This window comes from Pantoea sp. JGM49, from assembly GCF_018257655.1.
Classification (GTDB): domain Bacteria; phylum Pseudomonadota; class Gammaproteobacteria; order Enterobacterales; family Enterobacteriaceae; genus Pantoea; species Pantoea communis.
This window is the reverse complement of sequence record NZ_JAERJM010000015.1, coordinates 54,878-96,778: the sequence shown is the minus strand read 5'-3', so window position 1 is coordinate 96,778 and position 41,901 is coordinate 54,878. Positions and strand designations below refer to the sequence as shown.

Genomic DNA, 41,901 nt, shown 5'->3' with positions numbered 1-41,901 from the left:
GCCGGGCTATGGCGCAGGACGCAGGGTCGAAGGACGAAGCCGCACGCGCCGCCTGAGCGGACTGAATGTCCCGCGAAAGGCGGGGAACGGGTGAGTCATGAGGCGAAGCCTGCCTTGCGGACGAAGCGGCCCGGCTAAGGTGAAGTCACGGCGCTGCCCGACGGGCGGAGGGTGGTTGCATGCATTTTATGTGCGCTTACCTGCTGTTTTAAAAAGTACGAATATGACTGCGCTCATGAAAATCGGCCGGCAGCCGAAGATATGATGTACATAACAGACAACTGCGAGTCACTACTCATGGCCAGAGCCCTGCCCCCGACCTATCTTCCCGTTACCCCTTCCTGCCTGGCAGAAAAGCTCCGTGAAATTGCGGACATGCTGGAAGTCCGCAGCCCGTTTATCCGCGCGGCAGAACGGCACTGCGCCACGGGAAGCCGCGGTGAGCCTTTAACGATTATCCGTATCGAGATTCAGGAGCAACCTGAGTAAGTCAGATATTTATGGTTAAAGTAAGGCGGATGACTGGCTCAGGCAACTCTATGCACAGAGCCATATCAGCATGGCCCCGTCCCGGGGCTTAAATAATCTTATACATCGGCAGGTGGATATAAACTACTGCGACTCACCTCTGCCGGTTAACTGAATGTCGGGAGACTGCCGGCATCGGATATACAGGGTGTCAGTGACGACCTGTACCACTGAGAACAGGCAGATTTATATTTAAGCACAGCGCCACTGTTAAAGTGGCTGTATTTTTACGCTTCGGTCCTTATCCAGCCTCTGCAGAAAAGAAACGAAGGTATGGAGTGCATGTTGATATTATTTGCTGAAAACTCGCTGTGGAGAAAAACCATTCCGGACATGCCATGGCTTTGCTGCACCTGAACAGGATTAAGCAGTCTGCCTGCGGGTGCGCCCTTCCGGAATCGGACGCGCATTACATGCACCGTGCTTCTGACAGTACGAGTTACTTGTTCTGACCCGGGTGCAGGCCAGAGTGAGAGATATTTTCTCAGGATAGAATTCACAACATCAATATATCAGGAAAATATCAAATAGTTATAATAAAAGGAAAAGATTCAATTTATTTATCCTTATTAATTCATAGCCACTGACTATGCACCTTATTTAAATCCCTACCCGCCATTTGCTATAATAATGGCGTGGTTAATTTATTCTCATTATTTTTAAGCGAGGTGTAAACGTGATGTACAGCGAAGACATGACCGGTCACGCAGTTATTGGTGAAGCAGCAGTCAATCTTGCCGTGCGTGAAGAGGAAATATCCGTTGATGCTCTCCTGACTGAGCTGAACATTATGCTTAAAGCGGAGAAAACCAGCAGCCGCAGCCGGCGCATCAGCGATGCCATCAGCTGGCTGCGCGACTTCCGGACCGTCGGTGCGCGCGGGAGTGCGGATAAAGAGTGGATGCTCTCTGATGCAGACAGCCGCAGTGCCGGCGAAGAGGCCACCATTCGCCTGCAGGCTGATGATGAAGATGAAATGAGATAACCACAACTCTAAGGAGCGGGCGCATAGCGTCCGCCTTCACCTGACTTCGTAAGATGACTGCCTGCGCGCGCCATGATTAACGAAGCGCACCCCAGCGCCTTTTAACCTATAATTTCTCTGTCATCGGGTACGTTCTGCAGATGCAGCGCTGCCGGCCACACAATAACAATCCGCAACACCACTTTTACCGCCGTCATCCGCTCAGGATGCTCCGGCAGGGACCTTCACAGCATGAAAAATACCAACTCAGTGACCACAATCCGCGCCCGCCTGCAGAACAGCGGCGACGCGCTGGCGGCTGAAAGTCAGGAGCTTGAAGAGGCAATACAGTCGATTCTGGCCTCAGGCGGACAGCTGACCAATAAAACGCTCATCTTCCACGTCATTCGCGACCTTGAGCAGGAGCGTGACGCGCAGAGACAGGCGGTGCTGCGCAGCGTGCTGGAGCTTATCGTCAGCCACACGCCGGACGACGCCGGCGGGCAGGCCTTATAACGCCTGCGCGACAGGGCTAATTCAGTTAAGTTTGGCGGCAAAAATCCGGATGGCCCGGCTGCAGGCCTCGCGCATGGCCATATCGGTACCGGACTCCTTCAGGCGCCACAGCGCACCGATAAGTTCGTGCGGGCTGACTGTCCCGCCCCTGTGCAGTACCTGCCTGATGGCCAGCCCGATGGCTTCATGCATCAGTTCCTGTATTTCATTTTCGGTTTTCAGATGCGCTCCGCTTATTGGGGATATACACAGTGTATCGTGATAAGCGGCGCGCAGATATGAGCACTAAAAAAACCGCCCGGAGGCGGTTAAATCTGCGGGGTGGCGCCCCGGTCGGGCGGAATGTCTCTGTCGCCGCCCGGCACCTCGTCTTCATGACCGGGCGCCGGCTCGTGGTCCGGCAGCGGGGTCGCATCGTCAGGCATCGGCTGGTCAGACATGCTATTTTCCACCCTTCTGCTTCATGGTATCGCTGTCCCTGGTGTCTTTTTTGTTGCCCGCGGGCAGCTTGCTGTGGTCGGCGTCTTTGCCATCCTTCACATTTTTATCATTACGGTCAGCCATGGTTACCTCCGTCACCCGGTATCGGGTAACGTTAAGTTTAGCCGCGTGACGGTACCGGAAGGTGAACAAATATCCGGTCTGTGACTTAAGCGTAAAAACCGCTCATTGCGCGGGCGGTGAAAGCGAGGCGTCCCGCGCTTCAGTCATGCTGTCGTCCACGCACAGCCTGCAGATGCTGGCCCGTATCTTCAGCTGCTGTGACGCAATCTGATACGCGTGCCGGTAGCTCAAAGCCGAGCCCAGAAACTGACGCTCCGGATGGTCCTCCAGGCAGACGCACCCCTTCACGTGCAGCTGGACCTGCTTATCCATCCCGAGCAGATAGTAAAACTGCCACATAAGCGACCTCCTTCCATGCTTAAAGAATCACTGTATGCCCGGATATATAACGGAGGAATTAATTTCTGTTGCGATTTAAGCTGCACGCTGGATGAGGGGAAGGCAGTAAGGGGCAGAATCTGTGTGGTCAACTCGTGACCATTTTGGGATCGTTCATTTCCAAACCTCAGTTTTTCCCGTATGATGGTCACTGTTCACGTTTCACTCTCTTCCGCTCTTTATACGCCTGCGCCTTCTGCAGGACACGCCTCCCTTCAGGACAGAACAGATGCCTTACCATTCAACCGATACCGTGTGCGGCTTTGCCGGCATACTGCCTGAAACCCTGCGTCGCTGGCGTCGTGCCGGTCTGGTCGCCACGCCGGGCCGCCCGGGCTACACCGACGCGCAGCTCTCTGAGGTGCTGCGGGTGCGCGACCTGACGGCTGAAGGTCACCGGCTCTGCGACGTCTACGCGGTTATGCAGTGGCCCGCGCTTACCCTGTCGGGCGGCTGGGCTTTCCGCGAAGAGGAGATGCTGCTGCTTCTGCACCGCAGTCCGGACGAAGACGTGCAGACTGAAATGCGGAAAATGGCCACCGACTACTGCACTGAGGACTTCATCAACCGCTACCTGCGGCCGCTGAATCTGTGGCTGCGCAGCGATCTCAGCTCCGATGCGGGCGGCCGGCTGGCCCGCTTCCACCGTTCGGTGCTTGAGCAATGGCGCCTCATGTCCCAGGCGGCCGGCGGACGCCGCTGTGCGCCTCTGTTTCTTGAGGCCGTCAGCGTGAGCGATGAGACTGAAATCTGGATGGAAGCCATACGGCTGACCGGTCAGGGATTCCGCGTCGAGGTGGCAGCAGCAGGCCAGCGCACGGCACACCGGCGCCATGAGCATCATCTGATGTGGTGCGGCAACGGCATCAGCCCGTCGGATATGCGGCGATACCGTCTGCGCGCCGGGGCGGGAGAATCCGTGATGCTGACCGGCCCCGATACCGGGCTGAGGTCCGCAGCGCCGGCCCGGTACGTGCCTTAAATGAACAGACCCGCCAGAGGCGGGTCTGTTTGTATTCTGTGCTGAGCATGGCCCGGTGGAAGCACACCGGATTTTAAGCCTGGCAGACAATCCGTGACAGCGCCAGCGGCGGACGGTCAATCTGAGGGAGATAAGCATCATGCAGATTACGTACCACGTGGATTATCAGTACAAGTTACCCGGTGATTACAGGCCGGCAACGTCATGCGCAGTTCGGCAGAAGAAACGCCGGTGATGTTTCTGCCGGCAGAGGGCGACTTTGTGGAGATTAACGGCAATCCCACGCACGACGACACGCTGACGTCCTTCCGCGGGCGGGTTGTCAGACGCCTGTTCCGCTATGAAAGGCAGTCAGAGACGGAAGTGTTCTGCCACATCAACATCATTGTGGAAGAGTGCGGTCAGGACTTTACCCGCCTGGTCAGCGAGTAAGTGGCGGGTAAAAAAAATCCCGCCGCGGCGGGGAAATTCGCTACAGAAGAGTATCTGCATATATATCAGACCGTTAATCACGGCCTGAGTTCATTTGACTTAACGTGACGTCCTGTTCGAGAGCTGCATCGCTCCGGATGGAACGGCATCCCGGAGAAGATCGTGCACAGAGTGACCGCCCTGACGTTACTGAAGTACAAGCGCTGGATAGATGCCGGGATGCTCTGCGCCATCGCCGCCACGGACGCGCGATGCTACGCCGCGGAGCGCAGGAAAATGCTACGTCTGATGCATCACGTTCACGTGACTGACATGATCGTGCGCGCCAATCTGACCGGCGCAGAGCCGCCTTATTCCGGCGTGCATGCCGGCAGGGTTCCGGACGCCGCCGCGCTGATGCTCTCGATGCATGCCTGCAGCAACTGGTACGTTGAGCACGCTTCGGCCCTGCCGCCCGAGGCGTGGGACCGCGTGATGACATACCGCCGGACCGACGGGAAAATGATGCAGGCCTCCACGCTCGCGCTGGTTGAGCAGGTCATCCTGCACGGCACCCGGCATCGCGGCGCGGTAAGCTGGCTGATCAACGCCTGCGGAGGAGCCGCACCGCAGGACGTGGTGTCCGGCTTTCTGCGTGAAAGCCTCCGGGATATCCGCTGAGCCGGCCAGACTCCGGACGACGCGGGTGTAAATGCTGCAGTGCGCTCTGTTATGATCGGTACCGGTTACTGATTAAAGGAGACTGCATATGTCCGGGGCACATCCCTTATCCGCGCCATCCGGCCGCAATATGTTTGCTGATTACGAACGCGACACCACCGGCGCTGTCGCGCTGCTGACCACTCTGCGGGGAGATCCGGCTGCCTCAACTCCGCCAGAAAAGGCGCGCCTGAAGCAGGTGGCCATGCTGACATGCGCACTCTGGGAGTTCAGAACGGCAGACATTCAGGACGCCAGTCCAGGATGGCGGGCGCGGCGCCAGCAGGACAGAGCCCGTCTGTTAAAACTCGCTGAGCGCGGGGGCTCCACATAGCCGGGAAATGTATCGCCGCGAAAAACAGACGCCGGACGTGATGGTTTACTGGCGGGCTGGCTGGACTCAGGGATCCGCTGTCATCCTGTCCGGGGAACATCAGCGTCATCCGGAAAAATCCTGACAGAATCTGGTCGCCCGGATGATTCTGCCGGGTCAAATTCCCGTATGCTGCTAAGCTCATTAAGCCGGAACGAGAAGCCGGCTTACCTTAATAACTCCTTTTCCCCTGCGGCGCCCGCCGCGGGGGGATTTTTTTGTACAGCCTTTCCCTGCTGAATTCCGACGTGCTGATGGCCAGCTGCAGATAAGCCTGACTTTTTTCATCGACGATTGTCCGGGACAGCGCCAGCCGGGCGTTCAGACATGCCGTCAGGATATCGTGGTAAATCTCGTTACCTGCCTGCCAGATGCGGATGGGCGCATTCCTTACCACGCCGTGCGCGTCGGCATAGCGAATGACAAGGTCGCGCATCTCATGCGCCCGCTGACTTTATTCCCTGCTGGATAATGTGAAATTGCCAGAATTCATCTCTGCCCTCCGGCAGGGTTGGCCGGACAGCAGGCGTCAAATGCAAGCGCAGAAGGCAGGGTCGGTGGCATGCCGTTTAATTTAGCACAGCGGCGCCCTGTCATCACCGCCCGGGGCGACAGCGTCTGATTCGGCCCGCGACCAGATGGCCTGACGGGTGAGCCAGAACCCGGATGAATGAAACACGATGCCCAGCTGCTCCGCCAGCGTCTGCGTCACCGGCAGGCGCCCCGCCAGAAAAGCCCAGGCGATATCGCTGTCCAGCCCGCTGCGGTCACACAGCTGTGTCACGGAGATATCATGCTCAGTCAGCAGATAAGCGAGAAAGCGTGCAGGAGAGGTATGGCCGTCCATAGATTACCCCGGGAGATTATGAAAAGTTTCGTCCAGATTAGTGCGCTCCGTCCGGTCTGCACAACGGGTGAGGAAAAAAATACCTGCCGTTAACTGCCAGATCCCAACGCTCGCCGCAGTCACGGCTGAGGCGTACCGCAGCAGCGCGGGGAACGAACAGCCGTGGCGAGGAAGCGTCACGTCACCGATGCCCCCAAAAAACACTTACGCTACGATGCGCACATATTGCGCGCATGATTGTTACCCTTAATTGGCAGGCTGTAATCGGAACAGTGAATTACTATAATCAATAAATATTGAAAAAGTGCAGAAATTGCACTTTTTCAGAATTTTAAAAGGAGAGCACATGACAGGATGGCATCTGAGGCTGTGGCGCAGGAGCATGCTCTGGAGCCGCGAACGGGCGGCGGCAGAGCTCGGTGTAAGCCTGCGTACGTACAAAAGCTATGAAAATGCAGAAGAGATTAAACGTTCGGTGGCCCTAGCAACGGTGACGCTTTCACTTACCGGGATGATGCCTGCACTCAGATCTCAGCAGCTGAGCGCAGAACGTCTGCTGCAGCTCCTCGGCGAGATGACGGAAAGCGTCAGTAAGGAAGTCTGACCGGGCGGCGTGAACTGGCCGCGGATGAAGAACAGGAAACAGCGGATAAAAAAATCCCGGGCGAGTGGCCCGGGAGCAACAGGAGTGAGCACTTCCGGTCTGAGGCCGGCGATGTTGGATCCTGAGAGCATGTCAGCTATTGCAATACGTCACACTGGTGTTGGCTCGAGGAATAACACACGCGATAAGCATAGCGCCCGACGCGTTTTTATTTGCCAGGAAGCGTCTGATTTAACAGGGCGAGGTGCCGGTACGGTTACAGTTTATTAAACGCCCTGGTGAAATCGGGGTGAGAAATTCCGTACCGGCACTGGAAAATTTATCACACTCACCGCGTTCAGGTATCGCGGTCTCCGGGCAACGGAACACCCTCCCGCCACAGCTGCCACATGGCCTGCCTGATGCTCCAGAATCCGGGCGAGTAAAATACGCGCCCGAGTTTCTCTGCGATAGCCGGCGTCACCGGCTTACGATCGCACAGCAGTGACCAGACATCCCGCTGTGCCAGACCGGATTTCAGGCAAAATGATTTTACTGTCAGGTCATGTTCGGCGAGCAGGTAGGCCAGAAATCGGCCGGGCGAGGTGCGGCCATCCATAATGCCCCGGGGTCCGTGAAGATGATAGCCCGAGCATAAGAGGACAATGGCAGCTGCACAAGATCTGTACCACCGTTTATGAGAGATCCCCTGCAATATTCACACAGGTGATAATGAGGGTATTAACAGAATGTTAAGTACTGCTGTCAGACAGCAGAAACAGAAAGGCCCGGAATTAATCCGGGCCATCTGATACCAGTGCGGCGTCATCCTGACACCTGTTGCTTCTGCATTATATTCCAGCGCTGCGCTTAACACTGTCAGGATAACGAAAATAATTCATTATCTCTCAGTATCCTGAGTGGAACAGGTCCGGTTCATTACAAAGACTGACTTGTCACAGAAACTGACCTCAATAATACTGTACATATAAACAGTGTTATTAAGAGGAGGAATTATGTGTCATATCATGTTGAGTTCAGTGCTGCAGGCCGCCATCAGTAAAGGGTCACAGCCGTGAAACCCGCCGTGTACAGCTCCGGCCTGATGCTGCTCTGGCCCCCCATCTTCACACCGCGCGTACGGGTGCCGCTGTTTGCGGATCCCTGCGCCGCCGGTTTTCCCTCTCCGGCACAGGACTACGTCGAGTCTGAACTTGACCTGAATGAACTCTGCATCCGCCGGCGCGCCTCAACCTTCTTTGTGCGCGCCAGCGGCAGCAGCATGGAAGGACTGGGGCTGTATGACGGCGACGTCATGGTGGTTGACCGGGCTGAGGAAGCATCGCACGGCGATGTCGTGATTGCCGAGGTTAACGGGGAATTCACGGTCAAACGCCTGCAGCTGCACCCCCGCCTCGCCCTGCTACCCATGAATCCGGCCTACTCCACCATTTACCCGGAGGAGCTGCAGCTGCTCGGCGTGGTCACCTGGTTCTTCAATAGCACGCGCGCGCGCCGGAGGTAACCATGCCCATGTTCGGACTGGCCGACGTCAACTCGTTTTACGCCAGCTGCGAGGCGCTGTTTCGCCCGGACCTGCGCGGTAAGCCGGTGGTGGTGCTCAGCAACAACGACGGCTGCGTGATTGCCCGCTCAGCGGGCGCAAAGCTGCTGGGCATTAAAATGGGCGCGCCGTGGTTTCAGATAAAAAATGAAGGTTATTCTGAGAAAATACATGTATTTAGCTCAAATTACGCCTTATACCATTCTATGTCGCAGAGGGTCATGACGGCCCTCGAGGAGCTGACGCCAAAGGTCGAGCAGTATTCGATAGACGAGATGTTCCTCGATATAACTGGCATTGATGGCTGCGAAGACTTTGAGCACTTCGGGCGGCGCCTGCGCGCGCATGTGCTGGCCACAACCGGACTGACAGTCGGCGTGGGCATGGGTCCGACCAAAACGCTGGCCAAAAGCGCGCAGTGGGCCAGCAAAGAGTGGAAGCAGTTTAAGGGCGTGCTGGCCCTGACGCCAGGCAACCCGAAGCGTACCGCCACGCTCCTGCAGAATCAGCCGGTGGAGGAAATCTGGGGCGTCGGCAGGCGCATCGCAAAGAAGCTGAATATCATGGGCATTGAAAATGCCCTGCAGCTGTCGCGCGCTCACCCTGCCCTCATCCGGAAAAACTTCAGCGTGGTGCTGGAGCGCACGGTGCGGGAGCTGAACGGCGAGTCCTGCATTCCGCTGGAAGAGTTTGCGCCGGCGAAACAGCAGATCGTCTGCTCGCGATCGTTTGGCGAGCGCATCACGTCAAAAGTGGCCATGCAGCAGGCGCTCTGCCAGTACGCGACGCGCGCGTCTGAAAAGCTGCGCGGTGAACGCCAGTTCTGCCGCCGTGTGGGCATCTTTATCCGCACGTCGCCTCACGCCCCCGGCGAGGTGTTTTATGGCAACAGCGCCGGTGAGAACCTGAAAGTGCCCACTCAGGACACCCGTGACGTTATTGAAGTGGCCATGCGCAGCCTGGACCGTATCTGGCTGGAGGGAAGGCGCTACATGAAAGCCGGCATCATGCTCGATGACTTCACTCCGAACGGAGTCAGCCAGCTGAGCCTGTTTGATGAGGACGGACCGCGTCCGAACAGTGCGCAGCTGATGAAGGTGCTGGACGGCATCAACCAGTCCGGACTCGGTAACCTGTGGTTTGCGGGTCAGGGCGTCAGCACTGAATGGAAGATGAAGCGGGAGATGCTCAGTCCGGCATGGACGACCAGATGGAAAGATATTCCGGTAGCTCACGTAAGGTGATGATGGCAAAAATGTACGACTTATGTAATACATAATAAATATATAAACTTTAATTACTTCTGAGGTGGCGTTAGTGGGATTGGTTAAAAATGAACTGCTTGAATGGGAAATGGGACAATCAGCCCGCGACTGGATAGAGGAAAATCATGGTCTGACCGAAGAAGACATGGATACCGCAGAATGGAAGGAAGCAATGGATGACTATGACCTGGCAATGCTGATTAAAACCAAACAGGAAGAGTATGACTGGTACGATCCCGAGGAAATAAAACGACTTGCGCTGCGCGAGTTTAACGAAATCTACGCCATTTTCTTACCGCAGCTGATGTCTCTCAGACACTGGCATGGGAACGAAGATAACCCGATGATGCAGAAAATGAGAATATCCTATGCTGTGACATTAATGGAGGTCTTCCTTCAGGACCTGCTGATGGCAGTGGCTATATCTTCTGAGTATCACATGACGCAATCGCTCACGCATCTGAAAGGTCTGAGTGCGCTCACCGTGCCTCTGTCATCCCTCCTGACGATTGATATACGTGAACATATCATTGCAGAAATCCTGAAGTGTCTTAAAGAAAAACTCTTTCATAATGTTCCGGTTGTGAAGTCTCTTTATGAAGCGGTGCTCAATGATAAAGCTTCGGATGAAGTTCGCCAGATGACGGGGAACATGATTCGTGTTGTGAACATGCGTCACGATATCGTTCATCGCAATGGAAAAACTGACGAGGGGCTTGAACGCAACATTACTCAACAGGAAGCGCTGGAGGCTATCGATGAGATTTACAAATACACGAAGTCAGTTTACGAATGGACACTGGACAAAATAATCAGGTAGTTAAACGATAAAATGTAATACAAATGAATTACACTTGTAATTATAAATTAGCTTTCAGGTAGTTCATTTGAACTACAAATATATTCAGCATCAGGTTCAGTTTTGCTTCCGGGCTGACAAAATAAGTTCTTCAGCGAGACGTCCGGCCGGCCTGAATCCCAGCCGGGTAAGATCCACGTTGAGAAGATGCCCGGGAGTGGTATCCCATATGCCTGAACCCGCCGCAAGCAGGTCATTGTGATTGCCCTGATAGCACTGCGTAACGCCGTTAAGCTTACGAGGGGTAGCTGTATTCCCCGTCACGGACATAACGGTGATGAGCAGTGTGGCGTCTCTGGCAAGCCCCATTGCCCATAAAAGCATCCCCCCCAGAGTCTGATCGGTATCGCTCGCCAGAACACCATAGTGTTCAGTCAGACGTTTATAAACTGCCAAGCTGATTTTCTGCAGCCGGTAATCTTCATCCACAAACACAGACTTAACCTGAGGCACCCGTCCGGGATAATCTGCGGGAAAGCGCAGGTCGAAAGTTAGCAGAAGATTCGCAGCCATGTCGCCGGTGGTGCATGAACGAACATAAACATCGGCCATTGCTCCGCCGTCGTCGACCAGTTCGACAGAATAGATGTCACCATCTGAGTCGGTTACGGAAGGGAGAGCAGTCAGGTGGCGAAAGGCGGCATCGGATGGCGCAGGGGGGGCCTGCAGCAGTTTATGATGATCGTCAATGAGATGAGGGGACACGGACGAGATTAATTAGCGTGACGGACGCTGGTTCTGAAAATCTCTAGCGCCTGCTCAGTGAAGTTAAACTGACAGTCTCTGAGATCTGACCATTCACCCGTCTGCACAGTCAGCTTGTTGACGCCGTTTTTCTCAATCTGAATGACTGCAACGGGTGGGACCGCATCGCCGGGTTTTGCACGCTGCCAGTCCTGACGGAAGACCATAATACGCGGACGTTCGCGACGGGAACGAAGTTTACGGACCTCAAAGTTACCCTTAATACCGGCCACGGCAAAGTGACCAACTAAGTCAGTCTGGCTTTCAACCGTAAAGGGTGAATGGGTAATCATCTCACCGTACCTTATTCAGAAAATGATGCGTTTTCGCCGCCAGATGCAGGATCGAAGCGGGTGATCATCAGTAAAAATGGGGTTGACGTAAATTTAGCATCTGAAAAGAGAAACCGCAAAATTAAATCCAGCGATAAAACATATAGTTAAAATAACCCAGTAGGGGTTGCGCATAACAGGCGTGTGATACACCCGCATGCCAGACATTCAGTTTTTTTTCTGCAGCATCAGCCGGAACGACTCGGCGTCAAGGCTGAAGTGGATCCCGAGCTGCGGGGCCACGTCCAGAGCAAACACTTTCAGATACTGCTCGGTGCTCTCATAGCGCTCGTGGCCCATGTAGGTCTGTACCACCTTGGGCGGCACGTGGTTCAGGAACAGGTGCATTGCAAAGCTGTGCCTGAGCGTGCGGGGAGAAACGGGCTCAACCGCAAACCCGATACCGGCCGCGTCAGCCCGGTCAAGCGCCTGCTGCAGCCAGGTCCAGGCCGTTTTGCGCGTCACCGCAAACAGCGGCGTGCGCCGGCCTGTCCGGAACGTGGCGAGGTAGCGGCGCAGCTCCCGGACGAATGCGCCATCGAGCAGCGGCACCACGCGTGCGACCTTCTCGTCCCTTGCCGGGCGCCCCCTGCCCCGGCTGCGCTGCTTGAGCGTCCGCAGGCGGACGAACGGGCGCGGACCGTCCAGCTCCAGATCTTCCGGCGTGACCATCAGCGCCTCGGTAATGCGCGCGCCTGTGTTCCACAGAAACGCAAACAGCATGCGCTGGCGTTCATCGTCAAAGCAGCTGAGCAGCACGGCCACCTCAGGCGCCAGCAGGTACTTCGGCAGGTCGGGCTGCAGCAGCGCCATGCCGCGCAGGGCCAGCGCCGTTTCCCAGCTCTGCGCAGCCACGCCGGTGGAACCTGACGCGGACATCAGCATGAACTACTCCTGACAGTCATTTGTATTACTCCTGTATTACCTGTGACATACATATGAAACTCAAAGGTAGTGTTATCGTAATCTATTCATTAAAGCGGCGCCCCGAATATGAATGACAAATGTAATACAGTTGTCATTCACAACAGCCACGAAAGCCTCGTTGTTCAGGGCTTGAATCCGTCGTCTCGCTCCGGTTTGTCACCTGCCTGAAAGCGGCTGACGTCCTCAGGATACTCATCGCGCCACCGGTCAAGTGCCGCCGCTGCCGCGGCAGGGTAATACTGTTCGTACAGCCTGCCGCCGCCGTCCAGCCAGATCACCAGCGTGCTCCCGTCCCGCTGCGCGACTGTCAGCACGCCGTTCTGCCCGAGCGTCAGTCTCTCTGCCGGCGTGAGCGTGAGCCCGCCCGGCGTTAAGGCCGGTATGTCATTCACCGCAATCGTCATGGTTACCTTCCTCATCAGAGACGGTCGGTGCCGCTCTTAAATGTATTACATGAGTAATACAGCGGCGCGCTGGGCGAATTCTTTTCATCTGGCAGGGGAAAACCCCGTCAGATTTCAAAATCCGTCGATCTGCCTTCTGACGCCTATTCTGCCCCCTGGCCTGCGGGTGCGCCACCGGAATAAATCGCGGATGTGAAAAGGGCAGGGTAACAAAACCCTGAATATTCCGGTATCTGTTACGCAGGAAAAACGCGGACCCGGCACCGATCGGACGGGATAAATTCGCAGAAGAGCCTCGCAGGCCTTGCTGGGTAAGGGCTGGAGCCGGAAAGGCGGGGCAGGGAAGGGAGGGTAACCGTATGCCTGTTTTGTTACACGCTACAAAAAGTAATGACTTTTTGCGTGACCCTGTCACATATTCAGCTAATGTTGAAAGATGATGACCTAAGACTGAGCTGGTACAGTAAAACGCAACCGCGTTGTTCCGCCAAAAGGATGGTTATTTACATGCTGCAAAAACTGCTCAGAAAGGAAGGGCTGGCCGTAGCGGCCGGCACCATGCTGCTTTATACCTCGGTCTATTTCTTTGAGCGTGGTTACTGCACACGACTCAATATTCCGCTGGATTATATCGAAATATCAATACCGACTATTGCTAACGACGTGATGTATTGTCTGATTTTTATCTTTCCTGTGGCCGCCATTACTCTGACAATCATGATCACCGGAGAAAGAAAGCAATTTAAAGGGTTTCATGCTTTGTCTCCCTTTTACTGCTGGCTGGCATACGCTGCCGTGCTGTTTTATTTTATGGAGCATACATGGGGGAATGCCGGGCTGAGTCTTTTTCTTGGCGGACTCTATTTCTATCAAATTACCCCGCCTGAAAAATCTGACGAGCCTGAATCGAAAATGAGCAGGCATTATGCCACCTTGATCCGCTATTCAATCGCGGTTGTTCTGGTTAGCACTACGTTCGTTATTTACGGGAACTCATTTGCAGCGGATGCATCGTTTGATACGTACACCCTGAATGGGAAGCAATATGCCCTGCTGAAGGTGTACGGCGAAAATGTGTTTATGCAGGAAATAAAAGACGGAAAGAGGGCACGTGAAATCACCTATTTCAACGCACAAAACATGACAGGAATGACACTGTCAGGTAAGTAAATGTACAGGTTTTAACAGGCCCTAAATTCACGATGTCGTTAACCTTTCCGGTAATTAGTCATTCAGCTTGTACCTGGCCGGAGCCTTTTCATATGCGCTTCCGGCCAGAAGCCCTCACAGATACTCTTTTACCATCTTGACCAGCTTCTCAGGCCCCATCTGATTAGCAAGGTGTAACGCGGCGCGGAGGATGGTTGAATCCGTGATGGTTTTGCTGGGTGCCAGATCCTGTACCGCTTCAGTCAGTTTTGAACACAGCATTTTTTCTTCCGCCGTCAGGCGCACTGTCTTTGGCGCTTCGCTGGTTGTTCTGTTGCGTTTGACCCGCACGTTGCTGAGACGCGTGTCCTGATCTGCTTTCACAACCGCCGGTTTCTCAACCTGCGGGCGCTGTAGAATTTTTCCGGCCATTACTGTGTTCCTTCTTTCAGAGACATCATCTCTTTAGCCATTGATTTGTAATCATTGATAACGAGCGCGTTACGGTCATAGAAATACACCGGTTTGAATATGACCTGAGCCTGCGCGACCTTTTCATCGGTACGGATGCGTGTTTTCAGCACGTGGTTCCGGAAGCGATCAATTCTTTCGAGCTCGCTTTGCAGGAAGTTATTCATGACCTTTTTGGTGCTGTTGTACTCGTTTCTGAACAGGCTGTAATGAGTGAACTCTTCTTCCTTAATCTCATCCAGATAATTCAGCACCGTCTGCGCGCCCGTGACGGAGAATGAGCCACCGTCAATCGGTATGAGCACGTGATCCGCCATGAACGCGGCATTTGAGGCGGACAGGTTGAGCGCCGGAGAGCAGTCGACAAAAATGAAGTCGAACTCGGCCATCACGGGTTTGAGGTGGCGCATCAGGATTTTTTCACGATGCGGCCGCGCCATGCAGTTTTCCATGACGCGTTCGAACGACGGGTCTGACGGGATCAGGAAGAGGTTAGGAATGTCCTGGTCGCCGTTTTTTGCCGGTATGATAGCCTCACGCACGTCAAACTTCTGGTTATTGTACAGGTCACAGACCGTATTCCCGTACAGTGCATACTCTTTCTTCCCGTTCGCCAGCACCTCAGTCGCATTCGCCTGCTGGTCTCCGTCCACAACCAGCACGCGCTTCCCCATCAGAGCAAGCGCCACCGCCGTGTTAGTAGTGGAAGATGTCTTACCGGGACCGCCTTTGTTGCTCATTGCGGCGATAACAAACGCGCCCTGCTTATCCTGATTTTCAGCCATATCTAGCTCCGTGTGTGTAAGTCAAAAGTATTACATTTGTAGTTAAGTTACACTCTTTATCACGGGAGCGTCAAGCCATAAATGAATACAAATGTATTACACGTGGAATACACAGCCCTACCTATCTTTTATCGCCTCTTATCAACCAGTACCGGTTACCCATACGGTCATTAGTCCAGTTCAATAATTCCTCCGATACCATAAAGATACTCCTCCCCAACGATTTGCGGGTGATGAATAAGGTGCTGATTAAAGAGGGAGTAATGCTGCATCATAACTGAACCGATACATTCTGGATCATTATTGACGACGCCGTATGTCGTCCAGAAAGTCGGATCGATGATTTCATAAGAAGGAGTGGTTAACCAGGCATGGAGATTGACGGCCCCCTGCGTCAGGGTATTGGACAACATAGCCTTGAGTTCAGCCTCGGGGGTGTAAAAAACATTGCGCTTGTTAAATTCAACGTACCCCAGCGTATACATCAGTGAGGTATTCAGAAGAGATTCGAGTTCTTCCTTCATAAAAAAGGCCACAGCAATGCACTGACGTGAGATCTGTTCTGCAGAGAATCTTCCGAGAGCGGACTGAATATACTGGCTTATTTCGTTACCATTCTCTTCAGTGACTCTGCGAGGATGCGTTCGGAAATAAGGCGCACACATTCCCCACGAATCCGTTCTCTCAATTGCATTATTAAACTCGCGCTCGTAATCGTTCGTATTCAAATTCACCGTAATTCCTTTATCGCAGATTTAAAAAAAAACTATTAAATGCAACCTAATATACCAACACTCTCCGGAATATTGATAAGTTTAGGGACCAGGCTGGCTTATGTGTCAGAGATTGCCAGAAGCAAAGGCGCTGTTATCACCGGCATGAAGTGGTAGGGGCTTTTCTGCGCACTTAAGGCGCTAACTTAGGTTCTGGTCGGAATAAAAAAAACCTGACCTTATCATTTTATGGATAACAGTGAGCGGGCATATAACCACAAAGTTAAACTACCTGAACGTCGTGTCGCAGTGATCCGCTTTCTTCCGCATACCGTACTTTCCCGGAAGCGTGGCGCGCCCGCTGCGGCGGGTCAGCCGCAGGTTTCCTGCCGGTACGTCCCTGATGCCTCCCGCATGTTGTGCCCCGGGCAGCTGATTAAGCCACTATATGTAGTATTTCGGGCGAAAAATAGCCGCCTGCCGGTAAAGATCCGGTTCCACCCTTTTCCGGAAGTGGGACTTTCCGGATCCCAGGAAAAGTACATAAGTTATGTAAGCCGGTTGCAGTGAATAATGCAGGAAAACTGCAAAAATCAAAAAAACACGCATTGAGCTGTTTCTTTGGTATTGATGCAGAAATCCCGCACCCTGACTTATTTGGAACTAACCGAATAAACAATGTCTTTAATTATTATTACAGCTGGAAAGGTAACCAAATCCCACTTTGTAAAAAATCGCTGTAGATTTTACTCGTCTTCCTCAAAAGACCGCCTGCAGGTGACGAAATACTTGCCTTCACTCCTGACTGACCATCCGGTGATAAAGCCATAGTTATGCAGAGCTCCGAGTAAAGCTTCGGCCTCGGTACTGTTGTTCAGAGTGAGAGTCGCCGTTTTCTGGGAAAATACTTTTCTGTATTCGGTTTCACTGAGTTCGTTCACAAGGGAAGACATGTCTTTCATAGTGAGGTTACCCGTTTTTAACAGCCTCAGTATCAGGCTTATTTTCAGGTCGTCATTGCCTGCCTTTCGAATCATATTTTTAATGATCTCATCGGATAACCCCAAAATATCCAAGCCTTCCTCGCCGAAGTTCTCGTAGCCATGTAATACAAGGCCGGCTTTCTCAGCTACACTAAAGTCAGCAGAACGACATACTAAGACCAGCATATATTCATGGTAAGTAGGATCATTATCAGTATTCAGATAGTGTTCTGAATTAGTCAGAAATTCCTCCCTGAACTGCGTAAACCAGAACAATAAAGTTTCGCACACGTAGTCGTTGGTTAGTGTGCCTAACCGCTCTGTGACTTTTGAAAACGACTCAGTCCCCAGACTGATTTTGTTATTAAATATCATACGGCTGACATTCTTGGAACTCAGATTCTGATCCCATAAATCCATACTTACCGGCAGGGCAGGCAGTACTGCTTTATACGCTTCGTCGCTCAGATCGTCATCGCAGATAACTCGTTCATATAACTGTTTTTCATCCCCGTCGCCGGTAAATGCGACCTGCTGGATGCCGAGAACTTCAGCGTGCCTGTTAATGTAGCCGGTCAGAACAACCTGGTCACACTCCTGATGAATATACTCTAGCAGTGGCATCCAGCGAGGCTCCACGTGGTCGTGCAGGAAAAACAGGTCCCGCCAGGACCGCACCTCATCTGTCTGGATAAAGTCTTCGCCGAACGAATGCAGGTCAGGCACGGAAAACTGCATTTGTTCCAAAATATCCGTTTTTGCCTCATCAGACAGTGTGTCATGAAGGAGCATGCTGACAATCACTGAGCTGTTCTCATCTGAACCAATAAACATTTCACTGACGAAAACATCAATGTTCGAATCAATGAGGGATTTCACCTGCGATAAGTCATTGTCCATTACGAGAGAAAGCGGGAGGGCATCGGCATCCTCACAGGATACGTTATCCTTTGCGAGCAGACCCGCGACCACAGTCCTGAAGTTGGCTTTATCAAAGCGGTACATACAGTGTTCCGCGATATAACTCAAAGCACGTGCCTCAGTATCGGTATCCGGCAGTTTAACGTCACTGTAAATTACACCGAGTTCCCTGATGTTATCCATAAAGGGCTGAAACGTATTTTCATCAAGGCGGGATAGCAGACTGTATCCTTGCTCTCTAACAAATTTTCTGTAACTTACCTTGTTATTGGAAATAACCGGATTAACAAATGCAATCATATTTATGATGATTTTGGTCTGTATTGGTGTAGGCTCCGTTGACTGAAGAAAAGACAGCATTTTGTCCAGATATCCGTTTTTATCCAGAGAATAAACAATGAAATCCTTAAAGGAATCACCGTGAATAAATTTGGACGCCAGAACGTCGAACACTGACATAATTTCGCTCGGCTTCTTTTCAAATAATTTAGAAATCATAGCTGAGAGAAAACCTGCATTTATCTCAGTGGGTATCTTCATCAGGTAGGTGACGATCTGATGATGCAGGGCGCCTTCACGATATATATAGTACTGGTCTGCCAGTTCGGAAATCACATCTTTTTCACTGTCCAGAGAAAAGCTGTCATTTACTTCTTTGCACCCGGTAAAGCGTCCCACTGCTTTGATGTAGTCGTTATCGTTTACTGAAATTGTTCCTTCCTGAAAGATTGATCTGAACATCATGTAATCCTGCATGATGTAGCCGTTGGTCAACAGGTAGTACAGAACTTCAAAGCCTCCACGGAGGAAGCCCGTTCGCAGGGTATCGAGCTGTTTCCCGTCAAGGATATCCTGGCTGCTGAACTTTTCTATGTAGCCTTCGGCTATTTGGGTAAATCTTTTTTCACCGATCAACGTAGTTAATTCTGCGAGCGTGATGGAATTGCGTATACGTATTTTTTCATTCACATCATCTAGATCCGATACGGCGTTCTGGTATTGCTGCCTTCGGTCTGAAAAAACCAGCTCTGCTCTTTTTTTGTATTCATTTTCTACATCACTGATATCAACTTCAAAACATTTGTATGTAGGGTTATATGCATTAGGGCGATGGGCATCATAGCCTATATAACAGTTACTGCTGCCATTAAAAAAATTCAAGAAAGTAATTTCATCGCTCCATAACTGTTCTGGAGTGAAAGCAGCACTATGAGAGCGACCATGCTGTGACTTACAAAAATAAAGAACGGGCCATAATGCTTCAGAAATGTATCTGCAGATAATTTCCTTTCTGACGTCGGCAGCTGACGAAGCGCTTTCTTTTTCAAGTCTTTGGGCTTTCTCCTCCAGTTCTGCTTTTTTTTCATCCAGCGAGTTGAAATAGTGAACATGGAGATTTCTTAACCTGTAATCCTTTATATATGAAAACAGCACCCCTGACTTCTTGTCGGTCAGGTTATAATCTTGGGCGTAGACGTTCTTGTAGAAAATGACAGAAAAAATCTTCGCTTCATTTTTATTTTCTTCAACCACCCGCCTGAAGACATTGTACTCGTTGGCTATGTTTTTAAGAGAGCGCATGTCAGAAATATACAGAGAAGTCTGCTTGAGAAGAACATTGTCTCTGACAGGAAAGCCATTCAGTTTGTTTCTAAGGTGGGTGTAAGCATTCCGGCTGTCGAGAACAGGAACGACGGGCAAAATGAAGTCAAAAAACTTGGTTCGTACATCAGAGCCAAGAAAAATATCATCACGGCAAGCATAGATAAATCTAATCGGCTCATTTTTGTTATTATTGTTTATTATCTGATTTATCTCCCTTAACTTCACAAAAATCTCCGAATTCCCCAGCCTGTCAAGGTCCTCAAACACGACTACTTTGCTTCTGGAACGGGAAAAGAAGTAGACGATTTCGTCGAGGCAGTTGTTTAGCAGTGAGGAGGATTCCTGCGCGGAAACGTCAGCGCTTGCCTGTAGAAAGGCTATTTTGTTCAGCTTCAGTTTTTTGTCGAAAAAGCCCGCTTTAGAGGCCACCCTGACAGTAAAAAAAAGGGAAGCTAAAGCCAGTATCATACTGATCACTAACCGGCCCGGAAACGCATTCTCTACATAAGCAAGCGTCTTCTCATCCGTGCCGAAATAAGACAATATTTTTTGTGGCATGACTGACAGGCTGAATAAAAAAAGCGGCAATACTATGCTGAGAGAGGAAAAAAAGATGCCAAAGATATGTTTTTTGTCTCTTTTCTGTATCCTGTCGATACGTGAGTCGGGAAGGGACGACTTGTCTTCCTTATAAAGGATTTGCTGAAGGATACTCAGCTCAATTTCTGAATTCTTTGGCGGTACCAGGTCCTTTCCTGAAAGGGAAAAATCGGCAAGAGACACGCTGATAAAATTTTTTTCTTTCCGTTCATCAAGATAAGAAAGTATCACCGTACTTTTCCCCGCCCCGTAGGGGCCGGTGACGGCAATGTTTCTTACCTGATTTTCTGAAAAGGCATAATCTAGGGCGGTAAAGTACTCTTCGGTACGGTCATCTTTTATTATCACCGGGGTCAGTGCATCGTAGACCTGTTCAGTACTGTTCTCAGGTACAGCTGTATCTTTTCTGCCAGAGATTATTTCGCTGCATTTCATTTTCAAATCCGTAAAGAGTCTCATTTTTATCCTTCAGCTGGATGGTAACTGCTGATGTGTAATATAATTACAGCCCTCCTGAATACAACCGGAGATGTTCACAACATAGCAAGTAAATGGACCAGTCAGACGGGAAACTGGATGAATATTCAGAATTATAAGCTGCTTAGAATATCTGTCACAAAGCTTAATTTCCTGCAGGTAACACTGTTACTCTCAGAGACAGTATTGATGACATCTATAACCCAAGAGGCTTAGCAACCTATGAGGTACATATCAGTGTAGGATTCTTCCTAGTCATGAATGCCGTGAATGCCACATTCCTTGTACCAGCGGATAGTTTCATCTGGCGAAGCTTTCCTTCTGCCTTTATAGACCAGCCCCCTTCCTATCCTGATATATTCAGGCAGGTAAAGATGATGCCAGTCCCTGCCCGATCCCAGCAGTGTAATCGACAGACGGGTGGCAAAATCTGCTTGGCTTGACACCATGATCAGCCATAATTGCATGGCTGGTGAGTTCACACCTGTAAACGAAGGGCACACCGGGATTTCTGTTGTATCCGACAGCATGGTTAAGCGCCCCCCTCAAAATCATCGGTGAACCAGCAGGCAGGAATGCCCCCTGAATCTCCGGTTCCCATAAATGCAACATCAAACCGGTCAAACCGCTGACGGGTACCGTGAAACAGTTCCATTACATTACTCCCTGCATCTGTTTATAAGGATGTGACAGGCAGTGGCGCTACTGATTTTTCAGGCGGGTGAACGACACATAATCTCCGAAACAGGCGCGACATATTTTGAACGCACCGTACCAGCCGCCCGCCGCTATTATTCCCCAGACAATCAGGCCAGCATTTTCACCGAAGCCCAGCGATGTCACCAGGTATTTTGCAATGAAATACCCGACTCCGGCAGGCATCAGAAAGCCCAGCAGCATGAAGAACCCAGGCGTACCATATTTGATCTCTGCCCGGCAACCTTTGCACACGTTAGCGCCGTAGGGAATGTCGCTGCGGCAATGAGAACAGGTAATAATTCTTTCATCAGACATGTATTTATCCTTAACACAAACTGGCGGAATAATTGAAAAAAGCGACCATTCTGTGATGGACTGCTTCAGATTATGAGGAATATATTATATATCTCCTGCAAAGGCCAAAAACAAACCCGCAGCACGTTAGGATTTCATTTGCCGACTATGTCATAGAGCAGTGCATAAAGCGGTCGCAAAGAAAATAATTAAGCTCACGCCCTGTCTTCACGCCTACAGAATAAATTATAAAAAAGTGTCCTTTTTTTTGCACATACCAGACCGAAGCCGCATTCACAACTGGTTTATCACCGCGATTAACAATGAGGTCAGCTTTATGACGGAAGATAATTTTAACACCTTACTGGCTGAAACAGAGGCTGCAGAGCGCCTGTCTGCGGAAAAGCAGGGAAACCGGTACTCTGATATGCACATGCTTTTTGCACATAAAGAGCATGCGTTTTCTGAAGAGAACAATGCAGAACTTGCAGGTGCCTTCAGAGTGCTTGCCTTTATCTGCCACATGGCAATGGCACCAGAGAGTTACAATGTGCCTATCATCCCTTCTGTAAGGCTGCAGGACGAGAGGTCAGTTTCACCCGAGGATCTTTCCGGAGATGATCGCCAGTTATTAGACAGGATTTTTTACGCTATCGGTACGGGCCTGTTAAAGAGCAGAATTGCAGAAATATCGCTTTATCTGGATACGCCGAGGCGCTGGCAGCTCGTTGACGGGATAATTGATGGATACCTTCTGACGCCGCTATCTGAGGAGAAATGGCATTTTGACCAGCGAAATCACTGGGTCCGCGCCCTTACACTCTGCAGAACGTTTCATAAAGATGAAAAGTTAGCAAGAATTGAGGAGTCAATGCAGAGCTATATTGACAGCCATACGATTTCATCCCCGGGAATTAGTTTTAACCTCATTTATTTTATGTATGAGTATGCGGTAGGTCGAAGTTATACAGAAAGAAATGTAGAGTTAATCCTGACAGCTGCAAAAGAACGAAGAAGTAATAATGATTTTTACCCTGCTGAGCGGTTTTATTATATGGCCCATGAGATCTACAACTCTCTGAAGAATGGAGCTGAAAGCCTGCAGGCTCTGTTTGAAAGTGCAGAGTGTCTCTTTGAGGAAGCAGAAATGCGTGGTGAGTCGGAAAGCCAGGGAAACATGATTGCCAGTGGACTGTATGAGCGTGCATTGCAGAGATACCGGCTTATACCGGGCAAGTCGCGGGCAGTATTTTTCGCTGATCAAAAAATTGAGGAGTGCCAGAAGCGCCTGAGAAGGCACGGGGAACTTTCACTGGATGACATGCAGACCTTTTCGCTACCTTCAGTAGACATTTCCGACATTGTCGAACATTCGGTCAGGCATGTAAGAGACAAGAAAGATATATTTACGAGCTGCCTGTTTTTTACCGGTTTTAGTATCATCAGCGTAAAGAGCCTGGACGAAAATAATTCAGAACGTGAAATCAGCATTGCCGACCTCTTTGGCGCGGTGCATCTATCATCTGACGGCCGCGTGGTCGGGCGCTCAGGCAGAAACGGGGAGGGCCCGGGTAAACAAGATTATGAGAGGCTGCGTTCGTATGACTTTTCTCTGCAGGTAGCGGTTGCAGGTCACATCCTTCCGTCCCTTAACCGGCTTCTGCAGGAATACAATTTTACCCTGCCTCTTTTCAAAGAGCTGTGCCAGCATTCGCCTCTGATTGACCGCGACCGGGTAGAACTGACCGCCAGAGCTTTATTTCTGGGCTTCGAATACCGCTTTGCCGAGTGCATTCACATTCTGGCACCGCAGGTTGAATACCTGGTCAGGACTCTTCTTAAGAAATCAGGGGTGAGGACCAGTAAAGTGGAACCTGATGGTACTGAGGAAGAAATCGGGCTGGGCTCACTGATGCAGAAGCCAGAGACGTATGAAATTTTCGACGAAGATATGCATTTTAATATCCGCGCGCTTTTCACTGAATCCCTTGGGGCAAACCTCAGAAACTGCGTGGCTCACGGACTTCTCAGTGACGGAGCTGCAAACAGTACAGCTGTGGTTTATGCGTGGTGGCTCTTCCTGAAGATAATAATCCTTTCACTGACAACAGCGCCAATGATAAAAATCCCATTAGAGCATTGAATAGATGAAATCTATCTAGGTACTTAATTGAAGCCAGTGGTTTGTATTACCGAGTAATTTTCCTCAAGGAGTTTAATTCCCCGCTGCCAGCAGCGGGGAAGCATATCATGACTAGCCACGGACCACTGGAATGTCCCGTAGCCTCGTTGTGTAGCGAGGTGACAACATCTCACGCTTCATCTGCCAGCTGCTGTCCTGAGCCCCCTGGCCCGCAAACCATACCTTTCCCCGGCCCGAACGGTTGATGCCGTCCAGCGCCGCCATCAGTGCGTCAGCGTTGGCGCGCGGCAGCTGCTCGCTGAACATGTCGAACTGCGCCACGCCAGAGTGATAAAAATCACCCAGCATGACGCCGGCCTTCGCGTACCTGTATCCGTCACGCCAGATGGTGCTCAGTCCCCGCAGGGCTGAGTCAATGATGTCCCGCGTATCGTTCGTCGGGTAGTCGCAGATGCACGATGCGGTGTTCGAGTACTGCGGTTCATCCCCGTGTCGGCCGGTGGCTATCGATACGCTGATGTGGCGGCAGCGCGAGTACTGCTCCCTGAGCTTCTCCGCCGCACTCGTGGCGTAAAGCACCACCGCCTGCTGCATGTCCTCCAGATGCGTGACGCGCTGCCCGAAGGAGCGCGAGTTCACTATCTGCTGCTTCGGCGGCGGCGCGTCCTCAAGCGCCAGGCAGGACTCTCCGTTCAGTTCCCGCACGGTGCGCTCGATTATGACGTCAAAGTTCTTCCGTATCATGCTGACGTTGCTGTCGGCCAGCTGCAGGGCCGTGCTGATGCCCAGCTGGTTCATGCGCACGCTGATGCGTCGCCCGATGCCCCAGACGTCGCTGACGTCAGTCAGCTGCAGCAGCTTCCGCTGCCGGTTCCGGTCGGACAGGTCCACCACACCGTGCGTCTTCGTCCACTTCTTGGCTGCATGGTTGGCGAGCTTGGCCAGTGTCTTGGTCGGCCCGAAGCCCACGCCGATAATCAGCCCCGTTTCCTGCTGGATGCGCGCACGCATCTGTTGCCCGAACATATCCAGCGGGATCAGCCTGCCAATTCCGGTCACGTCCAGAAAGCTCTCATCGATAGAATAGACTTCCTGCCCCGCCGCCATTTCTCCCAGTATGGCCATCATGCGCGCCGACATGTCACCGTACAGCTCGTAGTTGGAGCTGAACACGTGCACGCCGTTCTCGCGGAAGAAACGCTCGTTCTGAAACAGCGGGGCGGCCATTTTAATGCCCATCCGCTTCGCCTCTGCCGAGCGGGCAATCACACACCCGTCGTTGTTAGAGACGACGACGATGGGCCTGCCGCGCAGGTCGGGACGGAACACGGTTTCGCAGGAGGCATAAAAGTTGTTGGCATCCGCAAGGGCAAACATGGTCACTCTCCGGCGGGTCCGCTGAATCCCAGCCCGGCCACGTCGGTGAGGGCATAGGCCACCACGCCCCAGACCGGCAGCGGCTGGCTCACGTCGATCAGCGTGACGGTTTCATCCGCATCCGGCGCCTGCAGGGCGGGAACGGGGTTGAGCAGCAGGCGCCGCAGTGTGAGCTCGCCTTCCACCTCGGCAACAATGAGCTGGCCATGCGTCGCGGCCAGCGCCCGGTCGATGGCCAGCACTGAACCTTTCACGATGCCGGCGTCAGGAAAATCGCTGTCGCTGCGCATCAGATAGGTGGAATAAGGGGAGAGGCTGACGAGGTCACCCAGGTTGAGGCGCGTCTCTCGGTAATTCTGGGCCGGGCTCTGAAAGGCCATAGACAGTCTCCGTTCTGACAGCAGGTAACCGCGGTAAAATGAGCATGCATTGTTTAACCGGCTTCAGTGTCGCGGGGGCATATCACATGCGCGCGCCCTGCAGTATTTTACGCGCCCGATTATCCACTGTCGCCAGGGGTGGGCTGCCGGCCGTCTGAGCAGCGTCTGCCACTGCGAGGCGGCAGGCGGCCAGTCATGCGCCATCTCCGCTCTGACGGCGGGCTGACTCAGCTTCTGATAGTAATTCATCTGCAACTCCTGTCTGCACCTGCGCACCAAATTAAAGCGTCTGATATCAGTATATGTCGCTATCCTTACAGCAACAGCGGGAGGTCTCTATGTGTGGAAGATTTGCGCAGTACAGCAGCCGTGATGAGTATTTTGACGCCCTCGGTTTGAAACCTGACGAAATCACGTTCGACCCTGAGCCCATCGGCCGGTTTAACGTTGCGCCGGGCACGCGCGTGCTGCTCCTCAACGAGCAGGACGACGTCCTGCGCCTCGACCCTGTTTTCTGGGGCTATGGCCCGGAGTGGTGGGATAAACAGCCGCTGATTAACGCACGCGGGGAAACTGCGGCCACCGGGCGGATGTTTAAGTCGCTGTGGAACCACGGGCGCGCCATCGTGCCCGCTGACGCCTGGTTCGAATGGAAGAAAGAAGGCGATAAGAAGCAGCCGTTCTGCATTTATCATAAAGATAATCAGCCCCTGTTTTTTGCGGCCATCGGCAGGCAGCCGTACGGGCAGGACCACGGAAAAGAAGGGTTTGTGATTGTGACGTCGGCCAGTAACAGGGGCATGGTTGATATTCACGACAGGCGCCCGCTGGTGCTTTCCTCTGACGCCGTCCGTGAGTGGCTTAGCCCGGAGACGACGCCCTCGCGGGCAGAAGAAATTGCCCATGACGCCGCCCTGTCGGAAAAGGCGTTTACCTGGCATCCGGTAAGCAGAAAGGTGGGTAACATTCACCATCAGGGCCGGGAGCTGATTGAGGCCGTTATGGAGAATAATGGCTGACCGGCCGGCGCCACAGGAGGCATACGCTGTACCAGTCGTTTCAGTCTGACTCCCGACCCATTTCTTCGTCCGGTTCGCCGCGCAGCTGCTCAATGGCAAAGAGCAGAGAAGGGGGACACTCTTCTCTTTTCTCAATTAAAGTGCCCAGCAGCCGCATCAGCTCGATGGCCAGCCGCTCACGATTTATTTCTCCGCCCTCGCTGGCAAGCTTCATGCAGCACATGCCGGCCGCGAAGCAGGCATCGTGGTAAATTTCCTGGTCAGTTTCATCTTCACTAATTCTCATCAGAACTCCTGCAGAAGTCGTATCCGATAACGAATGCATGCTTACAGTGAAACAGGTTTATCAGGACGGGCAGCCCGCTGCCTGAGAAGACTAAAACTCAGGTTACCATTGACAGGAGTCGGATGAGTACAAATTTCGTACAGATTGCGATTGCCGCAGTTCCGGGATGAAGTTCGGGCCATGCCCCGTTATCCGGTGCTGCAACATATGGCGCCGGATTTAATTAATTTATTCAGTCGCATAAAACCCGGGCTCTCTGAGCACTTCACTGACCTCGTCCAGCAGCTGCCTAAGAGCAATTTTTCCGGGAAGTTTACCGATGGTTTTCCTGTTACATGACGTCCGGGCAGCCCTGTCGGCAAATGCCGTGAAGCGTTCATCCTGCCATACCTGACCAATCATCATCATATTAATGCCAATCTGGGCGCTGGCACTGGGGTCATACCCGTATCCCGGCCTGAATATACTTTCCAGTGCTGGCCGCACGTCATCGTTCATGTGGCTGAAGTCCTGCTCACGATACCAGGCTACGGAGCGCTTAATCATAATGAGCAAAACATCCTTAAACTCTGCTTCTTCGTTGTCGGTCATATACCCTCAGAGGTATTTATTCAAAATCCTCAGACAGCATTGCATGCTGACCACGATCTCAAAAAAGCACAGTAGTGCAGTCTGTCCTGGCTGAATATCGAATCTGATATCGGGGCTGTCTAGCAGTGCGCAGCCTGCACCTGAATGCCTCATAGGGGTACGATACTCAGAGAAAGCAGCTCCTCCTTAAAACCTTAGTAACAGAACATATTGAGAATTCAGGGGTATCTGTTATGCGCGTAGTCAATGATAATGTATGCATCACGGTATCATTGCAGGACCCTCAGTCAAGGTTAGCAGAGTGATACCGCTTGCCAGCTTAATTATGATATTGGACAGGTATGGAGCAACTTAACCTTCAGGCTATACGAAGCAGAGTAATCACGGACTCGGTTAGCAACAGACATATATTTTTCGGTGTAGACAGCAAGTTCATTTCTCATGCGTTAATCACGGTGATGTCGGTCATAGAGCAGGCTGGCCACTCCGTTTACCATTTTCATATCATTTCTTCAGAATTTGGTGAAAGTGATGCAGCCCGGTTTTCTGAAGTTCTGGCAGGTAAAAAGCATGGGTTAACAGTTCACCATGCGGGCGAGGGTCTGTTCAGTTCACTTCCGACAACCGCGTTGTTTACACGCGCTACCTATTATCGCCTGCTTGCGCCTCGACTGGTTCCGGAAGCCGATCATGTGCTTTATCTCGACGCTGATATGGTCTGTATCAAATCACTCGATCCTTTATGGCTATTAGCCAAAAGGGATCCGGATGCTGTGGCGTTCGTTGTCGGAGAAATTGACAATCTTCAGAGAGCCCTAGCAGAGAATGCTGGGCTGAAAAACACGGTCTATTTCAACGCGGGTATGATGCTAATCAACATCCAGAAATGGAATGAGATCGGCATCAGCGAAAAGGCACTCCAGGTACTGACTAACGCAGAAAAGCCTTTGCAATATCTTGACCAGGATGCACTTAACATCGTTCTTGAGGGAAAAGTTTGTTACGTCGACAGACGATTTAATCACATTGAAATGCTGACTCACAATGTGCTCGGCTATAAAAAAGATGTGCCAGCCGATACCTGCATTATTCATTATGCAGGCGCTGATAAACCATGGCAGCAATGGAATCAGCAGAAAGTCTGCCAGTACTATCAAATAATATATCGCCACTCCCCTGTGGCCTCCCGTTCATTCGATCTGCCTCTGAATCATCATCAGGCAAAAAAAATGTACAAGACCATGTTCCGGACGCACCAGTTACTCAGAGGTGTGTACTGGCGGTTACGGTATTTCCAGATGAGGTATTTCTAAGATGTTGCACCTTAAAAAGAGGCCCGTTATTACGGCCCGATTAGCTTATCAGGCTATTTTTATTGTTATCTGCACGGCCCTTTCAACATCCCTTTTTGTCGATGCCTATCCGCGAAAGCTGTTATACCTCGCCGGCTATGCATCGTTGCTGTTTATGGCCATAAATATTAAGCAGAGAAATTTTGTTTTCGACAGAGTAGCTCTGGCTGTAGCTGCTGCACTGATGTTGATCGGCACGATCAGGTTTACGTGGGGAGAGATGTATTCACATGCTCAGTTCAGCGATATCACTTCAAATTATCGTACAGGCGGGAAACTCTTCATAATTTCTGGCTTGATGGCATATTTTTTTATCGCATGGCGGCACTACATTACGCGAAGGGCTGTACTCATTGGGTTTGCTATCCTGCTTGCGGGGCTCATTGCCACAACGGGATTTGCAGTACATGAGCATCTGCTGACGGGGCTGCGGATACAATTGCTGACTGATTCAGCCGGCACCGTGTCGTATCTGATTACGGCTTTGGCTTTATGTACGCTTTTCACAGGCTATAGAGCCGTGGAGCACGTAGGAGGCAGGATCTGTATATTCAGCATTACTTTCCTGCTCAACACGTTGCTGCTTATCCTGACTGAATCCCGGGCGGGAGTGCTGACCTTACCCATACTGTATCTGGGATTCTTCTGCCTGACGCATGCACGGCTCATCAGATTCGCATTAATTCCTCTGGTCGTATTGATGGCCGCCGGCTTTACCATGTTGCCACAGTCTGTATGGCAGAGACTGGACAGCATCCGCACGGAGATTGGGTCTTACAATACAAATAATGATACGTCGATTGGCGCACGCTTTTCTATCTGGAAGGGAGGGGATGCCAGTATCAGCTGGACTCTGATGGGACAAAGCCCAGACGAGAGAACGTCAAAAGCCCGCCAGTTTATTGTCGATCACGAGCGAAAAAATCCTGAAGCTTACAAGAATGTTCAGTATCACCTTCATGATGACATTCTGGAAACGCTGTCACTGCAGGGGATTGCCGGCGGAGTATCAATTCTGGTCTTTTATCTTGTGCTGCTGATTGTTCCTCTGACGAGGCGCCCTTCAGCCATAACCATTTTGCCGGTTTCGTTTGTTATTTTCGGACTGACGGATACCGTATTGATACAGTCACTTTCGGTCACGACAATATGTCTCTCTGTTTTTATCAGCTATGCCCTGCTGCAGACTGCTGAAGGCAGCAATTCCAGCCAGAGATAATGACAGCTTGCCAGTGACCGTCAATTAATTCAGCGGCCGCTGGCAGGCTGATGCTCTTTCAAAGGGCACGCGTTAAACAGAATTTAAGGTACTTTTTCTTAAAACTCAGCCTCACGCGGGCATCACATAAAAACGACACGAAGGGTATATGGTTTAAAATACCCCGTACATGTGCCCTGTCTCGTTCATCTGAAATGTCTGCATTATGTCTGTGCTGAATATTGATCCAGTGGCATGCAATCAGGTTTTCATAGCCCACACCAAAAGCGACCGCCATCTGATCTGTGGCCTGGATGAGCATGCTTACCTTTTCTGCATCAATGTCTACGGATAAGCTGTTCTTACGCTTAAAGTACAGGTAAGGACCACTGCGGGCGAAAAGTATTGTGTTAGATCTCGCCAGCACATACGGAAAAAGATAGGCATCTTCATAGCAGCGGAACTCAGGAAATCTCAGTCCGGAGAGGATATCCCGTAGGATAAACTGCCCGATAAAATGAGCCTGAACCTCACGATGAACAAGAAACTTCGTGATGGCTTCATCCCGTGAAACTGCAGTAGCGTTCAGACCTGTCCAATGACATTTTATCTGTGAAGCGTCATAAACTTCATTGAGGCGGGTGAGGAGCATGTCCGGCTTATGCTCACTGAGCTGAAGCAAAATGTCAGACAAGGCTCCCTGAATAACCTGATCATCACCATCAATCATCGTGACGTACTGACCACTGCAATGGTCGAGTGCAAAATTGCGCACCATTCCGATATTCCTGAATTTTACCGGAAAAAATGTCACGTTTTTATGCTTCTGAGAGAATATTCGGCATATTTCAGGCGATCGGTCTTCAGAGTCATCGTCTATGAGTATTATCTCAGAGCAATCGGGTATCTCACCGGCAGGAGTCTCAAGGCTTTTCAGACACTGTTCAAGGTAATTCTCACAGTTATGCGCCGTTACTATGATGCTGAGTACGGGACCATTATTAGTTGTTATCATTGAACTCCCAACACACGTGCATACACCAACCCTTTGGCGTGCTGAAAACTACCAGAAAGATTATGTTAAGAATAGTTCAATTTTGAACAGAAATCTCATCGTGCAAAGTTAAGATGTTGACAAATAATGTTTTTTAACCCAATCAAGGAAAATTCTGTTAAACAGCCACAGACAGATTCTCAGTGCAGTTATCCTTTTCGTATTGCTGTTTCAATCGCCGGAAATACAGTCGATATCGAACACTGACTGATATTGTCCTCATCGACGAGGATCTGTTTTCCCAGAGAAAAATTGGGTGCCCATATTTTATACCCGGGCAAGCCGGTATCCTTGAGTTTACGCCTGTTATACAGCGCGACGAGAGGTCGATTGAGCGCATTAGCTATGTGGACGACAGAGGTGTCCGTACTCACCACAACGTCAGATATCCTGACGATCTCAATTGCAGTGTTGATCGTACTGTCCGCCAGGATAAAGGCTCCGTATTCGCTGAATGGCTGTACCTTAGCACTCTGGCCAATTACCACAATCTTGACAGTCGGGTAAGCGGTCTGAATAAAGCGAATGAGCGTGATGACCTGCTCTGCAGAAAAGTCCTTATCCGGTGCACCTGAAAAAGGATTAATGGAGACGATAACGTCGCCGTGGGTGTACCTTAGGGCACTTCTGACCTTATTCTCCTCAGCGCTGCATCGACCGAGGTGATAATGAAAATCTTCGTTATAAACGTTAAACAGCGCGAGAACACGTTTATGACGTTCCGTAATGTGTTTTTCCGCGTCCAGATAACTGATTGAAGGGTTGTAGAGGGCCGGTATATTTTTATTGAAGCCAATATGATGGCTGTGCTTCATACGCCATGCCAGACTCAGACGTTCATAATCCAGCACGTCGTCTAAATCAATGATGACATCAAACTTCTGTGCGTGTAACACGTCAAGTGACATGCGGTTCTTATACTGAATGACCTGATCCAGATAATCACAGTTCTTCAGCATCTGACCACATACCGGGCCAGTCAGGACTGAAACCCTGAAGCCCTTTTTAGCAAGTAAATATGCCGTCCCTGTCGTGACAACCATATCGCCTACTTTATCATCGAGACGAAGCAGCAGGATATTGCGAACCATATTGAGTTCAAAAGAGGAACGGGATCTCTGTACACGGAGGAAACATAACAAAGCCTTTTTTTTGATTTCCCTGAGGAACTCGTTTTTATTTCTGTTGAATGCTTTAAGGAACTGCATAAATTACCCATACCTGAGAACAGGTCATAATAAAATTCCGGTTAATATCCATTCGGTAGATGAACGGATTATCTTCTATATTAACGTTTTTCAGGTATCAAAAAAACCGCTCTGAGGCCCCACGCATTTTGCAACCTCGTGTTCAGGCAGTATCTGTAGACAACAGCCTGCCTGACTGAGGACTGAAGCACTTTGCATGAAAATTATTCTGGACTTGAGAGAGTGGCATGTATAAAACGCCCGGATGTCTTTTCAGTCACCGGAATTTTTACGTGAATCAATTTAGTGATTTCTCCACGCGGGCAACGTTCCGCAGGCTTCTTCCTTACATATCCCCATACAAAAAGGGATTATTTGCGGCAAGTCTGGCCCTCATAGTCAGTGCCGCAACAGATGCAGGCCTGCTATCACTACTTAAGCCCCTGATGAATGGAATTGGCTTTGGCAGCGTTACACCCGAATCGTTACGCTGGCTGCCACTTGCCGTCATCGCACTCGTTGCGCTACGTGGTGTGACAGGATACGTATCAGATTACTGCATGGCCTGGGTGTCGGGTCGTGTGGTGATGTCCATGCGACGCCAGATTTTCAGTCATCTGATGGGAATGCCTGTCAGTTACCATAATCGCCATTCGTCAGGTAGCCTTCTGACCAAAATTACCTATGACTCTGAGCGCGTTGCATCGGCCTCATCTGATACCCTCGTCTCGCTGGTCCGGAATTCTGCCTCAATTATCGCTCTGATGGTGCTTATGGTCTGGAACAGCTGGCAACTTTCCATAGTGCTCCTGGTCGTAGCGCCGGTTATCGCGCTGAGCGTCCGGGCGGTTTCCGGCAGGTTTCGCCGAATCAGTCAGGATTTGCAAAAAACCATGGGCAGTGTAGCCGTCAGCGCTGAGCAGATGCTCAGAAATCATCGTGAAGTACGCATGTTCGGCGGGCAGATGACTGAGCAGACGCGATTTGCAGACGTCAGTAACTCAATGCGCAAGCACGGCCTGAGAATGGTCTCTGTTGCTGCTCTTACAGACCCATTCATTCAGATGATCGCTTCGATGGCACTCGCCGCGGTGCTTTTCGCTGCCAGTTTCCCGTCCGTACTGGAGACACTTTCTGCCGGCTCTGTGACGGTGGTTTTCTCCGCCATGTTTATGATAATGCGCCCGCTGAAATCATTAACAGGACTCAACGCCGGTTTTCAGCAGGGCATGACGGCATGCCACTCGCTGTTTAGCCTTCTGGATACCGCACAGGAACGCGACGAAGGTACTCTCTCTGCTGAGGGTGTGCGTGGAGAGCTGGAGTTTCGCAATGTCAGCTTCCGCTATGAAAACTCGGAAGACTATGCTCTTCGTAACGTAAGTTTCCGAGTGCCTGCGGGTAAAACCGTGGCGCTGGTAGGCCGATCAGGTTCAGGAAAATCTACCCTGGTTAGTCTTCTCCCGCGCTTTTACGATGATTACGACGGAGAAATACTACTGGACGGGCACGAAATCAGGAGTTATCAGCTGAAATCGCTACGGGAAAAAATTTCGCTGGTTTCCCAGCACGTCCATCTTTTTGACGCAAGTCTGGCTGACAACATCGCCTATGCCAGCTCTGAAACTATTTCCTGTGCGGATATCAGTACCGCTGCAACTAAGGCTTATGCCGATATTTTTATTGATAAATTGCCCGAAGGCCTTGATACAATGGCCGGAGAAAATGGTGTCCAGCTATCAGGTGGTCAGCGTCAGAGAATAGCCATTGCAAGAGCACTGTTAAAGAAAACGCCGCTGCTCATCCTGGATGAAGCGACTTCAGCACTGGACAATGAGTCCGAGCACGCAATAAAAATGTCACTGGAAAATTTCAGGCACGAATGCACGGTACTGATTATCGCTCACAGACTTTCTACTATTGAGGCCTGCGATGAAATTATCGTAATGGATGACGGGCGAATCAGTGAGCGCGGAAGCCATGAAAGCCTTTTGCAACAGTCAGGTATGTACAGCAAATTGCATGACATGCAGTTTACCGCGCAGCAGTAGATATTCGTAAAACTCATCTCAAAACTTAGATCAGGCAGGCGAGCAGTGCGCAGCCTGCCCCTGAATGCCGCGTAAGCGGCATGGAGGCGCCAGAAACCGTTAAGGACTGCTCTTTTGCAATCGGGCGCCGTGATCCCGGCAGAGCCGGTTACAGGCTTAAATATGGCGAAAGCCCAACCCCTCCCTGTCAGACGCCGTTTAAGCAGCGGCCTTTCAGCCGCACATAAGCCGGACGGTCGCAGACGAAAGATAAATATCGCGGGCCTCAGTCCTACAGCCACTTCTGACTTTAAGTACAACATCCATCTATAAAGCGACTCAGTTCCGGCCCTATGGGCCGGGGCGGCGGCGCTTTTCAGGTGGGTTTCGCTCTTTGGTAATGTCTGCGCGAGTGTGATGGGCACATTTGTCGGTTGTTCCTGCTGAGCTGATGAAACCGGGCAGTTTGCCCGCCGTTTCTGGCGGGAGCTACCTCAGACGCGAAGCGTCTTGACGAACCGGCGCGGACGTCAGTCCGCTGCAAGGGCGTTCGTTATTCACCTGTCCACAGGACGGGTGTCGAATAGGTTTTATTTTTAAAGGTAAGTAATAACGGTTTTTTAAAAGAATAAAGATCGGGTGTTTAAAAGGAACAGCGCGGTTTAGAAAAAGTCCGGACAGCAGTTAACTGACTATACGGTCAGAAGTTATGAAACAAAGCCTCTCGTGGTTAATGTGGATAACTTAAAAACGTGTCCACCGGCGCCAGATCTGTGCGCCGGATCCCATTTGGATGGCTGTAGTAAGGAACTGATGTGGATGAATTTTATGCGAATGACTTACTGCGGACGTGCGAAGGCCTCCGGCGCAAACCGGATAGCTGAAAACGGGGTGGTGTCAGGGGGATAACGGCCGTTCTGGCCGGATTGCGGGCAGGGGAAAGCCGGCGCTGCTGCGCCAGTGGATTGCGTGAGGTCTCTGCGGATGTCAGGTCGTGACCAGCAGATCGTCGTCCAGTCGGGCATAGCGGCCGCGTGAAAGCTTCATGCGCTCGGTGACGCGGCGCTCTATTTCAGCCTTAACCGCGTCCAGACCGCCGAAGAAGCGCTCGTGACGGATTTCTTTCTGAAGCTGCAGGCGGACCAGCTGCTCTATATCCTTACGGGTGCGCGGCGCGTCTTTACGCGCGCGGTGGCGCTTCAGGCCGTGCTCGCGGCGGGACTTCTGGTACTCACGGAAGCGCTCGCGTACGAACGCCCAGGCTGCGTTAATGAGCTCGCCGGCGTCGGCGCGCGGCTGGCCCTTCTTCTCGCGCTGGCGGTTTTCCCACTCGATGCGGCTGCGGCGGGCGGCCGCGACGGCTTCTTCCGACACGTCGAGCACCTGCCACATCAGCGGCGCGAAGGTGATGTCCGTGGGGATATTGCAGCCGATGTCTTTATCGTATTCGGTGGTATAGGTGAGGAGCTTCAGCTGCGCCAGGAACTGCACGGCGCCGGTGAAACGGGTGATCGAGAGGCGTTTTTTCTCCGTGGCCAGCCCGCAGCGGATGCTCATGGTCGTGAGTGAGGCCCCCACGCGGTTGGCCAGCGGATTGTAATAGTGGCAGAGCGCCTGCAGCGCGGCTTCAAGCGCGCGGATGCGGAGCTCAGGCGGACGGCGTTTGCGGGCTCCGTGGGCGATTTCCATGGCCACCAGTGCCTGGAACTCGATGCGCTGCGTAAAGCCTAAAGCTTTTTCACGGATTTTTTCGCAGAACGGCAGGGTTTTTTTGCCTTTTTCCGGAATGAACTCCGGATTCGGGTTTTTTACCTGACGATAAAATGATGAGTTATCAGAGACCTGCTTATTCAAACCTTCCTGCGCTTATGTTGCACAGAAGGAGCAGGCACCGAAGGTATTGCAGTTTTTCGGGCATGAAACTATACTCCCCGCATAGAGCAACAGCTTCTATGCAGAATAAGTGGGCCCCGTTAGTCTTCTACCTAGTCGCCAAACTGAGGAAGATTATCGGGGTTTCGTTTTTTCTGGCCTTAACTAATCAGTCAGTACCAGTCCTCTGCCACCTTTCGGCGTGGCCCGCCAGAATTCTTTACGGTTTGCAATCTATCACTTCAACTGACATACGACAAGAAAGTAATACCATTACCTATTCATCGGTATCATCAAATGCTTGTTGCAAAAGACGCTCAATGTACTCAGCCTGAGTCACGCCTTCCTTTTCACACTCAATCAAAAGCCTGTCTTTAATCGGATTTCGCACGAAAATCTTGAGCTCTTTATGCGTCAGCTTTTTTCTGGCCACAGCTGCCTGCTGCTTTTCAGACGCGCTTAAAGGATTACCTTTACGGTAAGGGCGTTTAGATCCTGATGAGGAAGTGACTGCGTTAACTGACTGCGACATCTCGGCCTCCTCCACTAAATTCAAAGAGAATTTAGCTGAGAATACTACAGATCTCTTAAATCAGCGACTTAACTTTATTCAGAGGTGTGAGATGCGTTGGCGCGCATCTCAGGCAAGGGGGATAGAAAGTCTGGTGTCGGATATCAGTAGGTCGAATGCCAGTCTGTCCCGCCGTCCCATCGGGACTGCCAGTGCGCCAGATAGGTCTGCGCCAGCGATGGTATGCCGCGTACAACCACCGCGTTTTCGGAGTTGGACTCCGCAGCGCTGCGCGTATAGTTAAAGGATCCTAGCTCCACATTCTGCCCGTCTGTCACAATCACCTTGTCGTGCATAATTTTGTACTGGCTGTTTGTGCGCAGCGGAATGCCGGCATTCACCACGATGTTCATCGCCGCCTGGCTGGCTTTGCTGCGGTTGCCCTTGTCATCCACAACCACCCTGACGTCCACGCCACGCCTTTTAGCCGCGACCAGCGATTTGACGACCTCGGGCGAAGTAAAGCTGTAGCCCATCAGGCGGATGCTCTCCCGGGCATCGTCCAGCGTCCTGAGCACCAGCTGCTGCGCCGTGCCCTCGGGCGAAAATCCGACGTCGATCGAAGGCGCGGCCACTGCCGCACCGGTAGAGAAGGCCAGCCACAGTGCTGTAGCCACGATTCGTACGTTCGCTTTCATTTCAGTTCCTTGTTAATCCGGGCAGGCCGGACAATCAGTTCAAAAAAACCAGGATTCAAAGTCGTTATGCGTTATTGCCGCTTCACAACGGCATATACAGATATCCCCGTAGCCGCCGTCGTGAGAGGCCGCGTACCGCGCAATTGCCCGCGCGTCCTGCAGCCCCGCGACGGTCGCAATAATGCGGTCACTCTGCATCTCCGTGATCCTGTAGTGCCCGGCAGTGGGCATAACGGCGGGCTCATACACGATGCTGGCCATCGAATCGCCCCGCCATGGCCAGCTTATATACCGCTGACCTTCATACTCCACTTCGCTGACGTGCAGCGCCTGCAGCTCCGCACGTTCGGCGGCCTGACGGTCATTCTCGCGGATCTGTGCATGGTGTTCGCGGGACCAGTGCAGCGCACTCAGCCAGGCAGATTCGCTGATGTCGCGAGCGATAAGGTGAATCTCAGCAAGCACCTCCGCGCTGTAAACGCTCAGCTGTACGCCCTCCACGTCATCGTCAGTCACCACGAGTGCTGCCATAAGCAGGGCATGCTCCGCGTCATCGCACAGCAGTCCTTTCAGCCGCATTTGTGCCCGTGTAAAAGCAGATTGCCCTCGTGCCAGGCAAGCAGGCGCAGCGTTTCCCGGTGAACTGCCGGCGCAGGTGAGAGCCGGCGGTTGTCAGTCCCGGTCGTCATAGTCGGTTCCTTATGGGATGGCTCAGTGCATGGCGGCCGCGGGTATACGTCGGGGTATAACCGACAGCCGGAAGGGTATGCGGGGGTCAAAAAAAGAGGGCCCCGGAGGGCCCTGCTAAACAGCTATCAGGGAAAAGTATGTTGTTATCGCGTTGTTTTACCGGTTTTCCGGCTGACACTCTGTATCGGTCAGCGCCGGCAAAACCTTAGCGGCAGACGTATATTTAACGTCAGCCGTGCGCGTACTTTTCCTCCAGCCATTCCGCATCACGCTCTGCGTCCTCCACCTCTGTCAGCAGCGCGGCGAGGTCGGTGACGCCAGCCTGCGGGTTTCGGCAGGCGCGCCGGTAGCGCAGCCGCAGCGCTGTCAGACGAATAAGGGATTCACGGTAAGGCGTTGCGCCGGTTCTCATCATCACGTCTCCTTTTGTCAGGCTTCCTGTGACGCCGCCTTAACAGGGGCCATCGCCACGTAGTTCTGCGCGGCTTTTTCAATCGCCTCGCGTCCCGCGCCCATCAGGCGGGGTTCGCGCAGGCGAACCTTATAGCCCCTGCCCCGCGCCGGCAGGCTTTCCATGACCATGTGCCAGAGTACCGCCGAACGCACCGCGGCTGAAGGGGGTCGCTTCCAGCTGTACTCACATTCGAGATCGAACTCACAGACTGCGGCAAGCGCCGGGTCGGTCAGCATCAGCCGGCTGGTATCCTGCCCGCCCGGAGGCGCGTCCAGCACCTGCAGAATGTGCTGCACCCGGTCGGCCCGCACATAGCTGCGGCGCCGGCGGTAAGGCATCGTCGCCAGCAGGCGGGCTTCAGAAGGCGGGCTCACCTCCATAAAGCGGTTAATGCGCACCGCCTCCTTCGTGAACTTGTCGGCGTCGGCGATGTAAAGGGAGCTGCCGCGCACCACCTGACCTCTGAACAGGGTGACGTTCTCACCCTCCTGCAGCGCCTGTACCTCCTCCACGTCGACCTTTTTCTTTTCGCTTACCTGCAGGCGGGGGTCATCGCTCAGCCCGCTGCCGAGGATGCTGCCCTGCTGCACCAGCGCGCTCATGTGCGCGCGATACTCGGTACCGGCCATCAGCTGCAGGATTTCCAGCGTGTCTTTCGGATCCATGATTTTGCCGGTGATGCGCACGCCCATGTTAGCAATCAGCGTCCACACCGCGTCGCCCGCCGCCGTCTTCAGGCGCTGCACCTCCTGCCCGGCCAGCAGCAGGCAGTAGCCCAGCGAGCGGATCTGCGTGGCCAGCTCGCCGAGCTTCTCGCTGTAGCCGGCGCCCACCTCGTCAATAATCCAGAGCAGCGGGAAGCGGTCCTTAAACTTCCGCACCTTCATGTTGTCTTCCGGCCGCCCTTCCAGCTTCTCGCCGAGGTCCTGACTTAAAATCATGGCCAGCTGAGACTGATAGAGGCGCCCCAGCGTGCTGCTCTCCGTAGCGGACAGCTCCAGCGCCGGGACCAGCACGATCAGGATGCGGTCGTTGTGCACCACGTCACGGAGGTCAATGTCGCCCGCGTCGCGCGCAAACACGTGCCCGTAGGTGTCGTTAAACAGGCTCAGCATGCGCGTGTACTGCTGCATCAGGTAGCCGTGCTGGCGGTTTGCTTCCGGATCCCAGTCGGACGGCGTGCCCACCTTGTCCATGTCGAAGCCGGCCAGCGTGCTCAGGTAGTTTTCCAGCGCCACGCGGATTTCTTCGTGCCACTGCTCCTCGACCGCCTGCACGTAGAGCCCGGCGATTTTGCGCAGCGGCAGGTGCGCCTGGATGGTGCGCTGCGACATCACCGTGCCCTCGCGGCGGCACTTGTAAACCAGCGCGGTCACCAGCGCCTGGTTCATGGATCGCGCCTTCTCCTGCCAGTCGCCGCCGCTGCCGCCGGTTTTGGGCAGCATCGAGTCCATCAGGTTGATGGTGTAGGTCTCCTGCGCGAGGCCGAACACGTTGGTGGTGTTGGTCTGCGGACGGCCTTTCACGTCTTCCAGCAGCTCCTGCGCGCGCGATCGGCCGCCGGTAATGAAGTTCATCATCCGCAGGTCGTCTTCACGCCCGAAGCGGCGGGCCATGGACATCATGCCGAGCGCCACGTCGTTCTGCGCCTTGTGATCGGAGAATATAACTCCTTTGCCCCAGCACAGGCCGTTGAACACCCAGCCCAGCAGAGTCTCCGTTTTACCGGCGCCGGTGGTGCCGAACATCAGCACGTGACGCGTCAGGTCGTCCATGGAGAGCCACAACTCGCGCCCCGCATCCCTCCCGCGCAGGTAGCCGGCGTACAGGATGCCGGCCGCGCGGCCGGTGTGGATGCGTACGGTGGCCACCGGCAGAAAGCCCAGCACTTTCGCCGGCACTTCACGCGCGGTAGACGGGTCGTCACGGTTCATGTCGGTGGGCATGCGCATCGGCATTTTCCAGCGCCCGGCGGGCGCCACGACCAGCGACCAGAACGTCAGCACCGGCAGGCTCAGCACCAGCGTGGCGGGCCAGACGATGCCCGCCCCCACCGCGACCGGCATGGCCCATGCAAGCGTACCGGTCTCACACAGTACGTCGATGAGCCACGAGCGGCCCGCGTGCCGGTTGACGCGTGCGCTGTCGAGTGCGGCGTTACTGTCCGTCATGGCCACCTCCGTTTAAAAAGTCCGCGAGCGCCGCAGGCGAGCTCAGCACGCCCTGCGGCACGTAGCGCCCGTCGTCTGAAATTGTCCACGGGGTGCCCGGCAGGCGGTAGGCCCGGAAGGCCACCTCATTGACGCCAATCGCCCCCCGGGCGGTTTCGGCCCGCGTCTCGTCGGTCACCGCCGGCGCGGTCTGCGCGGCGCCCGGCACGCCGATGCCGGCGTCGGCCGCAAACAGCTGTTTCCAGGCGGCGGCGCGTTCACCTTCCGGTAGCGCCATCACCGGCGTCAGCGCGTTCAGTGATGCCTCGCGTCCCTCGATGGTGACCGGGAATATCACTACGTTCACCACGCCGGCGGCGGTTTCAAAGTGGCGCTCCATGCGCTGGCAGTTCGGGCAGGCCGGGTCGGCGAAGACGTAAAGGGTGCGCGCGTGTCCGGATGACAGCGGCACGGTGAACAACCCGCGTGACGCGGCGCTGCGGAGTTTTGCCGGCAGCTCAGCGCGTACCTTCTGCGGCAGGTCCCAGCCGTCGGCCGGGGCAGCTGTGGTCTGCTGCTGTAGTTGAGGAGGTTGCGGTTGCGGGCGCCCGGATGGCGCCTCATTAGTCCGGTACGGCCTTCCGTCCGGTACGCCCGTCTCAGGGGCCGCGTGGCGGTCAGGTCCGGCCACTGAATGAAACACTGTACGGGTATCCACTGTAGTGAGCAGGCGGGGGTCTTCTGGCGAAAAAAGACGGGAAGCCATCACGGCTGTTGTCAGCCAGGCCGCCGTCAGACCGGCCACGACAAGGGCATAGCCGAGCTTCCGTAGTTTCCGTCCACGAAGGCGTTTACTCTCTACAGTGGTCAGCAGGTCAGAAATGCAGCGCAGCAGCTGCGCCGCGTCATCTCCCTGATAAAGCGGCGTCAGAGCATCATGAGCGTTCTGCGCATACAGGCCGTTACCGTGCATCACGAACCACGGCATCTTCCGGAGAGAGCAGGCAAACAGCATGGTTAATCCGCGCCCTGTCAGCGAGCCCGCTCCCACTGTTTCGTCAGTATGACAGCGGTGAACACTCAGCAGGTCGCCGGTAATTTTGGCCCCAAACGGGCCGTCTGTACGTGAAATAGTCATGGTCAGGTCCTTGTCTCAGCGCGCGAGGGCGCCGTCAGAAAATTCGTCTTCGCCCTCAGCGGGCAGATAAAGTGCGTCAGGGAACGAGATTTCGCGCTGCGGCTTCGTGCGTT

The 41,901-nt window shown here is 52.8% G+C and carries 48 protein-coding genes (1 of these 48 running past the window's edge); 16 read left to right on the top strand and 32 right to left on the bottom strand.

From position 1 onward, the window contains the following. Nucleotides 1-297: 297 nt before the first annotated feature. The 3 genes from JK231_RS21845 (at nt 298) to JK231_RS21835 (ending at nt 2,008) form a co-directional block, all read left to right on the top strand. A complete protein-coding gene (locus tag JK231_RS21845; RefSeq protein WP_211729496.1) occupies nt 298-489 on the top strand; it encodes a hypothetical protein in 192 nt (63 codons plus the stop codon). A 718-nt stretch (nt 490-1,207) separates the two neighbouring features. Then, nucleotides 1,208-1,513 carry a hypothetical protein gene (locus JK231_RS21840; RefSeq protein ID WP_249221791.1) on the top strand — a complete coding sequence of 102 codons (306 nt, stop codon included), beginning with the start codon at nt 1,208-1,210 and terminating at the stop codon, nt 1,511-1,513. Nucleotides 1,514-1,744: 231 nt separating this feature from the next. Continuing rightward, nucleotides 1,745-2,008, top strand: coding sequence for a biofilm development regulator YmgB/AriR family protein (locus JK231_RS21835; RefSeq protein ID WP_211729494.1), 264 nt, complete (start codon nt 1,745-1,747; stop codon nt 2,006-2,008). 21 nt (nt 2,009-2,029) lie between these two features. On the opposite strand, the gene JK231_RS21830 is transcribed toward JK231_RS21835, so the two are convergent. From JK231_RS21830 to JK231_RS21825, 4 genes are all read right to left on the bottom strand, one after another. Then, complete coding sequence (locus JK231_RS21830) at nt 2,030-2,200, bottom strand: hypothetical protein (RefSeq protein WP_249221784.1); 171 nt, start codon at nt 2,198-2,200, stop codon at nt 2,030-2,032. 116 nt (nt 2,201-2,316) lie between these two features. After that, the gene (locus JK231_RS25695) at nt 2,317-2,448 is read right to left on the bottom strand and encodes a hypothetical protein (protein ID WP_283094328.1); all 132 of its coding nucleotides are present in this window, start codon (nt 2,446-2,448) and stop codon (nt 2,317-2,319) included. A 1-nt stretch (nt 2,449) separates the two neighbouring features. Further along, a complete protein-coding gene (locus JK231_RS25690; RefSeq protein ID WP_254919502.1) occupies nt 2,450-2,572 on the bottom strand; it encodes a hypothetical protein in 123 nt (40 codons plus the stop codon). A 102-nt stretch (nt 2,573-2,674) separates the two neighbouring features. Continuing rightward, nucleotides 2,675-2,911, bottom strand: a complete 237-nt coding sequence (locus JK231_RS21825; RefSeq protein WP_211729493.1) for a hypothetical protein — start codon at nt 2,909-2,911, stop codon at nt 2,675-2,677. Between the two features lie 268 nt (nt 2,912-3,179). Between JK231_RS21825 and JK231_RS21820 the strand changes: the two genes are divergently transcribed. From JK231_RS21820 to JK231_RS21810, 3 genes are all read left to right on the top strand, one after another. Continuing rightward, the gene (locus JK231_RS21820; protein ID WP_211729492.1) at nt 3,180-3,932 is read left to right on the top strand and encodes a MerR family transcriptional regulator; all 753 of its coding nucleotides are present in this window, start codon (nt 3,180-3,182) and stop codon (nt 3,930-3,932) included. A gap of 204 nt (nt 3,933-4,136) precedes the next feature. Continuing rightward, a complete protein-coding gene (locus JK231_RS21815) occupies nt 4,137-4,364 on the top strand; it encodes a hypothetical protein (protein WP_249221783.1) in 228 nt (75 codons plus the stop codon). 162 nt (nt 4,365-4,526) lie between these two features. Then, nucleotides 4,527-5,024, top strand: a complete 498-nt coding sequence (locus tag JK231_RS21810) for a DinB family protein (RefSeq protein ID WP_211729491.1) — start codon at nt 4,527-4,529, stop codon at nt 5,022-5,024. 584 nt (nt 5,025-5,608) lie between these two features. Here the strand turns inward: JK231_RS21810 and JK231_RS21805 are convergent. Together JK231_RS21805 and JK231_RS21800 are read right to left on the bottom strand one after the other, a co-directional pair. Next, nucleotides 5,609-5,872, bottom strand: a complete 264-nt coding sequence (locus JK231_RS21805) for a hypothetical protein (protein WP_211729490.1) — start codon at nt 5,870-5,872, stop codon at nt 5,609-5,611. Between the two features lie 138 nt (nt 5,873-6,010). Further along, a complete protein-coding gene (locus tag JK231_RS21800) occupies nt 6,011-6,283 on the bottom strand; it encodes an XRE family transcriptional regulator (protein WP_211729489.1) in 273 nt (90 codons plus the stop codon). Nucleotides 6,284-6,629: 346 nt separating this feature from the next. Here JK231_RS21800 and JK231_RS21795 point away from each other — a divergent pair, with 346 nt between their 5' ends. Next, complete coding sequence (locus tag JK231_RS21795; RefSeq protein ID WP_211729488.1) at nt 6,630-6,887, top strand: XRE family transcriptional regulator; 258 nt, start codon at nt 6,630-6,632, stop codon at nt 6,885-6,887. Nucleotides 6,888-7,224: 337 nt separating this feature from the next. On the opposite strand, the gene JK231_RS21790 is transcribed toward JK231_RS21795, so the two are convergent. Then, entirely contained in the window at nt 7,225-7,485 is a 261-nt protein-coding gene (locus tag JK231_RS21790; RefSeq protein ID WP_211729487.1) for an XRE family transcriptional regulator, read from the bottom strand. A gap of 486 nt (nt 7,486-7,971) precedes the next feature. Here JK231_RS21790 and umuD point away from each other — a divergent pair, with 486 nt between their 5' ends. The 3 genes from umuD (at nt 7,972) to JK231_RS21775 (ending at nt 10,515) form a co-directional block, all read left to right on the top strand. Further along, on the top strand, nt 7,972-8,391 hold the full coding sequence (umuD, locus tag JK231_RS21785; RefSeq protein ID WP_167144175.1) for a translesion error-prone DNA polymerase V autoproteolytic subunit: 420 nt from the start codon (nt 7,972-7,974) through the stop codon (nt 8,389-8,391). Nucleotides 8,392-8,399: 8 nt separating this feature from the next. After that, nucleotides 8,400-9,674 (top strand): translesion error-prone DNA polymerase V subunit UmuC, encoded by a 1,275-nt coding sequence (gene umuC, locus JK231_RS21780; protein WP_211729507.1) that lies wholly within the window; start codon nt 8,400-8,402, stop codon nt 9,672-9,674. A gap of 73 nt (nt 9,675-9,747) precedes the next feature. Further along, a complete protein-coding gene (locus tag JK231_RS21775) occupies nt 9,748-10,515 on the top strand; it encodes a hypothetical protein (protein ID WP_211729486.1) in 768 nt (255 codons plus the stop codon). 96 nt (nt 10,516-10,611) lie between these two features. On the opposite strand, the gene JK231_RS21770 is transcribed toward JK231_RS21775, so the two are convergent. From JK231_RS21770 to JK231_RS21755, 4 genes are all read right to left on the bottom strand, one after another. Beyond that, nucleotides 10,612-11,106: a hypothetical protein gene (locus tag JK231_RS21770; RefSeq protein ID WP_211729485.1), complete on the bottom strand. Its 495-nt coding sequence runs from the start codon at nt 11,104-11,106 to the stop codon at nt 10,612-10,614. A gap of 161 nt (nt 11,107-11,267) precedes the next feature. Further along, entirely contained in the window at nt 11,268-11,591 is a 324-nt protein-coding gene (locus tag JK231_RS21765; protein WP_211729484.1) for a hypothetical protein, read from the bottom strand. 207 nt (nt 11,592-11,798) lie between these two features. Further along, entirely contained in the window at nt 11,799-12,515 is a 717-nt protein-coding gene (locus JK231_RS21760; protein WP_211729483.1) for a tyrosine-type recombinase/integrase, read from the bottom strand. A 164-nt stretch (nt 12,516-12,679) separates the two neighbouring features. Next, nucleotides 12,680-12,961, bottom strand: coding sequence for a hypothetical protein (locus tag JK231_RS21755; protein ID WP_211729482.1), 282 nt, complete (start codon nt 12,959-12,961; stop codon nt 12,680-12,682). A 507-nt stretch (nt 12,962-13,468) separates the two neighbouring features. Here JK231_RS21755 and JK231_RS21750 point away from each other — a divergent pair. After that, nucleotides 13,469-14,131 carry a hypothetical protein gene (locus JK231_RS21750; protein ID WP_211729481.1) on the top strand — a complete coding sequence of 221 codons (663 nt, stop codon included), beginning with the start codon at nt 13,469-13,471 and terminating at the stop codon, nt 14,129-14,131. A 114-nt stretch (nt 14,132-14,245) separates the two neighbouring features. On the opposite strand, the gene JK231_RS21745 is transcribed toward JK231_RS21750, so the two are convergent. From JK231_RS21745 to JK231_RS21720, 7 genes are all read right to left on the bottom strand, one after another. Beyond that, nucleotides 14,246-14,542 carry a hypothetical protein gene (locus JK231_RS21745; protein ID WP_211729480.1) on the bottom strand — a complete coding sequence of 99 codons (297 nt, stop codon included), beginning with the start codon at nt 14,540-14,542 and terminating at the stop codon, nt 14,246-14,248. Next, the gene (locus JK231_RS21740) at nt 14,542-15,366 is read right to left on the bottom strand and encodes a ParA family protein (RefSeq protein ID WP_249221782.1); all 825 of its coding nucleotides are present in this window, start codon (nt 15,364-15,366) and stop codon (nt 14,542-14,544) included. The genes JK231_RS21745 and JK231_RS21740 overlap by 1 nt, the downstream gene beginning before the upstream one ends. 170 nt (nt 15,367-15,536) lie before the next feature. Next, the gene (locus JK231_RS25560; RefSeq protein WP_349291528.1) at nt 15,537-16,100 is read right to left on the bottom strand and encodes a hypothetical protein; all 564 of its coding nucleotides are present in this window, start codon (nt 16,098-16,100) and stop codon (nt 15,537-15,539) included. Between the two features lie 725 nt (nt 16,101-16,825). Beyond that, on the bottom strand, nt 16,826-20,647 hold the full coding sequence (locus JK231_RS21730; RefSeq protein ID WP_249221781.1) for a DNA-binding protein: 3,822 nt from the start codon (nt 20,645-20,647) through the stop codon (nt 16,826-16,828). Nucleotides 20,648-20,916: 269 nt separating this feature from the next. Beyond that, nucleotides 20,917-21,195 (bottom strand): hypothetical protein, encoded by a 279-nt coding sequence (locus tag JK231_RS21725; protein ID WP_211729479.1) that lies wholly within the window; start codon nt 21,193-21,195, stop codon nt 20,917-20,919. A 2-nt stretch (nt 21,196-21,197) separates the two neighbouring features. Beyond that, on the bottom strand, nt 21,198-21,320 hold the full coding sequence (locus JK231_RS25685; RefSeq protein ID WP_283094327.1) for a hypothetical protein: 123 nt from the start codon (nt 21,318-21,320) through the stop codon (nt 21,198-21,200). 47 nt (nt 21,321-21,367) lie between these two features. After that, nucleotides 21,368-21,679 carry a hypothetical protein gene (locus JK231_RS21720; protein ID WP_211729478.1) on the bottom strand — a complete coding sequence of 104 codons (312 nt, stop codon included), beginning with the start codon at nt 21,677-21,679 and terminating at the stop codon, nt 21,368-21,370. Nucleotides 21,680-21,995: 316 nt separating this feature from the next. Between JK231_RS21720 and JK231_RS21715 the strand changes: the two genes are divergently transcribed. Beyond that, a complete protein-coding gene (locus tag JK231_RS21715) occupies nt 21,996-23,801 on the top strand; it encodes a DUF4209 domain-containing protein (RefSeq protein WP_211729477.1) in 1,806 nt (601 codons plus the stop codon). Between the two features lie 111 nt (nt 23,802-23,912). Here JK231_RS21715 and umuC (JK231_RS21710) read toward each other — a convergent pair whose 3' ends face one another. Together umuC (JK231_RS21710) and JK231_RS21705 are read right to left on the bottom strand one after the other, a co-directional pair. After that, the gene (umuC, locus tag JK231_RS21710) at nt 23,913-25,178 is read right to left on the bottom strand and encodes a translesion error-prone DNA polymerase V subunit UmuC (RefSeq protein ID WP_211729476.1); all 1,266 of its coding nucleotides are present in this window, start codon (nt 25,176-25,178) and stop codon (nt 23,913-23,915) included. A gap of 2 nt (nt 25,179-25,180) precedes the next feature. After that, nucleotides 25,181-25,558, bottom strand: coding sequence for a S24 family peptidase (locus tag JK231_RS21705; RefSeq protein ID WP_211729475.1), 378 nt, complete (start codon nt 25,556-25,558; stop codon nt 25,181-25,183). Between the two features lie 338 nt (nt 25,559-25,896). Here JK231_RS21705 and JK231_RS21700 point away from each other — a divergent pair, with 338 nt between their 5' ends. After that, nucleotides 25,897-26,577, top strand: coding sequence for an SOS response-associated peptidase family protein (locus JK231_RS21700; RefSeq protein ID WP_211729474.1), 681 nt, complete (start codon nt 25,897-25,899; stop codon nt 26,575-26,577). Nucleotides 26,578-26,617: 40 nt separating this feature from the next. Here JK231_RS21700 and JK231_RS21695 read toward each other — a convergent pair whose 3' ends face one another. After that, entirely contained in the window at nt 26,618-26,863 is a 246-nt protein-coding gene (locus tag JK231_RS21695; protein WP_211729473.1) for a hypothetical protein, read from the bottom strand. A 228-nt stretch (nt 26,864-27,091) separates the two neighbouring features. Further along, nucleotides 27,092-27,454 (bottom strand): hypothetical protein, encoded by a 363-nt coding sequence (locus JK231_RS21690; protein ID WP_211729472.1) that lies wholly within the window; start codon nt 27,452-27,454, stop codon nt 27,092-27,094. 341 nt (nt 27,455-27,795) lie between these two features. On the opposite strand from JK231_RS21690, the gene JK231_RS21685 reads away from it, so the two are divergent. Continuing rightward, nucleotides 27,796-28,767 carry a glycosyltransferase gene (locus JK231_RS21685; protein ID WP_211729471.1) on the top strand — a complete coding sequence of 324 codons (972 nt, stop codon included), beginning with the start codon at nt 27,796-27,798 and terminating at the stop codon, nt 28,765-28,767. A gap of 1 nt (nt 28,768) precedes the next feature. Next, on the top strand, nt 28,769-30,025 hold the full coding sequence (locus JK231_RS21680; protein WP_211729470.1) for an O-antigen ligase family protein: 1,257 nt from the start codon (nt 28,769-28,771) through the stop codon (nt 30,023-30,025). 58 nt (nt 30,026-30,083) lie between these two features. Here JK231_RS21680 and JK231_RS21675 read toward each other — a convergent pair whose 3' ends face one another. Beyond that, nucleotides 30,084-31,019, bottom strand: coding sequence for a glycosyltransferase family 2 protein (locus tag JK231_RS21675; protein WP_211729469.1), 936 nt, complete (start codon nt 31,017-31,019; stop codon nt 30,084-30,086). A gap of 188 nt (nt 31,020-31,207) precedes the next feature. Further along, nucleotides 31,208-32,266: a glycosyltransferase family 9 protein gene (locus JK231_RS21670; protein WP_249221780.1), complete on the bottom strand. Its 1,059-nt coding sequence runs from the start codon at nt 32,264-32,266 to the stop codon at nt 31,208-31,210. Nucleotides 32,267-32,538: 272 nt separating this feature from the next. Here JK231_RS21670 and msbA point away from each other — a divergent pair, with 272 nt between their 5' ends. After that, a complete protein-coding gene (gene msbA / locus JK231_RS21665; protein ID WP_349291527.1) occupies nt 32,539-34,296 on the top strand; it encodes a lipid A ABC transporter ATP-binding protein/permease MsbA in 1,758 nt (585 codons plus the stop codon). A gap of 966 nt (nt 34,297-35,262) precedes the next feature. On the opposite strand, the gene repA is transcribed toward msbA, so the two are convergent. The 8 genes from repA to JK231_RS21620 all read right to left on the bottom strand — a co-directional run. Further along, nucleotides 35,263-36,129, bottom strand: coding sequence for a plasmid replication initiator RepA (gene repA, locus JK231_RS21660; RefSeq protein WP_211729467.1), 867 nt, complete (start codon nt 36,127-36,129; stop codon nt 35,263-35,265). A gap of 295 nt (nt 36,130-36,424) precedes the next feature. Further along, complete coding sequence (locus JK231_RS21650) at nt 36,425-36,679, bottom strand: replication regulatory protein RepA (RefSeq protein WP_211729466.1); 255 nt, start codon at nt 36,677-36,679, stop codon at nt 36,425-36,427. Between the two features lie 143 nt (nt 36,680-36,822). Further along, a complete protein-coding gene (locus JK231_RS21645) occupies nt 36,823-37,356 on the bottom strand; it encodes a phospholipase D family protein (RefSeq protein ID WP_211729465.1) in 534 nt (177 codons plus the stop codon). 39 nt (nt 37,357-37,395) lie between these two features. Continuing rightward, nucleotides 37,396-37,887, bottom strand: coding sequence for a hypothetical protein (locus JK231_RS21640; RefSeq protein WP_211729464.1), 492 nt, complete (start codon nt 37,885-37,887; stop codon nt 37,396-37,398). A gap of 388 nt (nt 37,888-38,275) precedes the next feature. Then, nucleotides 38,276-38,461 carry a hypothetical protein gene (locus JK231_RS21635; RefSeq protein ID WP_249221779.1) on the bottom strand — a complete coding sequence of 62 codons (186 nt, stop codon included), beginning with the start codon at nt 38,459-38,461 and terminating at the stop codon, nt 38,276-38,278. 14 nt (nt 38,462-38,475) lie between these two features. Beyond that, nucleotides 38,476-40,671, bottom strand: a complete 2,196-nt coding sequence (trbC, locus tag JK231_RS21630; protein WP_211729463.1) for an F-type conjugative transfer protein TrbC — start codon at nt 40,669-40,671, stop codon at nt 38,476-38,478. Next, the gene (locus JK231_RS21625; RefSeq protein WP_211729462.1) at nt 40,658-41,788 is read right to left on the bottom strand and encodes a thioredoxin fold domain-containing protein; all 1,131 of its coding nucleotides are present in this window, start codon (nt 41,786-41,788) and stop codon (nt 40,658-40,660) included. Before JK231_RS21625 ends, trbC begins: the two co-directional genes overlap by 14 nt. A 15-nt stretch (nt 41,789-41,803) precedes the next feature. Next, nucleotides 41,804-41,901, bottom strand: partial view of a conjugal transfer protein gene (locus JK231_RS21620; RefSeq protein WP_211729461.1) — the 3' portion only. It continues 1,117 nt past the right edge of the window; 98 of the gene's 1,215 nt are visible here — the last part of the coding sequence; its start codon lies beyond the right edge, outside the window; the stop codon is at nt 41,804-41,806.

Excerpts from the sequence above, each read along its gene's own strand:
- JK231_RS21845 (WP_211729496.1), top strand. The coding sequence starts at position 298 with ATGGCCAGAGCCCTGCCCCCGACCTATCTTCCCGTTACCCCTTCCTGC.
- JK231_RS21840 (WP_249221791.1), top strand. The coding sequence starts at position 1,208 with ATGTACAGCGAAGACATGACCGGTCACGCAGTTATTGGTGAAGCAGCA.
- JK231_RS21835 (WP_211729494.1), top strand. The coding sequence starts at position 1,745 with ATGAAAAATACCAACTCAGTGACCACAATCCGCGCCCGCCTGCAGAAC.
- JK231_RS21830 (WP_249221784.1), bottom strand. The coding sequence starts at position 2,200 with ATGCATGAAGCCATCGGGCTGGCCATCAGGCAGGTACTGCACAGGGGC.
- JK231_RS25695 (WP_283094328.1), bottom strand. The coding sequence starts at position 2,448 with ATGTCTGACCAGCCGATGCCTGACGATGCGACCCCGCTGCCGGACCAC.
- JK231_RS25690 (WP_254919502.1), bottom strand. The coding sequence starts at position 2,572 with ATGGCTGACCGTAATGATAAAAATGTGAAGGATGGCAAAGACGCCGAC.
- JK231_RS21825 (WP_211729493.1), bottom strand. The coding sequence starts at position 2,911 with ATGTGGCAGTTTTACTATCTGCTCGGGATGGATAAGCAGGTCCAGCTG.
- JK231_RS21820 (WP_211729492.1), top strand. The coding sequence starts at position 3,180 with ATGCCTTACCATTCAACCGATACCGTGTGCGGCTTTGCCGGCATACTG.
- JK231_RS21815 (WP_249221783.1), top strand. The coding sequence starts at position 4,137 with ATGCGCAGTTCGGCAGAAGAAACGCCGGTGATGTTTCTGCCGGCAGAG.
- JK231_RS21805 (WP_211729490.1), bottom strand. The coding sequence starts at position 5,872 with ATGCGCGACCTTGTCATTCGCTATGCCGACGCGCACGGCGTGGTAAGG.
- JK231_RS21800 (WP_211729489.1), bottom strand. The coding sequence starts at position 6,283 with ATGGACGGCCATACCTCTCCTGCACGCTTTCTCGCTTATCTGCTGACT.
- JK231_RS21795 (WP_211729488.1), top strand. The coding sequence starts at position 6,630 with ATGACAGGATGGCATCTGAGGCTGTGGCGCAGGAGCATGCTCTGGAGC.
- JK231_RS21790 (WP_211729487.1), bottom strand. The coding sequence starts at position 7,485 with ATGGATGGCCGCACCTCGCCCGGCCGATTTCTGGCCTACCTGCTCGCC.
- umuD (WP_167144175.1), top strand. The coding sequence starts at position 7,972 with ATGCTGCTCTGGCCCCCCATCTTCACACCGCGCGTACGGGTGCCGCTG.
- umuC (WP_211729507.1), top strand. The coding sequence starts at position 8,400 with ATGTTCGGACTGGCCGACGTCAACTCGTTTTACGCCAGCTGCGAGGCG.
- JK231_RS21770 (WP_211729485.1), bottom strand. The coding sequence starts at position 11,106 with ATGGCCGATGTTTATGTTCGTTCATGCACCACCGGCGACATGGCTGCG.
- JK231_RS21765 (WP_211729484.1), bottom strand. The coding sequence starts at position 11,591 with ATGATTACCCATTCACCCTTTACGGTTGAAAGCCAGACTGACTTAGTT.
- JK231_RS21760 (WP_211729483.1), bottom strand. The coding sequence starts at position 12,515 with ATGCTGATGTCCGCGTCAGGTTCCACCGGCGTGGCTGCGCAGAGCTGG.
- JK231_RS21755 (WP_211729482.1), bottom strand. The coding sequence starts at position 12,961 with ATGACGATTGCGGTGAATGACATACCGGCCTTAACGCCGGGCGGGCTC.
- JK231_RS21750 (WP_211729481.1), top strand. The coding sequence starts at position 13,469 with ATGCTGCAAAAACTGCTCAGAAAGGAAGGGCTGGCCGTAGCGGCCGGC.
- JK231_RS21745 (WP_211729480.1), bottom strand. The coding sequence starts at position 14,542 with ATGGCCGGAAAAATTCTACAGCGCCCGCAGGTTGAGAAACCGGCGGTT.
- JK231_RS21740 (WP_249221782.1), bottom strand. The coding sequence starts at position 15,366 with ATGGCTGAAAATCAGGATAAGCAGGGCGCGTTTGTTATCGCCGCAATG.
- JK231_RS21730 (WP_249221781.1), bottom strand. The coding sequence starts at position 20,647 with ATGAGACTCTTTACGGATTTGAAAATGAAATGCAGCGAAATAATCTCT.
- JK231_RS21725 (WP_211729479.1), bottom strand. The coding sequence starts at position 21,195 with ATGCTGTCGGATACAACAGAAATCCCGGTGTGCCCTTCGTTTACAGGT.
- JK231_RS25685 (WP_283094327.1), bottom strand. The coding sequence starts at position 21,320 with ATGGAACTGTTTCACGGTACCCGTCAGCGGTTTGACCGGTTTGATGTT.
- JK231_RS21720 (WP_211729478.1), bottom strand. The coding sequence starts at position 21,679 with ATGTCTGATGAAAGAATTATTACCTGTTCTCATTGCCGCAGCGACATT.
- JK231_RS21715 (WP_211729477.1), top strand. The coding sequence starts at position 21,996 with ATGACGGAAGATAATTTTAACACCTTACTGGCTGAAACAGAGGCTGCA.
- umuC (WP_211729476.1), bottom strand. The coding sequence starts at position 25,178 with ATGTTTGCCCTTGCGGATGCCAACAACTTTTATGCCTCCTGCGAAACC.
- JK231_RS21705 (WP_211729475.1), bottom strand. The coding sequence starts at position 25,558 with ATGGCCTTTCAGAGCCCGGCCCAGAATTACCGAGAGACGCGCCTCAAC.
- JK231_RS21700 (WP_211729474.1), top strand. The coding sequence starts at position 25,897 with ATGTGTGGAAGATTTGCGCAGTACAGCAGCCGTGATGAGTATTTTGAC.
- JK231_RS21695 (WP_211729473.1), bottom strand. The coding sequence starts at position 26,863 with ATGAGAATTAGTGAAGATGAAACTGACCAGGAAATTTACCACGATGCC.
- JK231_RS21690 (WP_211729472.1), bottom strand. The coding sequence starts at position 27,454 with ATGACCGACAACGAAGAAGCAGAGTTTAAGGATGTTTTGCTCATTATG.
- JK231_RS21685 (WP_211729471.1), top strand. The coding sequence starts at position 27,796 with ATGGAGCAACTTAACCTTCAGGCTATACGAAGCAGAGTAATCACGGAC.
- JK231_RS21680 (WP_211729470.1), top strand. The coding sequence starts at position 28,769 with ATGTTGCACCTTAAAAAGAGGCCCGTTATTACGGCCCGATTAGCTTAT.
- JK231_RS21675 (WP_211729469.1), bottom strand. The coding sequence starts at position 31,019 with ATGATAACAACTAATAATGGTCCCGTACTCAGCATCATAGTAACGGCG.
- JK231_RS21670 (WP_249221780.1), bottom strand. The coding sequence starts at position 32,266 with ATGCAGTTCCTTAAAGCATTCAACAGAAATAAAAACGAGTTCCTCAGG.
- JK231_RS21650 (WP_211729466.1), bottom strand. The coding sequence starts at position 36,679 with ATGTCGCAGTCAGTTAACGCAGTCACTTCCTCATCAGGATCTAAACGC.
- JK231_RS21645 (WP_211729465.1), bottom strand. The coding sequence starts at position 37,356 with ATGAAAGCGAACGTACGAATCGTGGCTACAGCACTGTGGCTGGCCTTC.
- JK231_RS21640 (WP_211729464.1), bottom strand. The coding sequence starts at position 37,887 with ATGGCAGCACTCGTGGTGACTGACGATGACGTGGAGGGCGTACAGCTG.
- JK231_RS21635 (WP_249221779.1), bottom strand. The coding sequence starts at position 38,461 with ATGATGAGAACCGGCGCAACGCCTTACCGTGAATCCCTTATTCGTCTG.
- trbC (WP_211729463.1), bottom strand. The coding sequence starts at position 40,671 with ATGACGGACAGTAACGCCGCACTCGACAGCGCACGCGTCAACCGGCAC.
- JK231_RS21625 (WP_211729462.1), bottom strand. The coding sequence starts at position 41,788 with ATGACTATTTCACGTACAGACGGCCCGTTTGGGGCCAAAATTACCGGC.